At 59.4% G+C, this 57,313-nt stretch carries 55 protein-coding genes, 3 tRNA genes and 1 riboswitch (1 of these 59 cut by a window edge); of the genes, 36 read left to right on the top strand and 22 right to left on the bottom strand.

Annotation, left to right across the window (positions count from 1 at the left end; translation table 11 throughout):
- The 13 genes from MME58_RS08600 to MME58_RS08540 form a co-directional block, all read left to right on the top strand.
- Positions 1–249, top strand: the 3' portion of a protein-coding gene (locus MME58_RS08600; RefSeq protein WP_055006572.1) for a hypothetical protein. The gene continues 30 nt to the left of window position 1, outside the view; the window shows 249 of its 279 coding nt (coding positions 31–279); its start codon lies beyond the left edge, outside the window; its stop codon occupies positions 247–249.
- Complete coding sequence (locus MME58_RS08595) at positions 246–473, top strand: hypothetical protein (RefSeq protein WP_055006573.1); 228 nt, start codon at positions 246–248, stop codon at positions 471–473. The genes MME58_RS08600 and MME58_RS08595 overlap by 4 nt, the downstream gene beginning before the upstream one ends.
- A gap of 21 nt (positions 474–494) precedes the next feature.
- The gene (locus tag MME58_RS08590; protein ID WP_055006574.1) at positions 495–737 is read left to right on the top strand and encodes a hypothetical protein; all 243 of its coding nucleotides are present in this window, start codon (positions 495–497) and stop codon (positions 735–737) included.
- Positions 734–985, top strand: coding sequence for a hypothetical protein (locus MME58_RS08585; protein ID WP_055006575.1), 252 nt, complete (start codon positions 734–736; stop codon positions 983–985). The genes MME58_RS08590 and MME58_RS08585 overlap by 4 nt, the downstream gene beginning before the upstream one ends.
- Positions 982–1,152 (top strand): hypothetical protein, encoded by a 171-nt coding sequence (locus MME58_RS08580; RefSeq protein WP_162838980.1) that lies wholly within the window; start codon positions 982–984, stop codon positions 1,150–1,152. The genes MME58_RS08585 and MME58_RS08580 overlap by 4 nt, the downstream gene beginning before the upstream one ends.
- A gap of 168 nt (positions 1,153–1,320) precedes the next feature.
- Positions 1,321–2,445, top strand: a complete 1,125-nt coding sequence (locus tag MME58_RS08575) for a hypothetical protein (RefSeq protein ID WP_055006576.1) — start codon at positions 1,321–1,323, stop codon at positions 2,443–2,445.
- Positions 2,446–2,453: 8 nt separating this feature from the next.
- Positions 2,454–2,597 carry a hypothetical protein gene (locus MME58_RS08570; RefSeq protein ID WP_158506072.1) on the top strand — a complete coding sequence of 48 codons (144 nt, stop codon included), beginning with the start codon at positions 2,454–2,456 and terminating at the stop codon, positions 2,595–2,597.
- Positions 2,598–2,607: 10 nt separating this feature from the next.
- Entirely contained in the window at positions 2,608–3,246 is a 639-nt protein-coding gene (locus tag MME58_RS08565; RefSeq protein WP_055006577.1) for a DEAD/DEAH box helicase family protein, read from the top strand.
- 11 nt (positions 3,247–3,257) lie between these two features.
- Positions 3,258–3,914: a hypothetical protein gene (locus MME58_RS08560; protein WP_055006578.1), complete on the top strand. Its 657-nt coding sequence runs from the start codon at positions 3,258–3,260 to the stop codon at positions 3,912–3,914.
- 30 nt (positions 3,915–3,944) lie between these two features.
- Positions 3,945–4,616 (top strand): 3'-5' exonuclease, encoded by a 672-nt coding sequence (locus MME58_RS08555; RefSeq protein ID WP_055006579.1) that lies wholly within the window; start codon positions 3,945–3,947, stop codon positions 4,614–4,616.
- Between the two features lie 46 nt (positions 4,617–4,662).
- Positions 4,663–4,851: a hypothetical protein gene (locus MME58_RS08550; protein WP_055006580.1), complete on the top strand. Its 189-nt coding sequence runs from the start codon at positions 4,663–4,665 to the stop codon at positions 4,849–4,851.
- A gap of 87 nt (positions 4,852–4,938) precedes the next feature.
- Complete coding sequence (locus tag MME58_RS08545; RefSeq protein WP_055006581.1) at positions 4,939–5,286, top strand: DUF7740 domain-containing protein; 348 nt, start codon at positions 4,939–4,941, stop codon at positions 5,284–5,286.
- Positions 5,277–5,624, top strand: coding sequence for a hypothetical protein (locus tag MME58_RS08540; protein ID WP_055006582.1), 348 nt, complete (start codon positions 5,277–5,279; stop codon positions 5,622–5,624). The genes MME58_RS08545 and MME58_RS08540 overlap by 10 nt, the downstream gene beginning before the upstream one ends.
- 336 nt (positions 5,625–5,960) lie before the next feature.
- Here MME58_RS08540 and MME58_RS08535 read toward each other — a convergent pair whose 3' ends face one another.
- Positions 5,961–6,158 (bottom strand): hypothetical protein, encoded by a 198-nt coding sequence (locus MME58_RS08535; protein WP_055006583.1) that lies wholly within the window; start codon positions 6,156–6,158, stop codon positions 5,961–5,963.
- A gap of 95 nt (positions 6,159–6,253) precedes the next feature.
- On the opposite strand from MME58_RS08535, the gene MME58_RS08530 reads away from it, so the two are divergent.
- Genes MME58_RS08530 through MME58_RS08515 form a run of 4 tightly spaced genes read left to right on the top strand, consistent with a single transcriptional unit; the run spans position 6,254 to position 9,371 of the window.
- Complete coding sequence (locus MME58_RS08530; protein ID WP_055007248.1) at positions 6,254–7,351, top strand: DNA-methyltransferase; 1,098 nt, start codon at positions 6,254–6,256, stop codon at positions 7,349–7,351.
- A gap of 54 nt (positions 7,352–7,405) precedes the next feature.
- Positions 7,406–8,263, top strand: coding sequence for a phosphoadenosine phosphosulfate reductase domain-containing protein (locus MME58_RS08525; RefSeq protein WP_055007246.1), 858 nt, complete (start codon positions 7,406–7,408; stop codon positions 8,261–8,263).
- 41 nt (positions 8,264–8,304) lie between these two features.
- Entirely contained in the window at positions 8,305–8,832 is a 528-nt protein-coding gene (locus MME58_RS08520) for a hypothetical protein (protein ID WP_055007247.1), read from the top strand.
- Entirely contained in the window at positions 8,829–9,371 is a 543-nt protein-coding gene (locus MME58_RS08515) for a hypothetical protein (protein WP_025168061.1), read from the top strand. Before MME58_RS08520 ends, MME58_RS08515 begins: the two co-directional genes overlap by 4 nt.
- Before the next feature lie 276 nt (positions 9,372–9,647).
- On the opposite strand, the gene MME58_RS08510 is transcribed toward MME58_RS08515, so the two are convergent.
- Complete coding sequence (locus MME58_RS08510) at positions 9,648–9,860, bottom strand: hypothetical protein (RefSeq protein WP_024421391.1); 213 nt, start codon at positions 9,858–9,860, stop codon at positions 9,648–9,650.
- Positions 9,861–9,911: 51 nt separating this feature from the next.
- On the opposite strand from MME58_RS08510, the gene MME58_RS08505 reads away from it, so the two are divergent.
- Together MME58_RS08505 and MME58_RS08500 are read left to right on the top strand one after the other, a co-directional pair.
- On the top strand, positions 9,912–10,283 hold the full coding sequence (locus MME58_RS08505; protein WP_241409121.1) for a helix-turn-helix domain-containing protein: 372 nt from the start codon (positions 9,912–9,914) through the stop codon (positions 10,281–10,283).
- A 59-nt stretch (positions 10,284–10,342) separates the two neighbouring features.
- Positions 10,343–11,266, top strand: coding sequence for a tyrosine-type recombinase/integrase (locus tag MME58_RS08500; RefSeq protein WP_233590981.1), 924 nt, complete (start codon positions 10,343–10,345; stop codon positions 11,264–11,266).
- Between the two features lie 9 nt (positions 11,267–11,275).
- On the opposite strand, the gene MME58_RS08495 is transcribed toward MME58_RS08500, so the two are convergent.
- The 3 genes from MME58_RS08495 to MME58_RS08485 form a co-directional block, all read right to left on the bottom strand.
- Positions 11,276–11,360 (bottom strand) — tRNA-Leu (locus tag MME58_RS08495).
- A gap of 56 nt (positions 11,361–11,416) precedes the next feature.
- Positions 11,417–11,492: transfer RNA gene (locus MME58_RS08490), tRNA-His, on the bottom strand.
- Positions 11,493–11,543: 51 nt separating this feature from the next.
- Positions 11,544–11,620, bottom strand: a tRNA-Arg gene (locus MME58_RS08485).
- A gap of 292 nt (positions 11,621–11,912) precedes the next feature.
- Here MME58_RS08485 and folD point away from each other — a divergent pair.
- Positions 11,913–12,767, top strand: a complete 855-nt coding sequence (gene folD, locus MME58_RS08480; protein ID WP_054987158.1) for a bifunctional methylenetetrahydrofolate dehydrogenase/methenyltetrahydrofolate cyclohydrolase FolD — start codon at positions 11,913–11,915, stop codon at positions 12,765–12,767.
- A gap of 60 nt (positions 12,768–12,827) precedes the next feature.
- Here the strand turns inward: folD and MME58_RS08475 are convergent, their stop codons facing one another.
- From MME58_RS08475 to MME58_RS08465, 3 genes are all read right to left on the bottom strand, one after another.
- The gene (locus MME58_RS08475; protein ID WP_055007072.1) at positions 12,828–14,600 is read right to left on the bottom strand and encodes an ABC transporter substrate-binding protein; all 1,773 of its coding nucleotides are present in this window, start codon (positions 14,598–14,600) and stop codon (positions 12,828–12,830) included.
- 85 nt (positions 14,601–14,685) lie between these two features.
- Positions 14,686–14,958, bottom strand: coding sequence for a DUF2160 domain-containing protein (locus MME58_RS08470; protein ID WP_010437138.1), 273 nt, complete (start codon positions 14,956–14,958; stop codon positions 14,686–14,688).
- An 11-nt stretch (positions 14,959–14,969) separates the two neighbouring features.
- The gene (locus tag MME58_RS08465) at positions 14,970–15,527 is read right to left on the bottom strand and encodes a carbohydrate ABC transporter permease (protein WP_223813483.1); all 558 of its coding nucleotides are present in this window, start codon (positions 15,525–15,527) and stop codon (positions 14,970–14,972) included.
- Between MME58_RS08465 and MME58_RS27770 the strand changes: the two genes are divergently transcribed.
- Entirely contained in the window at positions 15,411–15,839 is a 429-nt protein-coding gene (locus MME58_RS27770) for a multiheme c-type cytochrome (protein ID WP_223813484.1), read from the top strand. The genes MME58_RS08465 and MME58_RS27770 overlap by 117 nt on opposite strands.
- Here MME58_RS27770 and MME58_RS08460 read toward each other — a convergent pair.
- From MME58_RS08460 to MME58_RS08450, 3 genes are read right to left on the bottom strand one after another with little or no spacing between them, the layout of a single operon-like run.
- The gene (locus tag MME58_RS08460) at positions 15,781–16,647 is read right to left on the bottom strand and encodes a carbohydrate ABC transporter permease (protein ID WP_024644953.1); all 867 of its coding nucleotides are present in this window, start codon (positions 16,645–16,647) and stop codon (positions 15,781–15,783) included. The two genes, MME58_RS27770 and MME58_RS08460, sit on opposite strands and share 59 nt — an antisense overlap.
- Positions 16,640–17,755 (bottom strand): ABC transporter ATP-binding protein, encoded by a 1,116-nt coding sequence (locus MME58_RS08455; RefSeq protein ID WP_055007073.1) that lies wholly within the window; start codon positions 17,753–17,755, stop codon positions 16,640–16,642. The genes MME58_RS08460 and MME58_RS08455 overlap by 8 nt, the downstream gene beginning before the upstream one ends.
- A complete protein-coding gene (locus MME58_RS08450) occupies positions 17,755–18,849 on the bottom strand; it encodes an ABC transporter ATP-binding protein (protein WP_055007074.1) in 1,095 nt (364 codons plus the stop codon). The genes MME58_RS08455 and MME58_RS08450 overlap by 1 nt, the downstream gene beginning before the upstream one ends.
- A 300-nt stretch (positions 18,850–19,149) precedes the next feature.
- Between MME58_RS08450 and MME58_RS08445 the strand changes: the two genes are divergently transcribed.
- The gene (locus tag MME58_RS08445) at positions 19,150–21,003 is read left to right on the top strand and encodes a sigma-54-dependent Fis family transcriptional regulator (protein ID WP_055007075.1); all 1,854 of its coding nucleotides are present in this window, start codon (positions 19,150–19,152) and stop codon (positions 21,001–21,003) included.
- A 106-nt stretch (positions 21,004–21,109) separates the two neighbouring features.
- On the opposite strand, the gene cysS is transcribed toward MME58_RS08445, so the two are convergent.
- Together cysS and MME58_RS08435 are read right to left on the bottom strand one after the other, a co-directional pair.
- Positions 21,110–22,492, bottom strand: a complete 1,383-nt coding sequence (gene cysS / locus MME58_RS08440; protein WP_054987187.1) for a cysteine--tRNA ligase — start codon at positions 22,490–22,492, stop codon at positions 21,110–21,112.
- 19 nt (positions 22,493–22,511) lie between these two features.
- The gene (locus MME58_RS08435; protein WP_055007076.1) at positions 22,512–24,206 is read right to left on the bottom strand and encodes a glutamine--tRNA ligase/YqeY domain fusion protein; all 1,695 of its coding nucleotides are present in this window, start codon (positions 24,204–24,206) and stop codon (positions 22,512–22,514) included.
- A gap of 208 nt (positions 24,207–24,414) precedes the next feature.
- Between MME58_RS08435 and MME58_RS08430 the strand changes: the two genes are divergently transcribed.
- Entirely contained in the window at positions 24,415–24,918 is a 504-nt protein-coding gene (locus MME58_RS08430) for a peptidylprolyl isomerase (RefSeq protein ID WP_054987150.1), read from the top strand.
- A complete protein-coding gene (lpxH, locus tag MME58_RS08425; RefSeq protein WP_055007077.1) occupies positions 24,915–25,661 on the top strand; it encodes a UDP-2,3-diacylglucosamine diphosphatase in 747 nt (248 codons plus the stop codon). The genes MME58_RS08430 and lpxH overlap by 4 nt, the downstream gene beginning before the upstream one ends.
- 2,486 nt (positions 25,662–28,147) lie before the next feature.
- Here lpxH and MME58_RS08420 read toward each other — a convergent pair.
- The 5 genes from MME58_RS08420 to MME58_RS08400 all read right to left on the bottom strand — a co-directional run bounded on the left by MME58_RS08420 (position 28,148) and on the right by MME58_RS08400 (position 32,851).
- Positions 28,148–29,686 (bottom strand): DHA2 family efflux MFS transporter permease subunit, encoded by a 1,539-nt coding sequence (locus MME58_RS08420; RefSeq protein ID WP_054987000.1) that lies wholly within the window; start codon positions 29,684–29,686, stop codon positions 28,148–28,150.
- 63 nt (positions 29,687–29,749) lie between these two features.
- On the bottom strand, positions 29,750–30,958 hold the full coding sequence (locus MME58_RS08415; RefSeq protein ID WP_055005846.1) for an HlyD/EmrA/EmrK family protein: 1,209 nt from the start codon (positions 30,956–30,958) through the stop codon (positions 29,750–29,752).
- Between the two features lie 76 nt (positions 30,959–31,034).
- Positions 31,035–31,523 (bottom strand): MarR family winged helix-turn-helix transcriptional regulator, encoded by a 489-nt coding sequence (locus tag MME58_RS08410; protein WP_054986998.1) that lies wholly within the window; start codon positions 31,521–31,523, stop codon positions 31,035–31,037.
- Positions 31,524–31,673: 150 nt separating this feature from the next.
- Entirely contained in the window at positions 31,674–32,285 is a 612-nt protein-coding gene (locus tag MME58_RS08405; RefSeq protein WP_054986997.1) for a MiaE family protein, read from the bottom strand.
- Between the two features lie 95 nt (positions 32,286–32,380).
- The gene (locus MME58_RS08400; RefSeq protein ID WP_054071206.1) at positions 32,381–32,851 is read right to left on the bottom strand and encodes a DUF1289 domain-containing protein; all 471 of its coding nucleotides are present in this window, start codon (positions 32,849–32,851) and stop codon (positions 32,381–32,383) included.
- Positions 32,852–33,253: 402 nt separating this feature from the next.
- Between MME58_RS08400 and acnB the strand changes: the two genes are divergently transcribed.
- On the top strand, positions 33,254–35,854 hold the full coding sequence (acnB, locus tag MME58_RS08395; protein WP_054986996.1) for a bifunctional aconitate hydratase 2/2-methylisocitrate dehydratase: 2,601 nt from the start codon (positions 33,254–33,256) through the stop codon (positions 35,852–35,854).
- A 106-nt stretch (positions 35,855–35,960) separates the two neighbouring features.
- Positions 35,961–36,126: riboswitch (yybP-ykoY riboswitch) on the top strand.
- A 6-nt stretch (positions 36,127–36,132) separates the two neighbouring features.
- Complete coding sequence (mntP, locus tag MME58_RS08390; protein ID WP_055005845.1) at positions 36,133–36,702, top strand: manganese efflux pump MntP; 570 nt, start codon at positions 36,133–36,135, stop codon at positions 36,700–36,702.
- 85 nt (positions 36,703–36,787) lie between these two features.
- Here the strand turns inward: mntP and MME58_RS08385 are convergent, their stop codons facing one another.
- Complete coding sequence (locus tag MME58_RS08385) at positions 36,788–41,644, bottom strand: NAD-glutamate dehydrogenase (protein WP_055005844.1); 4,857 nt, start codon at positions 41,642–41,644, stop codon at positions 36,788–36,790.
- Between the two features lie 367 nt (positions 41,645–42,011).
- Between MME58_RS08385 and MME58_RS08380 the strand changes: the two genes are divergently transcribed.
- From MME58_RS08380 to MME58_RS08335, 10 genes are all read left to right on the top strand, one after another.
- Complete coding sequence (locus MME58_RS08380) at positions 42,012–42,371, top strand: hypothetical protein (protein ID WP_055005843.1); 360 nt, start codon at positions 42,012–42,014, stop codon at positions 42,369–42,371.
- Between the two features lie 48 nt (positions 42,372–42,419).
- Entirely contained in the window at positions 42,420–43,166 is a 747-nt protein-coding gene (locus tag MME58_RS08375) for an amidohydrolase family protein (protein ID WP_055005842.1), read from the top strand.
- A gap of 210 nt (positions 43,167–43,376) precedes the next feature.
- The gene (locus MME58_RS08370; RefSeq protein WP_002554476.1) at positions 43,377–44,336 is read left to right on the top strand and encodes an AAA family ATPase; all 960 of its coding nucleotides are present in this window, start codon (positions 43,377–43,379) and stop codon (positions 44,334–44,336) included.
- A 4-nt stretch (positions 44,337–44,340) separates the two neighbouring features.
- Complete coding sequence (locus MME58_RS08365; protein ID WP_055005841.1) at positions 44,341–45,285, top strand: DUF58 domain-containing protein; 945 nt, start codon at positions 44,341–44,343, stop codon at positions 45,283–45,285.
- On the top strand, positions 45,282–45,776 hold the full coding sequence (locus tag MME58_RS08360; RefSeq protein ID WP_055005840.1) for a DUF4381 domain-containing protein: 495 nt from the start codon (positions 45,282–45,284) through the stop codon (positions 45,774–45,776). Before MME58_RS08365 ends, MME58_RS08360 begins: the two co-directional genes overlap by 4 nt.
- Positions 45,769–46,827 (top strand): vWA domain-containing protein, encoded by a 1,059-nt coding sequence (locus tag MME58_RS08355; protein WP_055005839.1) that lies wholly within the window; start codon positions 45,769–45,771, stop codon positions 46,825–46,827. The genes MME58_RS08360 and MME58_RS08355 overlap by 8 nt, the downstream gene beginning before the upstream one ends.
- Positions 46,824–48,542 carry a vWA domain-containing protein gene (locus tag MME58_RS08350; RefSeq protein ID WP_055005838.1) on the top strand — a complete coding sequence of 573 codons (1,719 nt, stop codon included), beginning with the start codon at positions 46,824–46,826 and terminating at the stop codon, positions 48,540–48,542. The genes MME58_RS08355 and MME58_RS08350 overlap by 4 nt, the downstream gene beginning before the upstream one ends.
- On the top strand, positions 48,539–50,194 hold the full coding sequence (locus MME58_RS08345; RefSeq protein WP_055005837.1) for a BatD family protein: 1,656 nt from the start codon (positions 48,539–48,541) through the stop codon (positions 50,192–50,194). The genes MME58_RS08350 and MME58_RS08345 overlap by 4 nt, the downstream gene beginning before the upstream one ends.
- Before the next feature lie 42 nt (positions 50,195–50,236).
- Positions 50,237–51,481 carry an exonuclease SbcCD subunit D C-terminal domain-containing protein gene (locus MME58_RS08340; protein ID WP_054986986.1) on the top strand — a complete coding sequence of 415 codons (1,245 nt, stop codon included), beginning with the start codon at positions 50,237–50,239 and terminating at the stop codon, positions 51,479–51,481.
- Positions 51,478–55,122 (top strand): AAA family ATPase, encoded by a 3,645-nt coding sequence (locus MME58_RS08335; RefSeq protein ID WP_055005836.1) that lies wholly within the window; start codon positions 51,478–51,480, stop codon positions 55,120–55,122. The genes MME58_RS08340 and MME58_RS08335 overlap by 4 nt, the downstream gene beginning before the upstream one ends.
- 258 nt (positions 55,123–55,380) lie before the next feature.
- Here MME58_RS08335 and MME58_RS08330 read toward each other — a convergent pair whose 3' ends face one another.
- The 3 genes from MME58_RS08330 to MME58_RS08320 all read right to left on the bottom strand — a co-directional run bounded on the left by MME58_RS08330 (position 55,381) and on the right by MME58_RS08320 (position 57,275).
- Entirely contained in the window at positions 55,381–55,563 is a 183-nt protein-coding gene (locus MME58_RS08330) for a hypothetical protein (protein ID WP_055005835.1), read from the bottom strand.
- A gap of 175 nt (positions 55,564–55,738) precedes the next feature.
- Positions 55,739–56,911, bottom strand: coding sequence for a lactonase family protein (locus MME58_RS08325; protein ID WP_054986983.1), 1,173 nt, complete (start codon positions 56,909–56,911; stop codon positions 55,739–55,741).
- Positions 56,912–56,990: 79 nt separating this feature from the next.
- Complete coding sequence (locus MME58_RS08320; RefSeq protein WP_054986982.1) at positions 56,991–57,275, bottom strand: DUF5629 family protein; 285 nt, start codon at positions 57,273–57,275, stop codon at positions 56,991–56,993.
- Positions 57,276–57,313: the final 38 nt, after the last annotated feature.

Raw genomic sequence — 57,313 nt, 5'->3', positions numbered from 1 at the left:
TGCCGCGGTTGCGGCCTCAAGCTGCGCGGCTCGCCTTCATGGAAAGGCGGCTTGGCTTATCACCCTGATCCGGGCGGAATTGTGCGCACCTGCCACTACGGCGGCTGGGTCTGCTCACGGCGCTGCGACATCAACGCCTGCGTCGAACTGGAAGGAACGATGCCAGGATGCGGCGGCGTGAATGGCTACGAGCGCTTGTCACCCTATGCGAAAGAAAGCATTCAGCGCCACTGGCCGGAGGCGGCATGAGCAACGAAGACTTATTCGCCTTCCCTACTCCAGCCAGCGAGTACGGAGGCCACGGCACGGCCTTCGGCATGACCCTGCGCGACTACTTTGCGGCTAAGGCGCTGCAGGGGCTTATATCAACCGCTGGCGCTCCTTGCCTGCTTGGCTTGGGTGGCTGTGAGAACGAAGTCGCGGGCACAGCTTACAGACTGGCCGACGCCATGCTTGCCGCCCGAACCGCATAACCCAGCCCCTTGGAGGCAATCATGCTCAATGAACAAGCTGCTGCGTTCTTTGCGGATCGCATCAAAAAGGTGGCCTCCTTGGCCCCGTCCGATCTGGTGGCCGCCGAAGCTGAGCTTGGCGTTGCCTCTGGCCTGCTGTCCTACGCATTGTTTTCTGGCGACATCAGCTTCAACGAGCATGCATTGCTCAGCCGGCACATCAAGCAGGCGCGCAATGACCGAGTGATGCGTCTCTGTGACCCGGGTCTGAGGGTCTGCGCATGAGCGATCTTGAGCGGTATCAAGACAGCTACCAGGGCATGCGCTCGGTTCGTGAGATTGCGGGCGGCTACGACGCCTACGGAAACCTGATCGAGCTGAAGGCCGATTTCTTCCACAACTACGACGAGAAGGTCGACTACTCGGCAAAAATTCAAGCCGAGAAGGCTTACAAAAAGAACCTTGCCCGGCGCATCAATATAGCCATGGGCCAAATGGAAATGATCTGCCCGCCAAAAGGAGCAAGCGCATGACAACGCCGATAGTGAAGTCCGTGATCGACGAGCAGCTGGAAGAAATCGCCCGCAGCTGGAGCATTGTCAGCGCCGGGCTTCCACGTGAGATTCCCGTTTCAGCCCTTCCGCCGAAGCTGGTGGAGGCCGTCAAGACCGGTCGCATCGCCGTAAGGCCTCGGCAGTGACCACGGGCCAGCGCCGTCGGCGCATGATCTTCTGGCGCGGCAGCTTTCCAGTACTTGCAGCCTTCACGTTTCTGATGCTCGCCATGTCATTGGCCGACCACATTACGCAGTAACCCCTTCCATCTTCAATCGCAGCGCCCCGGCAACGGCATGGCGCAAGGAGCAACCGTGTCTGAAGCACAGCAAGTCATAACGATTGATGACATCAGCGCCGACAATGCGCCGGCCATCTACGTCACTGGCGGTCTGAACCAGTTCCTCCAGGCTGTAACCGCCGAGGTCACCGCCGAAGTGCCGGACCTGACCACCCGCAAAGGTCGTGACCGCATCGCTTCGCTGGCGGCCAAGGTCAGCAAGTCGAAAACCGCCGTCGAGAAGCCGGGCCGCGATTACCTGAAGCGCCTGAAGGAAATGCCCAAGGTCGTCGAAACAGAACTGCGTGAGTTCGTCACCAAGATGGACGCACTGCGTGACGCTACCCGCAAGCCGCTGACTGACTGGGAGGAAGCGAACGACAGGCGGATTGACGCCCACAACGACGGCATCCAGCGCATCAAGGACATGGCGGTGTTTGCCGAGATGCCGACCGCTGCGCACGTCGCCCAGATCATTGCCGATCTGGAGCTGGTGGAAATCAACGACAGCTGGGAAGAGTTTCTGCCGGAGGCGGCCCAAGCCAAAGACCGCTCACTGGCGACACTGCGCACGCTTCTGGCAGACCGCACCAAGCACGAAGCCGAGCTGGCGGAAATCGCCAAGTTCAAAGCCGAGAAGGCTGAGCGCGAGCAGAAAGATCGTGACGCCGAGATCGCGCGCCAAGCTGTAGAGCGGGCGCAGCGTGAGCTCGACCAGAAAGCCCAAGCCGAACGCGAAGCAGCAGCCAAGCGAGAGCAGGAGCTCATCGACCAGGCCGCACAGGCAAGGCGTGACGCTGAACAGAAGCAGCGTGATGCCGACGCAGCAGCAGAGAATCAAGCGCTTCAGTTGAAGCTGGCCGCCGAACGTGAAGAACGCCAGAAGCTTCAGGCCGAGCAGGACCGAATTGCAGCCGAACAACGTCAGGCAGCAGCGGTTGAGCGTGCCCGGCTTGATGAAATTTCCCGCCAAGAGCAGGAAGCCGCCGAAGCGCGCCGAATTGCTGAGGCCCGAGAGGCAGATAAGGCTCACATCAAATCTGTTTGCCTGGCCGCACAGCAAGCCATGGTCAGTCTTGGAGTTGATGAGGCCTGCGCCAAGGCCGTCATCATCCTGATTCATCAAAAGAAGATACCGGCCATCACCATCAACTACTGAGAGCAGTTATGAGCAAGCCACGTATGGCCGCCCGCAGTGACTGGATGACGGTCGGAAGTTTTTCGCCTGAACGCTTCACTGGCGAAGAGCGCAAGGAATACGAAGCAGAGCAAGACCGCATTGAGCGGGAATGGGACAACCAACCGAACTGAGGTGGACGCCATGGCAACAGTCGTTTTAATACTCGGCAAGTCCGGCAGCGGCAAGTCCACGTCGCTGCGCAATTTCAAACCCTCCGACGTCGCCTTGGTGCAGGTCATTGGCAAGCGCCTCCCCTTCAAGGGTGCCGGAGAGTGGAAGCCCTTCGTCACCGATGACCATGCCAGGATCATAGCCGCCAGCAGGAAGGCTTCAGCAAGCGGTCGCAAGGTGATCGTGATCGATGACTACCAGTACGTGCTCGCCAACGAGTTCATGCGTCGGAGCCAGGAGAAAGGCTACGACAAGTTCAACGACATCGGCCGCCACACGTGGGACGTATTCGACGCCCTGCTCAAGCTGCCTGACGACGTCCGGGTCTACATCCTCAGCCACACCGAGGAAAGCGAGACCGGCCAGATTAAGATGAAGACCGTTGGAAAGATGCTCGACGACAAGATCACCCTGGAAGGCTTGGTGACCATCTGTCTTCGAGCCATCGTGCAGGACGGCCACCACTACTTTTCCACTCGCAATAACGGTTCAGACACCACCAAGGCGCCAATGGGCATGTTCGAGGAGGACATGATCGACAACGATCTGGCCGCCGTCGATGCAGCCATCTGCGCCTACTACCAATTCGAATCACCTAAAGCCGCATAAGGAAACCATAAATGTTCAACCTTGACGCAAATGCCGCCCGGTCCGCTGATAACAAATCAGCATTCATCGACGAGGCTGGTAAATACCTCGGCTCGTTCACCCGCGCTGAGTACATGGAGAAGCAGGATACCGGTTCCACTGGCATCGGCTTTACGTACAAGACCCGAGACGGCGCTGAAGCGCAGTTCTACCTCAACCTGTCGTATCAGCACGGCACCAAGAATGACGGCGGCCACGCGACTCTGAACGCCATCATGGCCTGCATGCAGGTGCGCACTGTGGCTGCACCTCGGCCAATGGAAATCGAGAAGTGGGACAAGGACGCTGGCCAGCGCTTAAAGGTCTCCGTCCCGAGCTTCCCCGAACTGGTCGGAAAGCCGATCGGCCTTTTGCTTCAGATGGAAATCGAGAAGAACAGCATCACTGGCATGGAGCGGCCGACCATCTTCGCCCCGTTCAGCGCTGAATCTGAAAAGACGGCTTCGGAAATCCTGGATTCCCGCAACCCAGCACCCGCCAAGCTGGAAAAGATGGTTCAGCAAGTGATGAAGAAACCGGTAGTTGATCGCCGCCCCAAAGGTCAGACATCCAGCAGCGGCGGCGATCACACCAGCGGCAATTATGATTCAGCGCCGCCAAGCGACTGGGACGATATTCCCTTCGATTGATAATTTCCTCATTACCAGCAGAGCACGCACATGACCGCATACATCTTCGACTCTGAAACAACAGGCCTCATTGAACCCCAATTGGTGGAGGCTGCCTGGCTGAAAATTGGCAATGTTGCCGGCCTGCCAATCAATGACCAATTCCTCGCCCGCTTCAAGCCATCCAAACCAATTGAGTTGGGAGCCCTGGCCACCAGCCACATCCTCGACGAGGAATTGGCCGATTGCCCGCCGCACACTGACTTCAGTATGCCCGCCGACACCACCTACATCATCGGCCACAACGTCGATTACGACTGGCGCGTTATTGGCCAGCCTGACATCAAACGAATCTGCACTCAGGCGCTGAGCCGTAAGCTTTGGCCGGCAGCGGACTCGCACAGCCAGTCAGCAATGATTTACCTCCACTACCGCAGCGAAGCGCCCGCCCTGCTCCGCAATGCTCACGCGGCGCTGGACGACGTAAAGAACTGCCATCGACTGCTGGTCAAGATCATTGAAGCTCTGGGCGAGCGATTGGGATGCCCGGTCGCAAGCTGGGATGAGTTGTGGTTGCTTTCAGAGGATGCACGCATTCCTGACTTCATCACCTTCGGCAAGCATAAAGGTATGGCATTCGCGGATCTGCCCAGCGATTACAAGCGCTGGCTTTCTGGTCAGGCAGAGCTCGACCCGTATGTGCGCGCCGCACTGAACCGATAACCGATAGAGCCCCGCGCATCGGGGCTCACAACCCCGGAGCATGACCATGACCACCACGCTGATTGTTCACCAGAACCGCCAATCCCACCTGCGCCATATGCGCGAAAGCATCGAGCGCCTTCACGAAGCATCGCCCGGCTGGAGTGCGGCCGACCGCGAGCGCGGCCTGAAGACCATCGCCAACCTTGAGCGCCAAGTCGAAAGCGTCAAGCTTGATCTGTTCCGGGTCGCCTGAGGTTGAGGCGATTACATTCAAAAGTCCGCGCCCGGCGCAGGGCCGAACAACTCCACCTACCGCCGAGCGGGATCAAGGAGATTACCCATGCAAAAGATTGCTTCAGGGGTGGTGACACTCCCCGGCTGGATGAAATCGGTCAGGAAGCTCTACAACACACGCAGCGGCGGCCAGTACCGGCCGGATGATGTGGCGCTGGCCTTCGCCGTAAGCCTTCGCTTGTACGACAGCGCCGATCATCTCCGGGCGCTGGCACGCCGGCTGGTCGACAAGGTCTGTCTGGAGCATCAGCCGAACATGAAGCGGCTGAGCCGGGAGCCGGACGACGCCAAGGTATTCGACGCCGCTTTGAAGATCATCAACCGGGTATGCCACTTGCTGGACGTCGGCGCCGAGACTGAGTTCGTGCGCAACGGTGAAATAACATGGCACTGACCCAAGAACAGAGGAACGACAGACTCAAGGAAAAACGGGCGAAGGCTGCGGAAAAGGAGCTGCGTCACCGAGTTCGTCCAGGCATCGAGCAGGCGATACAGCGCATCAGAGATCGTGCGAGCAAGATCGCAGTCAGTGAGCTGCTGCAGATCGCAGTAATGAAGATGGATCTGATGAGTGATGCCGATCTGAACGCATTTCTCACTTATCCGCGCCACGAAATATTAGTCAGTGAATCCGTGGCGCGAGAGATTTACGACCACGGTATCAGAAGCATCATGAGCAACCCTGATCGTGATGAAGCTGACGAGATCGAAGCACCCGCAGAAGTTTCGTAACTCCCCATCCTCAACCTATTTGCCACCACCGGACACGGAGAGCGGCGCATGCCTGGAGCGATCTATGAGCGATTCATTTGAAGTTCAGCGTGTAACGACCGCGAGAAAGCATCAGCGCTGCGATAGTTGTTGCCGCACCATCGCTCCTAAGGAGCGGTATGTCGGGTTTGCTGGCAAGTGGGATGGTGATTTCTATGCGGCCAAGCTTTGCCTCGGGTGTGAATCACTCCGAAAGTTGGTATGGGGATTTGACGCAAAGCACGGCGATTCGCTTGAGGATGACGGACTCGCGTTCAATCAGATATTCGAGGTGGCCGCAGAGTTTGGCCTGATCTGCTATGTGTCGTCTGCGCCAGCGGCGGCCGCCTCAATAGCGAGAACCGCCTGAGCCGCCAGATATTTTCGCTCTGGCGACTGCAACAGTCGTTCTGCCACGGCGCCGTTCACTTGTTTCAGATCGACGCCGCGCTCTCTCATCACAATAACCAAGTATTTCAGGGCCAGTTCAAGCGCCTCTACACGATCTTCGTTCATGACGATTACTCAATGTGAGCGCAGAAGCGTAGCTCAAATCACTTAACTCACCTATTGCGCTGAACGCCTCGGCAGGCGCATGCCTGGAATTCGATATGAGCCAGCTCCACCAGATACTGGTAGGCGACTGCATCGACATGATGCGCACGCTGCCAGATGAAAGCGTGCATACGTGCGTGACCAGCCCGCCCTACTACGGTCTGCGTGACTATGGCGTAGAAGGCCGGATCGGCCTCGAGGAAACACCTGCCGAGTTCATCGCACGCCTGGTCGACGTGTTCCGCGAAGTTCGCCGGGTGCTCCGCGCTGAAGGCACGATTTGGGTGAACATGGGCGATAGCTACGCATCAGTCGCCGGCGGCTACGCTGAAGGCGGTTCTGCCGGCAAACACGACGTGGTGTCGGTAGCAACTCGCGGCGCCGTGCGTAGAGGTCATCGGCGCACTCCGCCGGACGGATTTAAGGCAAAGGACCTGATGGGCATGCCTTGGCGCCTGGCATTCGCCCTGCAGGACGACGGCTGGTATCTACGGCAGGACATCATCTGGAACAAACCGAACCCGATGCCTGAGAGCGTGCGGGACCGGTGCACCAAGTCGCATGAATACATCTTCCTGCTGAGCAAATCGAAGAAATACTACTTCGACCAAGCCGCCATCCTTGAGCCGTGCTCACCAAACACTCACGCCCGGCTATCGCAGGATGTTCAGGCGCAGATAGGCAGCGAGCGCGCCAACGGCGGAGCCAAGAGCAACGGCAACATGAAGGCCACCGTGCGCAAGTCGAACGGTGTCGGCTGGGGACACGGTACAGACTCCGACCAGCGCCAGCGCGGTAGGGTCAAAGACAACGAGTCAATGAACTCAGCCTTGGCGATCATGCCGACAGAGCGGAACAAACGCAGCGTTTGGACTGTGGCGACACACAGCTTCAAGGGCGCCCACTTCGCCACCTTCCCGCCCGACCTGATCAGGCCCTGCATCTTGGCCGGTGCGCCGCGCGGTGGTGTGGTGCTGGACCCATTCGGCGGTGCCGGTACTACGTCGCTGGTTTCAATGCAGGAAGGTCGGCGGTCGATCATCTGCGAGCTGAACCCCGAGTATGCCGCACTGGCACGCGCCCGGATCGACGCCGCATGGCTGGATGGCGCTGCACAGATGGACGTATTTCGCGACTCGGTACCGGCCGCTTAAACCGGAACCCCCTTCTCACTTCAACAACTCACGCCACCCCGGCGAGGAATCCCCATGTCCCCCTACAAAATGTCCGGGACGACGGTTGTCAGCTTTTCCGGTGGCCGGACCAGTGCCTACATGCTGCGCCAGGTGCTGGACGCCAACGATGATCTGGACGATCTGATCGTCACGTTCGCCAACACCGGCAAGGAAAACCCCGCCACCCTCGACTTTGTGAACCAATGCGCGCGGCGCTGGCAGGTGCCCATTGTCTGGCTGGAGTACCGCGATGATGATCGAGGCTTCGCCATCGTCACCTACGAAACCGCCAGCCGCGACGGCGAGCCGTTCGAAGCGCTGATCCGCAAGCGAAGCTATCTACCCAACCCGGTCACACGGTTCTGCACCATTGACCTCAAAATCAGGGTGATCCACAAATATCTGCGGATGGTTGGATGCTCCACAGAGGAAACCCCGGTCGACATGATGACCGGCATCCGAGCTGATGAACCGCGGCGGGTAGCCAAGATACGGCATCGCAAGACCACATCAGAGAGCAAGCACGCAACGATGGTGATGCCGCTGGCAGATGCCGGAGTCGGCGTGCAGCAGATCGGAGAATTCTGGAAGGCGCAGCCGTTTGATCTGGAGCTACCAACGATCAATGGCCGCACTCTGGAAGGCAACTGCGACCTGTGCTTTCTCAAGGGTGCAAAGCAGGTCTACTCGATCATCGCCAGCGACCGGAGCAAGGCCGACTGGTGGGCTCGGATGGAACGCACCGCCACCCAGAGCAGCACCGCCACAACTGACGGCGCGCTGTTCCGTTTCGACCGACCGAGCTACCAGCAGATGCTCGACTACTCGGACACCCAGTTCGATATGTTCGCCGACCACGACGAAGCCATAGCCTGCTTCTGCGGCGACTGAATCCTACTTCAACACTCACGCCAGCCCGGCGAGGTACCACCATGCTCAATCTCTTTTGGCGAATGTTCGCCAAGCTACTCGCGCGCCCGGCAATCGCTGGCTGGCTCATCACCCGCGCCAAGCGCACCCCATACCTACACATACAGTCAGCTGATGGCCAAGAGGTATACATGGGCCGCTGGTGGCTGTTCAACGCCTACGACCGGGAAACCCACCTCGGGCGCATCCGCTGGTGCCCTTGGTCGATCCGCGTACACCACATCATGCGGCCCGACGCCGACCGGGACTTGCATGACCATCCGTGGGATGCGCGCACGGTCATCCTGCGCGGCTTCTACAAGGAGCAGCGCCGTCACTTCTGGTTGGCTGGCGGGCATAGCGATCTCGAATACTGGCGGCGACCTGGCTCAACGGCCCAGCTCAAGCACGGCGAATACCACCGCATCGACGAAGTGTCGCCCGGCGGCGTGTACACGCTCTTCATCACCAGCCGCTGGAAAGGCGACTGGGGCTTTCTGGTCAACGGCGTGAAGGTCGCTTGGCGTGAATACACAGGGGAAAGATCATGAGCAGGCAATACAAGATGGTTCCGGCCGAGCCGACCGAGGAAATGATTGCGGCAGTAGAAGGCGACTCCTACACATTTGCAACTGGTGATGAAGAATGGATTGGCTGCCTCAGCTCCGACATGGCCGAAGAAATATATTCGAACATGCTCGCCGCAGCACCTCAACCGCCAGTCGAGCCAGTCGTATGGGGGGCTCCTAAAACAGTAGGCCAGCTGATACGACAGTTGCAAACTCTTGATCCTGCACTTGAGACCGTAGCGCTGTACCGCCTACCTGATGACATTCCGGGCGTAGGCGGAAAGGTAAAACAAGGCCATATCAGCACTTCCTATGAGCGAATGGAAGGGATCTGGCTCGGCCCTTACAAGGGCGATGGTCGGAAGGTTCTCGCGTTTTGGACCAAGCTCGACCCCCGGCCTGTTCCGGATGGGGAGTTTCTGATGCAGACGCCACCGCCCGACCGGGAACTCGTCACGAGAAGGTGCGAATGCCCTGTTTGCTGCCCTGACCACCCGGCGCACGCCAACCGCCCCAGATAACCCTGCCTCCCCCTCTCAATCAATTCAATGTCAGCCGCGTGTGCGGCAAGGACGAAGTCATGCCCGAAAGAATTCCTTGCTCGGAGTACGACGCAACGAACGATCGCTGCAAAAGCGGCTTCCCTGTGCTGCATTCGATATGTCGAGGCATGCCGAGCGGATGCCATGCCTGCGGCGTGCCTGGGACAATGCCGATGTGTTTGCGCGAAGACCTCCCGCCTCACTTGATGCGTGCTGACGGAATGCCGCTCGGCTGGCCCAACGATAGCCTCAACCCTACCGCACCATGAAAATCAGCTCTCCCCTGTCAGTCATCGCCATGCCGTACTTGAGCCGGCCCAGGTACTGCTCGTGCATTGAGTAGACCCGGTCATCGATGATTCTGAAAATCATCGTCGTGCCCGACCATATATTGCCATCCACCGCCCGCCTGCCGAGCCTGGCATTGCGCGGGCCGTAAACCTCATCCGCCGTTGTGGTGCATTCCATGACCTCTCCTTGGTGCCGCCCCAGCTCCTGCTGGCTGCGTGGACCATAGCAGTGAACTACAAAACCCGCCTGATAAACCCTTCCGCCGCCCAGCGCGGCCCGGAGCAGTACATGCGCCTGATCTCAATCTCACAGGCGGCCGAGATGCTGAGCATCGGCCGCACGACTGCTTATGCGCTGGCGAAGACCGGCAAGCTTCCATGCGTGCGTGGCCTCGGCCCTTTGCGCGTCCACTATGAAAAGCTGGTCCAGATGATCGAGGCCAGCATCCCTGATACCCTCCCCGACGCGGGCGGCGTATCTCAGGAGAAGGTATGCCATATAAAAGAGGAAAAACGTGGTGGATCAGTTTCACCGCAGCAGATGGCACGTACGTTAGACGCTCTGCTGGCACCGAGGACTACGCAGCAGCCAAGGCCATAGAGCAGGAACACCGCGGCGCAGCGTGGCGCCAGAAAGAGCTGGGCGTTGATCCGCCGAGGATGTTCGAAGAGGTGATGATCGAATACCTGGACCACGCCCGACAGACGCAGCGCAGCTTCGCAACCACGCAGTACCGGGTGAAAGCGTTACTGGATCACTTCGGCGGGTGTGTCATGAATGATTTGGCGGGAAAGGATATCCGCGAATACTCATCGCTGAGGATGAAGACGGGCAAGTCGGCGGCAACCGTCAATCGCGAACTGGCGGCCCTGTCGGCAGCGATCAACTGGTGTGCGGTCGAACTCGAATGGAAGCTGCCAAACCCGGTAAAGGGTCGGACATTGCGCGAGGCCGAAAGTCGGGTGCGCTGGCTGACACGCGCCGAGGTTGAGTCGCTGTGCCGGGAAGCGCGGCGTCAACGTGGCGGGGATATGCTGGAAGCATTTATCCGGCTGGCCGTGAACACCGGCTGCCGGAAAAACGAGTTGGTGGGTCTGGAGTGGCGTCGGGTGGATATGGCCAACCGACTGATCTATCTGGAAGGTGCCAACACCAAGGCAGGCAAGCGCCGGAGTATTCCACTGAATGAAGGGGCAATGGCTGCGCTCAAAGGCCGGATGGCATTCCGGGCCGAGCACAACCCTGCATCACCCTGGGTGTTCATTCGCAAGAATGGAGACAAGGTGCTGGATTTGTCAGAGGGATTCAATGGGGCTTGTGAGCGAGCAGGCATCAAGGACTTCGTGATTCACGATCTGAGACACACGTGCGCGGCTTGGCTTGCGACGGCTGGAGTGCCGTTGATGGAGATCAGGGATTTGCTGGGTCATTCAACGACGCAAATGACGGAGAAGTACGCGCATTTGTCACCGGCAAGGGTGAGGGATGCGGTCGGCATACTGGATATGCCCTTGTCACAATCTCGCTACACTGAAACTCCAGCGGGTCAAGGAGAACCCTGTCTGAAGCTCGTAAAGCATTGATTTATAAGGTGGTGCGGACGGAGAGACTCGAACTCTCACACCTTGCGGCGCTGGAACCTAAATCCAGTGTGTCTACCAATTCCACCACATCCGCATTTCAGACTTTTAAAGCAAAGGCGCCAGACTATGAATCTGGCGCCCTTCTTAATATGGGGTGGACGATGGGGTTCGAACCCACGACCGCAGGAGTCACAATCCTGTGCTCTACCAACTGAGCTACGCCCACCATATTGCGCGTGACGGTACAACTTGCTTGCTGTGCCAAAGCTGCCTTGAATGGCGCACCCGGCAGGACTCGAACCTGCGACCATCCGCTTAGAAGGCGGATGCTCTATCCAGCTGAGCTACGGGCACTTATATAATTTGTATTCTTGCGATAACAAACTAAAAGGCTTTCAATCACACCGGCTGATTTGCAACTCTGCCTGACATAATCAACCAGTGCTAGCTTAACCAGTGCTGGGCGCTGCCCGGCAAGTGCGACGAATCTTATAGACGGCCCCTGGGGTCGTCAACCTTTTTTTGAAAAAAATTCAGCTAGATAAAGGAGTTAGCTGAATATCCAACGCATGCGCCTTTGCCCTCGCGCCATGTCATGCGAGAATGCGCGCTCATTTTATTTCCTCTCGATGGTTAATCACGCGTCATGACTGCAAAACTAATCGACGGCAAGGCGATCGCCGCCAGCCTGCGCCAGCAGATCGCCAAACGTGTCGCCGAACGTAGCCAGCAAGGTTTGCGCACGCCGGGCCTCGCGGTGATTCTGGTAGGCAGCGACCCCGCTTCTCAGGTCTATGTCTCCCACAAGCGCAAGGACTGCGAGGAAGTCGGCTTTATCTCCCGTGCCTATGACTTGCCCGCCGATACCACTCAGGTTGCGTTGACCGATTTGATCGACCGCCTCAACGAAGACGCCGCTGTCGACGGCATTCTGTTGCAATTGCCTCTGCCTGCGCACCTGGACGCATCACTGCTGCTGGAACGCATTCGTCCGGACAAGGACGTGGACGGTTTCCACCCTTATAACGTCGGCCGTCTGGCGCAGCGCATTCCGCTCCTGCGGCCATGTACGCCCAAAGGGATCATTGCCCTGCTGGAAAGCACCGGCGTCGACTTGTACGGTCTGGATGCCGTGGTGGTTGGCGCGTCGAACATCGTCGGCCGCCCTATGGCGATGGAATTGTTGCTGGCGGGTTGCACGGTGACCGTGACCCACCGCTTCACCAAGGATCTGGCAGGTCATGTGAGCCGTGCCGATCTGGTAGTGGTTGCCGCCGGCAAGCCGGGCCTTGTCAAAGGCGAATGGATCAAGCAGGGCGCGATCGTCATCGATGTCGGCATCAATCGCCAGGAAGACGGCAAGCTGGTAGGCGACGTGGTTTACGACACCGCCCTGCCCCGCGCCGGCTGGATCACTCCGGTTCCCGGCGGCGTCGGCCCCATGACCCGCGCATGCCTGCTGGAAAACACGCTGTACGCAGCGGAAACACTGCACGACTGATCAGCATGCAAACAAAAAAACGGCACCTCATGGGTGCCGTTTTTTTATGCCTGCAAACGCTTACTTTTTAGCCGCTTCCCAGCTCTTCAGCAGGTCAGAGTAGGCGATGGTTTCCCCCTTCGGCTTCTCGTTGGCCAGCTTGCGTTGTGGCGCAAGGAACTTGCCACCGCTCTCTTCGGCCTTCTTGTACCAGGCTTCTGCAGTGGTTTCCGGATTCATCTTCGGCGCACACTTGCTACCTTCCTGAACCTTGGAACGCTCGATGCGCGTCATGATTGCATCCTGATCCTTGGCCAGACCGTCCAGCGCCTGCTGTGCAGTCTTCTCGCCAGTGACCGCTTCGGCAACATGGCTCCACCACAACTGCGCAAGCTTCGGATAATCAGGCACGTTGGTCCCGGTAGGCGACCATTGCACCCGCGCCGGGCTGCGGTAGAACTCCACCAGACCACCCAGTTTCGGTGCCAGCTCAGTCATTTCCCTGGAGTTGATATCCGACTCGCGGATCGGCGTCAGGCCAACAATGGTTTTCTTCAGAGAGACACTTTTCGACGTGACGAACTGCGCATACAGCCACGCCGCCAGACGTTTTTTCTCGTCGGAAGATTTCAGGAAAGTCCATGAACCCACATCCTGATAACCGAGTTTCATGCCTTCTTTCCAGTACGGCCCTTTCGGCGACGGGGCCATACGCCATTTCGGCGTGCCATCGGCGTTCATGACCGGCAGACCGGGTTTGGTCATGTCAGCGGTAAAGGCGGTGTACCAGAATATCTGTTGCGCGACGTTACCCTGCGAAGGCACGGGGCCGGACTCCGAGAACGTCATGCCTGCCGCTTCCGGCGGTGCATAGGCCTTCAGCCAGTCGATGTATTTCTGGGTCGCGAACACCGCCGCCGGACCGTTGGTGTCGCCGCCACGGGTAATGCTGGAACCGACCGGATGGCAATCTTCTACACGGATGCCCCACTCGTCCACAGGCAAACCATTCGGCAAGCCCTTGTCACCGCTGCCCGCCATGGAGAACCAGGCATCGGTGAAACGCCAGCCCAGTGACGGGTCCTTTTTGCCGTAATCCATGTGGCCAAAGACTTTCTTGCCGTCGATTTCCTTGACGTCCTCACTGAAGAATTTGGCAATGTCTTCGTAGGCCGACCAGTTGACCGGGACGCCCAGTTCATAGCCGTACTTGTCCTTGAATTTCTTTTTCAGGTCAGGACGCTCGAACCAGTCGGCACGAAACCAGTAGAGGTTGGCGAACTGCTGATCGGGCAGCTGATAAAGCTTGCCGTCTGGAGCCGTGGTAAACGAAGTACCGATAAAGTCTTTCAGGTCCAGCGTCGGCGATGTGACCTTACTGCCTTCCGGACTGGCCATCAGATCCGTCAGAGAAAGCGCCTTGCCATAGCGAAAGTGCGTGCCGATCAGGTCCGAATCGTTAACCCAGCCGTCGTAGATGCTCTTGTCAGACTGCATGGCGGTCTGCAGCTTTTCGATGACGTCACCTTCCTGCAGCAAATCGTGGGTGACTTTGATACCGGTGATTTCAGTGAACGCCCTGGCCAGGGTTTTCGATTCGTACTCGTGGGTGGTCAGGGTTTCCGACACCACCTTGATGTCCATGCCACGGAACGGCTCGGCGGCCTTGATGAACCACTCCAGTTCTTTCAACTGCTCGGCATCGGAAAGCGTACTCGGCTTGAATTCGCTTGCCGCCCATTTCTTCGCCGCATCCTCGTACTGATCTGCCCATGCCGACACACTCAACCCACTGAGCATGATCATGGTTGCCAGCGTCACGCTATGTTGCAGCTTGTTTTTCTTATTGAACATAGTCATCTCCACGATTGCCTTTATGTAGTCCTGCTCTTCGAATACCGTCGGCCGATTCAGTCATACAATCGCACCCGACCGCTCCCTAACCCCAACGCATCACCACCAACAACCACACCAGGGAAGCCCCTGAAGCGATCCAGATACTCCAGTCAGTCGCGCCGATCACCAGCAGATGCAGGTAAGCGCTGCCCAGAAGCCCAATGAAAAGACGGTCGCCACGGGTGGTGGCAATCGGCAGAAAACCACGACGCTCGATGCTTGCCGAGCGCAATTCCCATACTGTCATTCCCGCCAGCAGCACAGCGATGCTGATGAAAAAGGCAGCAGTGGGCAGTGTCCAGGACATCCACTCCATTTCTCGACTCCTCAGACGCGACCAAGAGCGAAGCCCTTGACCACATGGTTGCGAACGAACCAGATCACCAGCATGCCCGGCAGGATGGTCAACACCCCGGCGGCCGCCAGCACCCCCCAATCGATACCCGATGCCGAGACCGTGCGGGTCATCACTGCCGCTATCGGCTTGGCGTTGACCGAGGTCAACGTGCGCGCCAGGAGCAGTTCGACCCAGGAGAACATGAAGCAGAAAAACGCCGTTACACCAATGCCCGAGCCGATCAGCGGAATGAAGATCTTCACGAAAAACCTGGGAAAGCTGTAACCGTCGATATACGCCGTCTCATCTATCTCCTTGGGAACACCGGACATGAAGCCCTCCAGAATCCAAACGGCCAGCGGAACGTTGAACAGGCAATGCGCCAGTGCGACGGCGATGTGCGTGTCAAACAGGCCAATGGACGAATACAACTGAAAAAACGGCAACAGGAATACTGCAGGTGGTGCCATGCGATTGGTCAGCAGCCAGAAGAACAGGTGCTTGTCGCCGAGAAAACGATAGCGGGAAAAGGCATAGGCTGCAGGCAGTGCCACGCTCAGCGATATCACGGTGTTGAGGCACACGTAGTACAGCGAGTTGAGGTAGCCGCTGTACCAGCTCTCGTCGGTGAAGATCACCTTGTAGTTGGCCAGGGTAAAATCCTGCGGCCACAGGGTCAGGCCGCTGAGGATCTCGGTATTGGTCTTGAACGACATGTTGATCAGCCAGTAGATCGGCACCAGCAGAAACAACAGGTAAATCCACAGCGGTATGATTTTGCGCAGACTCATGACCCGGCCCTCAATTCTTTTCGCCGTGGGTCATGGCGGTATAGAACACCCATGACACCAACAGAATGATCAGGAAATACACCAGCGAGAACGCCGCCGCCGGCCCCAGGTCGAACTGCCCGAGCGCCATGGTCGTCAGGGTCTGACTGAGGAAGGTGGTGGAGTTGCCCGGACCGCCGCCGGTCAGAACGAACGGCTCGGTGTAGATCATGAAGCTGTCCATAAAGCGCAGCATCACCGCAATCAGCAGTACGCTTTTCATCTTCGGCAACTGAATATGCCGGAAGATGGCCCAACCGGACGCCCGATCAATCCGTGCTGCCTGGTAATACACGTCCGGAATGGCTCGCAGCCCTGAATAGCAGAGCAAAGCGACCAGCGAGGTCCAGTGCCAGACGTCGATGACCAGTACCGTCACCCAGGCATCCGACGCATTGGCGGCGTAGTTGTAGTTGATGCCCAGCACATTGTTCAGCGTGTAGCCGAGCAAGCCGATATCCCCACGGCCGAAAATCTGCCAGATGGTGCCGACCACATTCCACGGAATCAGCAATGGAATGGTCATCACGATCAGGCACAACGACGACCAGCGGCCCTTGGTAGGCATGGTCAGGGCAATCGCGATGCCCAACGGGATCTCGATCAGCAGCACACAGCCCGAGTAAATGAACTGACGCAGCAGCGAATCGTGCAGACGCGGGTCCTGCAGAACTTGCCTGAACCAGTCGGTGCCGACGAAATAGCGGCTGGACTGGTCGAAGATGTCCTGCACCGAGTAGTTGACCACCGTCATCATCGGGATGATGGCACTGAATGCCACCAGCAGAAACACTGGCATCACCAGCCACCAGGCCTTGTTGTTCTGAACCTTACGCATGGGACACCTCACTGGCAGGGCCGGCTTCGAGCAGGTAATCATCTGCGTACAGCATCAGCCATTGCCCCGGAAAACTGATCCACGCCTGGCCTTGCGGCACCAGCTTGTCTTCCTGCAGCCGAACCTTGAGCAACTGTCCGGCCAGTTTCAGGGTGATGATCTTGTAGGTGCCGAGGTCTTCCACGTAGGTCACGTCGGCGCACATGGCATCGTCGTAAGGCCCGTCCCAGACGTGCACGAACTCTGGACGAATGCCCACTTTCAGACTTTTCCAGGGCGTATCGGCAAGCTTTTGCTGCAACGCTTCAGGCAGCGGCAGATGAATGTCGGCAAAACCGACTCCGCCTGTTTGAGGCGTGACGTCAATGAGATTCATGCCGGGGCTGCCGATGAAATAGCCGACAAAGGTGTGGGAAGGCTTTTCAAAAAGCTCCCGCGGTGTACCGAACTGCACAATCTGTCCGCCATACATCACCGCGATCTTGTCGGCGAAGGTCGAAGCCTCGAGCTGATCGTGGGTCACGTAGACCATGGTGATATTGAACTGCTCGTGGATCTGCTTAAGCTTGCGCCGCAGTTTCCATTTCAGGTGCGGGTCGATGACCGTCAGCGGCTCATCGAAAAGGATCGCTGAAACGTCATCGCGAACCAGCCCGCGACCCATGGAGACCTTTTGTTTCTCGTCTGCGCTCAGGTTGCGCGCCTTCTTTTTCAGCAGCGGCTGCAAGTCCAGAACATCGGCTATTTCGTTGACCTTGATGAGAATCCGCGCCTCGTCCATGCCCTGATTACGCAAAGGAAAGGCCAGGTTATCGAACACGGTCATGGTGTCGTAGATCACCGGAAACTGGAAAACCTGAGCAATATTGCGGCGCTCCGGCGGCAGCTCGTTGACCACTTTTGAATCAAACAATACCTGGCCCTGTGAAGGACTGAGCAATCCCGAAATGATATTGAGCAAGGTCGACTTGCCACAGCCGGAGGGTCCAAGTAGCGCGTAGGCGCCACCCTGCTCCCAGATATGGCTCATTTCCCGTATCGCGTAATCGTCAGGACCGGGCTTGGCGCTATAACTGTGCGCCAGGTTCTGCAAGCGGATCTCGGCCATCAGGCAACCCTCGCCATACGCAGGCCCGGTGCCTGAATCAGGCCGCCCTGCTGATCGAATACAAACAATTTGTGGGTCGGGATGTACACCCGAATCGCTGCATCGACGTCGTAGGCGTGAACGCCCGGTAGATGCAGGACCAGCGAGAACAGCTCGTTGCGCACATGCAGGAAGGTTTCCGAGCCGCTTATTTCCGCCAGCTCGACGGTGACGGCTAGTTCCAGGTCATCATCGTTGGACGGCACCAGGCTCAGATGACTCGGGCGTACTCCGAAGCGATACTCTCCATCGCCGACGGCACGCAGGTCGACATTGAGCGGAAAGTGCACGAAGTTGGCGAAGCTGACTTCATTGCCGTCTATCCGACCCGGCATCAGGTTGATCGGCGGTTCGGAAAACAGCTCGGCGGCCAATACAGTGCTCGGCCGGTGGTAAACCTCTGGAGTCTTGCCACTCTGCACCACTCGCCCCTCATGCAGAATGGTGGTAGTGCCGCCCAGAGCCAGCGCCTCATTGGGCTCGGTGGTGGCGTAGATGGCGATAGTATGGCGAGCGGCAAACAGCTCGCGCATTTCCTGACGCAGCTCTTCGCGCAGCTTGTAATCGAGGTTGACCAGCGGCTCGTCGAACAGGATCAGTTCGGCATCCTTGACCAGCGCCCTGGCCATCGCGGTGCGCTGTTGCTGTCCACCGGACAATTCGAGGGGGTGACGCTGCAGGAATTTTTCGATGCGCAGCATCTTCGCGGTTTCCTGCACGCGGCTATCGATCACCTCCCTGGACAACCCCGCTTGGCGCAGCGGCGAGGCGATGTTTTCAAACACCGTCATGCTTGGGTAATTGATGAACTGCTGATAAACCATCGAGACGTTGCGCAAACGAACGGGGCGGTTGGTGACATCGACCCCGTTCATCAGCACCCGTCCGCTGTCAGGCTTGTCCAGCCCGGCCATCAGGCGCATCAGGCTGGTTTTGCCGGACAGGGTTCGTCCCAGCAGAACGTTGAATGATCCCGGCTCAAAGCTCAGGGAAGCGTCGTCGATCCAGACCTGACCATCGACTGCGCGACTGACATGCTCCAGCGTGAGTGACATGGCGTGCCCTTTGTTGTTTTTTTCTTAAGGGTGATTGCGTGACTGTCTGCAGATAGCGACATTCATGCCAGCTCGGCCAGATCGCTGCCAAAAGCCCGAAACAGAGCGCTCTCCCGTATTCATTGGGCCAAACGCCTTTCGCAGCTGAACAATAATGAACAGAAAAAACTGAACACTTGAACAAAATGAACATTGACTTTGAACAAAACTGAACGACACTGGACGGACGTTGCGGGCAAGGATGGTCACGCCGACGGGACCTAAAAACAAAAACAACACGTCACATTCGCAGGCATCCTCATGTCTCAACCCAGCGCTTCGCTTGCTCACGACATCATCATTCAGGATTCATGGAGGCGCTGCCGGGACTTCGGCCTCAGCCATCAGACGCGTCCTTCCTTCGGCCAACTGCCCGGTGCAGAGGTTGCCAGACTGCTGGAGCGTCATCACGGCCTGGTGCAGACCACTCATCAGGAAGTCCTGCCGGTCTACGAAAATATTCTGAGCAACTCCAACTGCCTGATTCTGCTGGCCGATCCTCAAGGCCAGTTGCTCAAATCGTGGGGGGCACAACGCTTCGTCGAGTCTTCCCAGGCTCAGGGCTTCATGGCAGGTGCCAGCTGGAGCGAACGGGGCACAGGCACCAATGCCATTGGCACAGCGCTGGCCTGCGAGCAGGCTATTCATATCGAGCCCGACGAGCACTTCCTCAAGGCCAATCGCTTCATGACCGGGTCAGCTTCACCGATCTTCGACGCCAATCGACGCATCATTGCCGTGCTGGATGTGTCCAGTGACAGCTTTCTGCCGCCCTCGCACACGCTTGGCATGGTCAAGATGATGAGCCAGTCAGTAGAAAACCGGCTGATTCTTGATCAGTTTCGCGACTCCCACTACCAGTTGATCTTCAATACAGGCCTGAACAACCTGGACAGCCAATGGGCAGGTCTGCTGATTTTCGACGAAAGCGGTCAGATCCTGTGTGCCAATCGGCGAGCTGACAACTTGCTGGGGACAACGCCGTCCGGAGTCAGTATCGAGACGCTGTTCAAGTGTCCGATCCTGCAACTGCTCAGCGAAACCGAAGCGCGGCCATTTGCGCTGCATGCATTAGGCAACAATCGCTTTCAATGCCTGCTCAAGCGCCCGACCCGCAAGCCGCTGAAGCTGCATAGCGTCCAGCCGCTGCACACGCCTGCAGCACCGCGAAACCTGGACCTCGATGCGATCAGCCTGGGCGATCCCAGGATCGAGAAGGCTGTACATCAGGCGCAACGACTTCTGGAAAAAGACATCCCACTGCTGATTCATGGCGAAACCGGGGTCGGCAAGGAAGTGTTTGTCAAAGCACTGCATCAGGCCAGTGCGCGCGCTGGCCTGCCGCTGATCGCCGTCAACTGCGCCGCAATTCCGGCCGAACTGGTCGAGGCTGAGCTATTTGGCTATGAAAGAGGGGCGTTTACCGGCGCCAGTCAAAAGGGCAGCATCGGCCTGATTCGTAAAGCCGACAAAGGTACGCTGTTTCTGGACGAGGTCGGCGACATGCCCCTGCCGGTGCAGGCGCGGCTGCTACGTGTGCTGCAGGAGCGCTGTGTTCAACCATTGGGCAGCAGCGAGTTGTACCCGGTGGACATACGCCTGATTTCGGCCACCAATCGCGGCTTGCGCGAGCAGGTTCAGACCGGGCATTTTCGCCAGGACCTTTATTACCGGATCAGCGGCCTGAGCATCGAACTCCCGCCACTGCGCGAGCGCACTGACAAACATGCGCTCATCCAGAGTATCTGGGAGCGGCACCGCGATGCTCATCAACGTGCAGGTTTTTCCAGAGAAGTGCTCGAGCTATTCGAGCATCACCCCTGGCCGGGCAACCTTCGTCAGCTCAACAGCGTGATTCAGGTGGCACTTGCGCTGGCCGACGAACAGCCGATCGGCACCGAACATCTGCCAGACGACTTTCTGCTCGATACGCACGTGGATGAAGAATGCCGTGATCCGGCGAGGCCCCAGGAATCAGCCTTACGCTTGCACCCGACTGAAGACCTCGGCCAACTGTTTCAAGCGGCAGGCGGGAATATTTCACAACTGGCGAAACGTCTGGGGGTCAGTCGCAATACGCTGTACAAGCGGTTGCGGGAACAGCGGATTGTCTAGTGTATGACGCTTGGCAGGCTGCATATCGAGGATCGGACGCGCAGCGTCCAGAACAGAATGCCCATGCGCAGCATGGGCATTCCAGTGTTTCAGGGACAGTTCTTGATCAGTCCGCAAGGCGCCAGGTCGTACCGCCCTTGCCGTCTTCCAGAACCACACCCATCGCGGTGATCCGGTCGCGGATCCGGTCGGACTCAGCCCAGTCTTTCGCCGCGCGAGCAGCCAGGCGAGCCTGAATCAGCGCTTCCACTTCTGCCGCGTCGACGCGCCCTTCCGCGCCTGCGCGCAGGAAGTCATCGGCTTCCAGCTGCAGAACACCCAATACGCTGGCAAGTTGCTTCAAGCGCGCCGCCAGCCCCGCCGCTGCAGCGACATCGGATTCGCGCAGACGATTGATCTCGCGGACCATCTCGAACAGGACCGCACACGCTTCAGGCGTACCGAAGTCGTCATTCATTGCAGCGCTGAAACGCTCGACGAATGCTTCGCCACCAGCGGGCTCGGCAACCGGCAAGCCCTTGAGCGCGTGATAGAAACGCTCAAGCGCTGCTTTGGACTCGCGCAGGCTGTCTTCGGAGTAGTTGATCGCGCTGCGGTAATGGCTTGACACCAGCAGGTAACGCACCACTTCCGGGTGGTATTTTTCCAGGACGTCACGAATGGTGAAGAAGTTGTTCAGGGACTTGGACATCTTCTCGCCATTGATGCGAATCATGCCGCAGTGCAGCCAGGCATTGGCGTAGGTCTTGCCGGTCGCGGCTTCGCTCTGGGCGATTTCGTTTTCGTGGTGCGGAAACTCCAGATCGCTGCCGCCGCCATGAATGTCGAAGGTCTCGCCCAGGCAGCAGGTCGACATCACCGAACATTCGATATGCCAGCCCGGACGCCCGGCGCCCCAAGGCGATTCCCAGCTCGGCTCGCCCGGCTTGACGCCTTTCCAGAGCACGAAGTCCAGCGGATCTTCCTTGGACTCGTCCACCTCGATACGTGCGCCGATACGCAGGTCTTCGATCTTCTTGCGCGACAGTTTGCCGTAACCCTGAAACTTGCCCACACGGTAATACACGTCGCCGTTACCCGGCGCGTAGGCATAGCCCTTGTCGATCAGGGTCTGGATCATGGCGTGCATGCCCGCGATGTGATCGGTGGCACGCGGCTCCATGTCCGGTTTGAGGATATTGAGGCGAGCCTCGTCCTCGTGCATGGCGTCGATCATGCGCGCCGTGAGCGCGTCGAACGACTCGCCGTTGTCACGGGCACGATTGATGATCTTGTCGTCGATGTCGGTGATATTGCGCACATAGGTCAGTTCATAACCACTGAAGCGCAACCAGCGGGTCACCAGGTCGAACGCCACCATGCTGCGGCCATGACCAAGGTGGCAGTAGTCGTATACGGTCATCCCGCAGACGTACATGCGCACCTTGTTGCCATCCAGCGGCTTGAAAACTTCTTTGCTCTTGGTGAGCGTGTTGTAAATAGAAAGCACTATCTGCCCCTCGGACATCTCAGGTCCAGGAATCCCGCAACGTTACCGTGCGGTTGAAAACTGGTTGACCGGGTTTCGAGTCCTTGATGTCCGCGCAGAAGTAACCTTCGCGTTCGAACTGGAAACGGTCTTCCGGTTGCGCGTGTCCCAATGACGGCTCAGCACGACAACCGGTCAGCACTTGCAGGGAGTCCGGGTTGATGTTGTCCAGAAAGCTTGCGCCGTCTTCGGCTTTTTCCGGGTTGGCGGAACGGAACAGGCGGTCATAAAGACGCACTTCGCATTCAACGCTCTCTGCCGCAGGCACCCAGTGCACAACACCCTTGACCTTGCGGCCTTCAGGGTTCTTGCCCAGCGTGTCCGGATCGTAGGAGCAACGCAGTTCGACGATGTTTCCGTCTGCGTCCTTGATTGCCTCATCAGCGCGAATCACATAACTGCCACGCAAACGCACTTCGCCATTGGGCTCAAGACGCTTGTAGCCTTTGGGCGGCTCTTCCATGTAATCGTCGCGATCGATGTAGATCTCCCGCGAGAACGGCAGCTCGCGCATGCCCAGGTCTTCTTTCGGATGGCGCGGCAGTTCCAGCTTCTCGACCTGACCTTCCGGGTAGTTGGTGATGACCACTTTCAATGGTCGCAGCACGCACATGGCACGTGGGGCACTGTGATCCAGGTCATCGCGAATACTGAATTCGAGCATGCCGAAATCGACCACGCCGTCGGAACGGTTGGTGCCGATCATTTCGCAGAAGTTGCGGATCGATTTCGGCGTGTAACCACGACGACGGAAACCCGACAGCGTCGACATGCGCGGGTCGTCCCAGCCGTTGACGTGCTTTTCGTCAACCAGTTGCTTGAGCTTGCGCTTGCTGGTGATGGTGTAATTCAGGTTCAGGCGCGAGAACTCGTACTGGCGCGGCTTGCATGGCACCGGCAGGTTGTCGAGGAACCAGTCGTACAGCGGACGATGGCTTTCGAACTCCAGGGTGCAGATCGAGTGGGTGATGCCTTCGAGCGCATCCGACTGACCGTGGGTGAAGTCGTAGATCGGGTAGATGCACCACTTGTCGCCGGTCTGATGGTGATGCGCATGACGAATGCGATAGATGATCGGATCACGCAGGTTCATGTTCGGCGAGGCCATGTCGATTTTGGCACGCAGTACGCGAGCGCCATCCTCGAACTCCCCGGCTTTCATGCGCGCGAACAGGTCCAGGTTTTCCTCGACGCCACGCTCACGGAACGGACTGTTCTTGCCCGGCTCGGTCAAGGTGCCGCGGTACTCTCGGGCCTGCTCGGGGGTCAGATCGTCTACATAGGCCTTGCCCGACTTGATCAGCTCCACCGCCCAGTCGTGCAACTGGTCGAAATACTGTGAGGCGTAGCGCACCTCACCCGCCCATTCAAAGCCCAGCCACTTGACGTCACTCATGATGGCGTCGATGTATTCCTGGTCTTCCTTGGCCGGATTGGTGTCGTCGAAACGCAGGTGCGTATCGCCACCAAACTCCTCGGCCAGACCGAAGTTCACGCAGATCGATTTAGCGTGACCGATATGCAGATAGCCGTTGGGCTCAGGCGGAAAACGGGTCACGATTTTACTGTGCTTGCCCGAGTCCAGGTCTGCCTGCACGATAGGACGCAGGAAATTGGTCGGTACGGCCGGGCCTGCCTTTGAATGGGCAGTGGGTTCTGGAGTGGGCTTGCTCATAGGATCCTTGGACAATACGTGCGCGGCCAGGGTAGGCCGACTAAATCAAAGCGCTTATCATAGCCGAAGCTGTCAAGCCCCTGACAACAGACTGCGTATTTGAGGGCATAAAAGCTGCAAAAGCGCTGAAAAATGTAACCTCGCCTGTAAACTGCGCGTCAGGGTCATAATCTGCCCATTCATGCATGACTAGAGAGCGACTTCCCAAATGCCTAATGTAAAGCTGACTACCAACCACGGCGACATCGTGCTGCAACTGAACGAAGAAAAAGCGCCGCTGACCGTTGCCAACTTCATCGAATACGTTAAAGCCGGCCACTACGAAAACACGGTTTTCCACCGTGTGATCGGCAATTTCATGGTTCAGGGCGGCGGTTTCGAGCCTGGCATGAAAGAAAAGAAAGACAAGCGCCCGAGCATCCAGAACGAAGCCGACAACGGTCTGCCGAACAAGAAGTACAGCGTGGCCATGGCCCGTACCATGGAACCGCATTCGGCCTCTGCGCAGTTCTTCATCAACGTCGCTGACAACGCCTTCCTGAACCACAGCGCCAAGACCGTTCAGGGCTGGGGTTACGCTGTATTCGGTGAAGTGGTCGAAGGCACTGACGTGGTCGACAAGATCAAGGGCGTGGCGACTTCCAGCAAAGCCGGCCATCAGGACGTTCCGGTAGAAGACGTGATCATCGAGAAAGCCGAGATCGTTGAGTGATACTGCTGATCTCCGATCTGCACCTTGAACAGGAGCGCCCGGACATTACCCGGGCGTTTCTGGATCTGCTCGCAGGACGCGCTCGCGAAGCCGAGTCGCTGTATATTCTCGGGGATTTCTTTGAAGTCTGGATCGGTGACGATGCCATGTCACCGTTCCAGCTTTCGATCTGCCAGGCCCTGCGCGAATTGAGCGACAGTGGCACACGAATTTTTCTGATGCACGGCAACCGCGACTTCATGATCGGCAAGGGTTTCTGCAAAGCAGCGGGCTGTACGCTGTTGAGCGACCCGAGTGTCGTGCAGTTGAACGGTGAGCCCGTACTGTTGATGCATGGCGATAGCCTGTGCACCCGCGACGAAGGTTATATCCGGATGCGCCGTTATCTGCGCCATCCGCTGACGTTGTTCATATTGCGTCACCTGCCGTTGGGCACCCGCCATAAACTGGCGCGCAAGTTACGCAACGAAAGCCGCGCCAAGACCAGCCTCAAGGCCAACGATATTGTCGACGTGACCCCGGAAGAAGTGCCGCGGATCATGCAGCAGTTCGGTGTGCGCACGCTGGTCCACGGCCACACTCATCGTCCGGCGATTCATAAGTTGCAGATTGGCGATCAGGCGGCCAGGCGTATCGTGCTGGGTGACTGGGATCGTCAGGGCTGGGTGCTGCAGGTGGATGAGCAGGGCTTCAATCTGAGCGCGTTTGACTTTGTACCCGAGACGACTGCGCTGTTGAATTGATGGTGCGGGAACGCTGCTGAGCGCGTGGCTGTTCTGCGACTTCAGGTAGGTTGTGGTTCTACACAGACTCTCGTTCCTACGCTACGCGTGGTAATGCCGTTCGTGACGCTCTGCGTCACACGGCGGTTTTGTGGTGTCAGGGGGATTGGGGTTCGACTCAGATTCTCGTTCCCACGCTCCGCGTCGGAATGCAGTTCGTGACGCTCTGCGTCACAAGGCGGTTCTGTGGTGTCAGGTGGACTGGGGTTCGACTCAGATTCTCGTTCCCACGCTCCGCGTGGTAATGCAGTTCGTGACGCTCTGCGTCACACGGCGGTTTTGTGGTGTCAGGGGGATTGGGGTTCGACTCAGATTCTCGTTCCCACGCTCCGCGTGGTAATGCAGTTCGTGACGCTCTGCGTCACACGGCGGTTCTGTGATGTCAGATGGATTGGGGTTCGACTCAGATTCTCGTTCCCACCCTCCGCGCGGTAATGCAGTTCGTGACGCTCCGCGTCACACGGCGGTTCTGTGGTGTCAGGGGGATTGGGGTTCGACTCAGATTCTCGTTCCCACCCTCCGCGTGGACATGCAGTTCGTGACGCTCTGCGTCACACGGCGGTTCTGTGGTGTCAGGGGGATGGGGGTTCGACTCGGGTCAGCTTTTCGCCCCTCGGCGAGTTACTTTGATGGGGCCAAAGTAACCAAAGCCCCTGGCTCCGTTTCCGGCCCGACTTCGTCGGGTTCCTTCGTCCTGCCACTGATCCGCGGGTCGCCGCAACGGGCCATCCATGGCCCGGTGCGGCTAGCCTGGCGTCCTGCCAGGCTACCCACGGATCAGCGCCAGGACTCAGCCGTCACTTACGTCGCACTCTGCGTCGTCTGTGCCATCGTGGTTGAAAAGCACTTCGTTTGCAGTGACTAAGATTTTGATTATCGTGCCGACGCTCCGCGTGGTAATGCAGTTCGTGACGCTCTGCGTCACATGGCGGTTTTGTGGTGTCAGGGGGATTGGGGTTCGACTCAGATTCTCGTTCCCACGCTCCGCGTGGTAATGCAGTTCGTGGCGCTCTGCGTCACACGGCGGTTCTGCGGTGTCAGGGGGATTGGGGGTCGACTCAGATTCTCGTTCCCACGCTCCGCGTGGTAATGCCGTTCGTGGCGCTCTGCGTCACACGGCGGTTCTGCGGTGTCAGGGGGATTGGGGGTCGACTCAGATTCTCGTTCCCACCCTCCGCGTGGTAATGCCGTTCGTGACGCTCTGCGTCACACGGCGGTTCTGTGATGTCAGATGGATTGGGGTTCGACTCAGATTCTCGTTCCCACCCTCCGCGCGGTAATGCCGTTCGTGACGCTCTGCGTCACACAGCGGTTATGTGGTGTCAGGGGGATTGGGGTTCGACTCGGGTCAGCTTTTCGCCCCTCGGCGAGTTACTTTGATGGGGCCAAAGTAACCAAAGCCCCTGGCTCCGTTTCCGGCCCGACTTCGTCGGGTTCCTTCGTCCTGACGCTGATCCGCGGGTCGCCGCAACGGGCCATCCATGGCCCGGTGCGGCTAGCCTGGCGTCCTGCCAGGCTACCCACGGATCAGCGCCAGGACTCAGCCGTCACTTACGTCGCACTCTGCGTCGTTTGTGCCATCGCGGTGAAAAGCGTTTTAGAGCAGTTTGGCTGAAGGCACGGATAACTATCGTGCCCACGCTCCGCGTCGGCATGCAGTTCGTGACGCTCTGCGTCACACGGCAGTTCTGTGATGTCTGTGCCACCGTGGCTGAAAAGCACTGTGTTAGCCGCGGCCGCAGGGAGGCATGACGTGGTGTAGAGAGTCACGCCAGCCCTATGACATTAGTGCCCGCCCCCCGCCGCAGGCCCGGCTTTTGATTATCGTGCCGACGCTCCGCGTGGTAATGCAGTTCTTGACGCTCCGCGTCACACGGCGGTTCTGTGGTGTCAGGGGGATTAGGGTTCGACTCAGATTCTCGTTCCCACGCTCCGCGTGGTAATGCCGTTCGTGACGCTCTGCGTCACATGGCGGTTTTGTGGTGTCAGGGGGATTGGGGTTCGACTCGAGTAACCTTTTCGCCCCTCGGCGAGTTACTTTGATGGGGCCAAAGTAACCAAACCCCCGGCTCCGTTTCCGGCCCGACTTCGTCGGGTTCCTTCGCCCTGACGCTGATCCGCGGGTCGCCGCAACGGGCCATCCATGGCCCGGTGCGGCTAGCCTGGCGTCCTGCCAGGCTACCCACGGATCAGCGCCAGGACTCAGCCGTCACTTACGTCGCACTCTGCGTCGTTTGTGCCATCGCGGTGAAAAGCGTTTTAGAGCAGTTTGGCTGAAGGCACGGATAACTATCGTGCCGACGCTCCGCGTCGGCATGCAGTTCGTTACGCTCTGCGTCACACGGCAGTTCTGTGATGTCTGTGCCACCGTGGCTGAAAAGCACTGTGTTAGCCGCGGCCGCAGGGAGGCATGACGGGGTGTAGAGAGTCAAGCCAGCCCTATGACATTAGTGCCCGCCCCCCGCCGCAGGCCCGGCTTTGGCAGCGAATGGGGGTTTGGCCAGCCAGACCAGCAGGATCAGTCCTGCGAATATCCAGCCCAGCAGGTAGAAGTAATCAACGGTGGACATCATGTAGGCCTGTGCGTTGAGGGTACGTTCCAGCTGTGCGTAGGCCTGCGGGCTCGCGCCGCCCAGGCTGTCGAGGGCATGCCGGGTTGTCGGGTCGAACGTGCTGATGTTTTCACTCAGGTAGGCATGATGCTGGTTGGCGCGACGAATCCAGATCCAGGTGGTCAGTGACGCTGCGAAGCTGCCGCCAAGGGTGCGCAGGAAAGTTGCCAGTCCCGAGCCATCGGCGATCTGGTTGGGCGGCAGGTCGGACAGCAAAATGCTCAGGGTCGGCATGAAGAACAGCGCCACACCAATGCCCATGAACAACTGCACCATCGCCACGTGCTCGAAATCCACGTCGGTATTGAAGCCGGCACGCATGAAACAGCTCAGTCCCATCGCCAGAAACGCCAGCCCTGCCAGCAGGCGCAGGTCGAACTTGTGCGCGTACTTGCCGACAAACGGCGACATCAGCACTGGCAGGATGCCAATCGGCGCAACAGCCAGACCCGCCCAAGTCGCGGTGTAGCCCATCTGGGTCTGCAACCATTGCGGTAATATCAGGTTGATACCGAAGAATCCCGAATAGCCGCCGATCATGACCAGCGTGCCGATACGAAAATTGCGATAGGCAAACAACCGTAGGTTCACGATCGGGTGCTTGTCGGTCATTTCCCAGATCACGAAGAACGTCAGCGCGATCAACGACGTCAACGAGCCGAAAATGATGAAGTTTGACTCGAACCAGTCAAGATCATTGCCCTTGTCGAGCACTATCTGCAACGCACCGACACCGACAATCAGGGCCAGCAAGCCGATGTAATCAAGCGGTTGATGAGCGGTGCTGACCGGCCTTTTAGCCATTTGCGAACGCACCACCAACACAGCGAACAGGCCGATGGGGATGTTGATGAAGAAAATCCACGGCCAACTGTAACTGTCAGTAATCCAGCCACCGAGAATTGGCCCGGCGATAGGCGCGACCACCGTCACCATCGCCAGCAATGCCAGGGCCATGCCTCTTTTGGCAGGCGGGTACACTGCAATCAGCAGGGTCTGACTCATCGGATACAGCGGGCCGGCCACCATGCCCTGCAACGCCCGGAAACCCACCAGTTCCGGCATTGACTGGGAAATGCCACACAAAAACGACGCCATCACGAACAGAATGGTGGCCCACAGAAATAGCTTCACCTCGCCGAAGCGGCGGCTGAGCCAGCCGGTCAAGGGCAAGGCAATCGCGTTGCTGACGGCGAATGAGGTGATGACCCAGGTGCTCTGCTCGGAGCTGACCCCCAGGTTACCGGCAATGGTCGGCAACGCCACGTTGGCAATCGTGGTATCGAGCACCTGCATGAATGTCGCCAGCGACAGACCGATGGTGCATAGCAACAGGCTTGGCGGGGTAAAAGAGGCGGGGGCGTTGTTGCTCATCGCAAATCCCTGAAGACGAGTGCGATACCCCGGCCAGATGGCCGGGGTTCACGGATTGGCGGTTCAGCGCTGAACGGTAGCCTTGCTACTGGAAGCGCTGTTTTCGTGAATCAGGCGGGCAATCAACGCATCGGCATCGGCCAGCTGCGCGGCGTAGACCTGAGTGCTGAACGCTGCCTGCTTACGCGGCTGTTGCGCCAGGACCGGGCCGCTCTGGTCGTGCAGATTGACCTCGACCGTGGTCGACAGGCCGATGCGCAACGGGTGCTTTACCAGCTCATCCGGGTTGATATGCACGCGAACCGGCACGCGCTGAACAATCTTGATCCAGTTACCCGTCGCGTTCTGCGCAGGCAGCAGCGCAAAAGCGCTACCCGTACCAGCCCCCAGACTGTCGATGGTGCCGCTGTATTTGACATCGCTGCCATACAGGTCGGAGCTGATCTCCACCGGTTGCCCGATGCGCATCTTGCCCAGTTGGGTTTCCTTGAAGTTGGCATCGATCCACAACTGATCCAGCGGGATGACAGCCATGGTCGCGGTGCCAGGCTGAATGCGCTGGCCCAGTTGCACGCTGCGCTTGGCCACATAACCGGTGACCGGCGCTACCAGCGTACTGCGTGCATTGGCCAGAAAGGCCTGACGTAGCTGGGAGGCAGCAGCTTTGACGTCGGGATGTGAAGAAACAACCGTGTCATCGACCAGCGCCACGCTGGTGCTCAACTGCTGCTGAATATTGTTCAGCGCGCTTTGCGCACTGGTCAGACTGTCTCTGGCATGCGACAGCTCTTCCTGGGAAATCGCCCCGCCCGCGGCCAGGCTGCGCCGCCGGTTGTAGTTGTCCTGAGCAGTCTGCACGGCGGCGCGCTGGGCGGCCAGTTGAGCTTTCATGCCGTCTACATTGCTGTACAAACCACGTACCTGACGCACAACCTTGCCCAGATTGGCCTCGGCGCTTTGCAGCGAGACTTCGGCGTCGCTTGGATCGAACTTGAGCAAGACCTGCCCTTCGTGCACCAGATCCCCGTCGTCGGCACCAATGCTGATAACGGTTCCAGTGACCAACGGAGTAATTTCGACCACGTTGCCATTTACGTAAGCGTCGTCGGTCTCTTCGCTCCACTGTCCATAGACCTCGTACCAGGCCCAGATGGCCAGACCAAGGATCACGACGATGACAGCAAGCCCGATCAGCAGGAACTTGCGCTTGCCCGGCTTCGGCGCTTGCTGTGAAGACGGGGCAGATGTGTTTTCAGCGGCGGCAGTGGCCATGGCAGTTACCTTGTAATCAGCAAAACGGCGGGACGACAGCGACAGGCAGGTTCATGCCTGCCGACAGGTCCGACGCTCAGCTTTTTGCTTTGGGGTTGAAGCTCAGACGAGTCAGGGTGATGTGGTCATCGGCGGCCACCAGCACTTTGGTGAGAATCCTTTTCAGGGTCTCGACCTCATCACTGTCGAGCGCCGCGAATGTATCGTTCATGGCGTCCGCGCCAATCTGCGGCAGCAGATCCGAAAGCGCTTGGCCCTGCTCGGTCAGGGCCAGGCGCACTTGACGACGATCAGTCGCTGATCGCTTGCGCACAACCAGCCCCTTCTGCTCAAGCCGATCAAGCATGCGGGTCATCGAACCGCTGTCGAGCGACAGGTGCCGACACAATTCGACGGGGGTATCCGTCGAAAACTGGGCAATGATGATCAGCACCTTGAACTGCGCGAACGTCACGTCATAAGGCAGCAGGTACTTGTCGAGCATGCGGTCTTTAAGCGCATTGGTGCGACCGACGAGCAGCCCGATCAGGCTGGAATCAAAATTGTCAGGGCTGAAATGTTTCAAGAATTCATCCAGATAGCTGCCTAGGCAGTGATTGCAAAATATTACTGCCTAGGCAGCCGTTGTCAAAGCATTTATTAGCTTGCTTACTAAATACGCACAAAAAAACGACCGCTGGCAAGGCGGTCGTTTTCGAAGTGCGCGCTACAGAAATCAGGCAGCGACAGGTACGCCGCTGTGAAAACGGAACTCTTCGTCAGGGCTTTCGATCAGCTCACGTTCGGCTAGACGGATCTCCTCGATCTTGGCATCGACATCAGCCTTGTCGCCGTAGCTGTAAGCCAGCTTCAAATAGTCCTGAAAGTGCCGCGCTTCGGACTTCAGCAGACCGCCATAGAACTTCGCCAGTTCTTCATCCAGGTGCGGCACCAGCGCCGCGAAACGCTCGCAGGAACGCGCTTCGACGATAGCGCCGACGATCAGGGCATCGGTCAGCCGGTACGGGTTATGGTTGCGCACGAGCTTGCGCAGCGCTCCGGCATAACGCGCTGAGCTGATATTGGCCATGGGGATCTGGCGCTTTCTGATGATGCTGATCACTTGCTCGAAATGGCGCAGCTCTTCCCGAGCCAGACGCGACATCTTGCTCAACAGGTCAAACTTGTCGTTGTACTGGAACATGAACTGAAACGCCGCCCCGGCGGCCTTCTTCTCGTTGTTCGCATGGTCGATCAACAGGATGTCAAGGTTGCGCAGTGCAGCCTGGACCCAGCTGTCAGGCGTGCGGCAAAGCAGGAAGGCTTCGATTTCGGGGATCGGGTGCATAGGCTCACAGAATGACAGAGAGACAAAGCGCGTGATTATACGAGGAGCGACGGTACCTCGCGACACAAATGCATGCGACCACCGGACAGGCCTGATCAGGCTCCGAATGCATCACGCAGAAAGCCTGGCGCGATATAACGCTGATAATGCGCCTCGGACAGCAGGAAAAACTCACGGTCGATCGCGTCACGTAACTCTGGCAGCGTCCAGTCACGAAACTCCGGCAGCAGCACGAAACCGTAAGCCTCGACCTGACTGATGACCCGCGCACCTCGTGCGATCAGTTGGTAGGCCCAGCAATACTCGGACTGATGCGGCACAAAACGGATCTTGCGCTGGGTGAGCTGGGCACGCAGCTTGTCGGCGTCGAACACTTCAAGCTTGGCAGTCATCACCTGGACCAGCAATTGCTCCAGACGTAGCCAGACCGCTCTTTTTTCGTCGTCGTTGTAGCCGTTCCAGTGGATGACCTCGTGGTGGAACCGTTTGCAGCCACGGCACACCAGATCCCCGTAAACAGTGGAGCAAAGGCCGACGCAGGGAGTTTTGATGATGTAATCGGGCATGTCGGGCAGGGCTGCGGAAGGCAAAACAGGGGCTCATGTTAGCCCTTTGTCTAAGCAAGTTCACCCCCGAAGATGTAGGGGCTAACTTACCTTTGGCGAAGTTTTGGCGTAGAATCAGCGAGCCTTTTAAGGCGCCAATGTCCGTTGGAAGCTGTTTTCAAAGCGTCACGAGCACAGTCAAGTTAATCCCGCAGTGCGGCGTCGACAGGCCATTCCCTCATCACGAATGGCCATGTCGACTGTCACTCCCCCCGCCCTGCAGGCGTAAAACTTTGAAAACAGCTTCTGTTAGGAGTCACCGATACCCTGCCAACAAGGCTCAATAAGCCTTGCGTGGGTACGGGCGATTTCTGGATGAGCGTCCCGGACACCCATTTGGGACCACTGATGAGGGTTAATACTGTGCTTGAAGCCTACCGTAAACACATCGAAGAGCGTGCCGCCCAGGGTATCGTGCCCCAGCCGCTTAACGCCGAACAAACTGCAGGCCTGGTCGAGCTGCTGAAGAATCCCCCGGCTGGCGAAGAAGCTTTCCTTGTCGATCTGATCACCAATCGCGTTCCGCCAGGCGTTGACGAAGCTGCCTACGTCAAGGCCGGCTTCCTGTCTGCCCTGGCCAAGGGCGAAGCCACCTCTCCCCTGATCGACAAAAAACGCGCCACCGAACTGCTGGGCACCATGCAGGGTGGCTACAACATCGTCACCCTGGTTGAGCTGCTCGACGACGCTACCCTTGCGCCGGTCGCAGCCGAACAACTCAAGCACACCCTGCTGATGTTCGATGCTTTCCACGACGTGGCCGAAAAAGCCAAGAGCGGTAATGTCCACGCCAAGGCTGTCCTGCAGTCCTGGGCTGACGGCGAGTGGTTCAAGAAGCGCCCGATGCTGGCCGAGAAGATCAGCCTGCGCGTGTTCAAGGTCACCGGCGAAACCAACACCGACGACCTGTCCCCGGCACCTGATGCCTGGTCGCGTCCGGATATCCCGCTGCACGCCCTGGCCATGCTGAAAATGGCCCGTGACGGCATTGTCCCGGACGTTCAGGGCTCCATCGGCCCGATGAAACAGATTGAAGACATGCGCGGTCAGGGTTTCCCTATCGCCTACGTCGGTGACGTAGTCGGTACCGGCTCCTCGCGTAAATCGGCTACCAACTCGGTGCTGTGGTTCTTCGGCGACGACGTCCCTTACGTGCCGAACAAGCGTGCCGGCGGTTTCTGCTTCGGCAGCAAGATTGCTCCGATCTTCTACAACACCATGGAAGATGCTGGCGCTCTGCCAATCGAATTCGATGTCTCGAACATCAACATGGGCGACGTGATCGACGTCTACCCTTACGCTGGCAAGGTCTGCAAGCACGACAGCGACGAAATCATCACCACCTTCGAAATGAAGACCCCGGTGCTGCTCGACGAAGTCCGCGCTGGCGGCCGCATCCCGCTGATCATCGGTCGCGGCCTGACCAGCAAGGCGCGCGCCGAACTGGGCCTGCCGGAGTTCGACCTGTTCAAGACCCCAGACCAGCCAGCCGAAAGCACCAAGGGTTACACCCTGGCGCAGAAGATGGTCGGCAAGGCGTGCGGCGTAGCAGGCGTTCGTCCGGGCACCTACTGCGAGCCGAAGATGACCACCGTCGGCTCTCAGGACACCACTGGCCCGATGACTCGCGACGAGCTGAAAGACCTGGCATGCCTGGGTTTCTCGACCGATCTGGTCATGCAGTCGTTCTGCCACACTGCGGCTTATCCGAAGCCGATCGACGTCAAGACCCACCACACGCTGCCTGACTTCATCATGACCCGCGGCGGCGTTTCCCTGCGTCCGGGCGACGGCATCATCCACAGCTGGCTGAACCGCATGCTGCTGCCGGACACCGTCGGCACCGGTGGCGACTCGCACACCCGCTTCCCGATCGGTATCTCCTTCCCGGCCGGTTCCGGTCTGGTAGCGTTTGCTGCTGCCACCGGCGTCATGCCTCTGGACATGCCTGAGTCGATCCTGGTTCGCTTCAAGGGCAAGATGCAACCCGGCATCACTCTGCGCGACCTGGTTCACGCCATTCCTTACTACGCGATTCAGGCTGGCCTGCTGACCGTAGAGAAGAAAGGCAAGAAGAACGCATTCTCCGGTCGCATCCTGGAGATCGAAGGCCTCGACAACCTGAGCATCGAGCAGGCTTTCGAGCTGTCCGACGCCTCTGCCGAGCGTTCGGCTGCCGGTTGCACCATCAAGCTGGCCAAAGAGCCGATCATCGAGTACCTGAATTCGAACATCACCCTGCTGCGCTGGATGATCGAACAGGGTTACGGTGATCCTCGCACCCTGGAGCGTCGTGCTCAGGCGATGGAAGCCTGGATTGCCAACCCGGAGCTGCTGGAAGCCGACAAGGACGCCGAGTACGCCGAAATCATCGAAATCGATCTGGCCGACGTCAAGGAGCCTGTCCTCTGCGCGCCGAACGACCCGGACGATGCCCGCCTGCTGTCTTCGGTACAAGGCGAGAAGATCGACGAAGTGTTCATCGGTTCCTGCATGACCAACATCGGTCACTTCCGCGCTGCGGGCAAGTTGCTGGATCAGGTAAAAGGTCAGCTGCCGACACGTCTGTGGCTGTCGCCGCCGACCAAGATGGACGCTCACCAGCTGACCGAGGAAGGCTACTACGGCATCTACGGCAAGGCTGGCGCGCGCATGGAAATGCCAGGCTGCTCGCTGTGCATGGGTAACCAGGCACGCGTCGAGCCGAACTCGACCGTGGTGTCGACATCGACCCGTAACTTCCCGAACCGTCTCGGTGACGGCGCAAACGTCTACCTGGCCTCGGCCGAGCTGGCATCTGTTGCTTCAATCCTGGGTCGTCTGCCGACCGTCGAAGAGTACATGGGCTACGCCAACCAGATCGATACGATGGCAGCGGACGTATATCGCTACCTGAGCTTTGATCAGATCGCCGAGTTCCGTGAAGCCGCTGCAAATGCCAACATCCCGGCACTGCAAGTGTAATCACTGCGCAAAGCGTTAAAAAAACCCCGTCCTCGTGACGGGTTTTTTTTGGCCTGAATCATCCTCGTACATATATTTTTCACATTCGGATGGCTATAGTGGCGGCCCTTGTTGGGGAGTAGCCTGCTCTTGACTCCGGTCACAGAGCGTTCGCATCAACATTCTCGGCAGCATGCCGTGGTGCGGACACCCTCTGGTTGGCGAGACCAACGATGCATCTATGCCTAAAGTCGGGCGTGTGGTTGCGTCGTTGACTCATAGCCCGACTGGATATAGCCGTGAACCCGATTTCCCTCCTCTTTCTCGCGCTTGCCATGTCCACGGACGCCTTTGCTGCGGCCCTGGGTAAAGGAGCAAGCCTGCATAAACCGCGCTTTCTCGAAGCATTGCGAACAGGCCTGATTTTCGGTGCCATCGAAACCATCACCCCGGTTATCGGTTGGGGCATCGGCCAGGTCGCCGCCCGCTTCGCTGAAAGCTGGGACCACTGGATCGCCTTTACCTTGTTGCTGGTACTGGGCCTGCACATGATCTACAACGGCATCAAGCACGATGACGATGAAGAGCAGGAAAAACCCGGCCAGCATTCTTTCTGGATTCTCGCCGCCACCGCGTTCGCCACCAGCATTGATGCGCTGGCAGTCGGCGTAGGCCTGGCGTTTGTCGACGTCAATATTGTGATTGCCGCTCTGGCGATCGGCCTGGCCACCACGGTAATGGTCACCATCGGTGTGATGCTGGGTCGGGTGCTGGGCACCATGGTGGGCAAGCGCGCTGAAATCGTGGGCGGCATCGTGCTGATCGCGGTGGGTGCAACGATTCTGTATGAGCATCTGTCAGCGGCTTGATCGACGCGATCAGGTTTGCATGCGAGCACAAAAAAACCGCATCTTTCGATGCGGTTTTTTATGGATACAACCTGTTACAGCCCGATCATACTGTCAGCGTCTGCCCGCTCATGGCCAGGTCCAGCAACTCGCGGTTGGCGACGGCATACATGGCGTAGTCCGTCCCGCTTGCTGCGCGCAGTTCAACCAGCATGGCGCGCCAGCGCTCGACCATCAGCGAATGCTGCTCCAGCCACAAGGCCAGACGCGCATCGATCTCCGAAGGACCATCGGCCATTTGCAGGACCGAAACGGTGATCGCCCGCTGTTGCCAGTCGACATCGTCACGGAATGCTTCACGGGCCAGTGCCTGCCAGTTGTTTTCTACCGGCAGACTGCTGATCTGCTGCAAGTACCAGGTAATGTCCAGTGCGCTGCCCACGGCAAAGTAGGCCTTGGCGACGTCGGCAGCGTTTTGCCCGGTCACATCGGAGGCTTCGATGATCGGCAGGAGCGTGTACAGGTGAGTCGTACCGGCCACCATGCGCGCCAGCAGTTCCGGCACACCGGCTTCGACATAAGCCTGATAACGCGTCTGCCAGATCTCTCGGGTCGGGCCTTCCAGCAGCTCATCGAGCTTGAGCCCCAGCGCGGCCAGGTGCGGACCGAAGTGAGCGACGTCGCGCCCGGCATCCAGTTCATTGCGACGACTGCGCAGGAACCAGCGTGTCGCACGGCGTCCCAGACGCATCAGCTCATCCATCAGCGCCAGCTGGATTTCGGCAGAAACCTTGTAGTCCAGCGCCTCGATCTGGCGGAACCAGTGCGGCAGATGGAAGATGTCACGCACAATCACGTAAGCACCGGCCACAGCGGCGGCACTCATGCCGGTCGACTCTTTGAGCCGTTGCACGAAGGTGATGCCCATGTGGTTGACCAGATCGTTGGCGATCTGGGTGCTGACGATCTCGCGCTTCAGACGGTGACTGCGCATGGCCGTTGAAAATCTGGCGCTCAGCGACGGCGGGAAGGCGGTTTCCATATCGCGTGCCAGATAATCGTCGTCCGGTACACGGGATTCCAGCAGTGCTTCCTTGAGGTCGATCTTGCTGTAGGAGATCAGCACCGACAGCTCGGCGCGACTCAAGCCCTGCTTCGCCGCCACGCGCTCGGCAATCTGCTCTTCGGCCGGCAGGAACTCGATGGCGCGGTCAAGCTTGCCGCGGGCTTCCAGGTCGCTCATCAGACGCTTGTATTCAGCAATCCGCTCGTAAGCGCGGCGCGCCGCCAGCGACAACGCCTGAGTCTGCTTGTAGTTGTTACCCAGCACCAGATGGCCGACTTCATCGGTCATGCTTTCAAGCAGCTGGTTACGCTGCTTCTCGGTCATGTCACCGGCCTGCACCACTTCGTTGAGCAGGATCTTGATATTCACTTCGTGGTCGGAGCAGTCCACTCCGCCCGCGTTGTCGATGAAGTCGGTGTTGGTAGCGCCGCCATTGAGGCCGAATTCGACACGGCCCAATTGGGTCAAGCCCAGGTTGCCGCCCTCACCCACCACCTTGCAACGCAGCTCGTTACCGTCGACGCGCAGCGCATCGTTGGCCTTGTCGCCCACATCGGCGTGCGATTCTTCGCTGGACTTCACGTACGTGCCGATACCACCGTTCCACAACAGATCGACGGGCGCCTTGAGTAACGCATGCAGCAGTTCGGTCGGGGTCAGCTTGTCAGCCTTGATGTCGAAGCGCGCCTTCATCTGCTCGGTGATGGCGATGCTTTTGAGGCTGCGCGGGAAAATCCCGCCGCCAGCGGACATGATGCTGGTGTCGTAGTCGGTCCAGGACGAGCGTGGCAGATTGAACAGGCGCTGACGCTCGACAAAGCTGCTGGCCGGGTCCGGGTTCGGATCGATGAAGATGTGCAAATGGTTGAACGCAGCGACCAGTTGCAACTGGTCAGACATCAGCAAGCCGTTACCGAACACATCACCGGCCATATCGCCGATGCCGATCACGCTGATGCTGTCCTGCTGGACATTGATGCCACGCTCACGGAAGTGGCGCTGCACGCCAACCCATGCGCCCTTGGCGGTGATGCCCATCTTCTTGTGGTCATAACCGGCCGATCCACCCGAGGCGAACGCATCACCCAGCCAGAAGCCGTAGTCGATGGCGATACCGTTGGCGATGTCGGAAAAGGTCGCGGTGCCCTTGTCGGCTGCAACTACCAGATACGGATCATCGTCGTCATGACGCACCACATTGACCGGCGGTACCAGCACGCCTTCCTTGAGGTTGTCAGTGATGTCCAGCAGCCCCGAGATGAAGATGCGGTAGCAGGCAATCGCCTCTGCCTGTACTTCATCGCGATTGCCGGTGGTCGGCAGGCGACGCGGCACGAAACCGCCTTTGGCACCTACTGGCACAATGACCGAGTTCTTCACCTGCTGGGCTTTTACCAAGCCCAGTACTTCGGTACGGAAGTCTTCCTCGCGATCGGACCAGCGCAGGCCGCCACGCGCCACGTTGCCGAAACGCAGGTGCACGCCTTCGACACGTGGCGAGTAGACAAAGATTTCAAACTTGGGCACCGGCTTGGGCAGCTCGGGGATCAGGCGCGGGTTGAACTTGAAGCTGAAATAGCCCTTGCTCTGCCCGTTGGCATCGGCCTGATAGAAGTTGGTCCTCAGGGTGGCCTTGATCAGGTCCAGATAGCGACGCAGGATGCGGTCTTCGTTGAGCACCTGAACGTCGTCAAGAGCAGTCAGAATCGCCTGCTCAAGACGCAGTTGCTTGTCATCCAGATCGTCGGAACCCAGCTTGCGTGCCAGATAGAAGCGGGTCTTGAACAGACGCGTCAGCTCGCGAGCAATGTCGGTGTGGTTGTTGAGCGTGGTGGCGATATAGCCCAGATCGAAGCCCAGGCGGATCTGCTTGAGATAACGCGCATAGGCACGCAGCAGCGCCACGTCGCGCCACGGCAGACCGGCAGTCAGTACCAGGCGGTTGAATGCATCGTTTTCGGCATCGCCGCGCACGATGTGCACGAACGCATCCTGCAGGGTGTCATTGAGCTGTTGAATATCGAGGTTCAGACCTTCGCCGTAGGTAAAGGCGAAATCGTGAATCCAGAACTCGCGACCATTGGCGTGGTGCAGGCGATACGGGAACTCGCCCAGTACCCGCAGCCCGAGGTTTTCCAGAATCGGCAGTACGTCGGACAGCGCCAGCGGTGTGTCGGCGTGATACAGCTTGCAATGCAACTGCTGACGGCCACCGGCCAGTGGCTGATAGAAGCTCATCACCAGCGGATTGGTTTCACTCAGGCTCAGCACATGCTGCATGTCGACCACCGCCGAATGCGCCGCAAAGCGCTCGCGATAGCCCGCCGGGAAGCCTTTCGGGAAGTCGGCCAGCACGTTGGTGCCGTGGGCTTCACCGAAGCTTTCGACCACCAGACTGGCGTAGTCGTCCTTCCACGAACGGCACGCCTGGATGACTTCGTTTTCCAGTTGAGCAACGTCGATGTCCAGATTGACTTTAGGGTCTACCCGTAGAATCAACTGCACGCGCGCCAGCACGGATTCGGAGAAGAACGTCCAGAACTCGCAATCGCTGGCTTTCAGGCGATCCATCAATACCTGCTGGATCTTCTGGCGCACTTCGGTGGAATACACGTCGCGCGGCACGTAGGCCAGACAGTAGCAGAAACGGCCATACGGATCCTTGCGCAGGAATACGCGAATCTTGTTGCGCTCCTGAATCTGCACGATGGACATGACCGTGGAGAACAATTCGTCCACCGGGGTCTGAAACAGGTCGTCACGGGGCAGAACTTCAACGACCTGCGCCAGCTCCTTGCCCAGATGCGCCTTGGCATCGAAACCGGAACGACGCTCGACCTCGGCGACCTTGCGCCGGATATACGGAATCTGCCGCACGCTTTCGCCATACACCGACGAGGTGTACAGGCCCATGAAGCGGCATTCCTTGATGACCTTGCCAGAGGCGTCGATCTGCCGGATCGAAACATAATCCGGGTAAGCCGGACGGTGTACACGGCTTGGATGCGCAGCTTTGGCAAACGACAGCAGCACCGGCTCCTGCAGGTATTTCACTGCGTAGTCTTCGATGTGCAGCTCTTCGCGGGTCAGGCCGGGACGCAGCAGTCGGGTCAGTCCCAGGAAGGACGACTCGTCATACACCAGCTGGCCGCCTTCGGCGTCGTTGCGCACTTCGAACTCTTCGTAACCCAGGAAGGTGAAGTGGTTGTCCACCAGCCATTGCAGGAAGACCTTGATCTCGGCCTTCTCTTCGACGTCGGTATTGGACTCGTTGGCATCGATACTGGCCAGCAGCTCATGCAGACGCGCCTTCATCGGCCCAAAATCTTCGACGGCGGCACGCACCTCGCCGAGCACCTGCTCCAGCTCGCGAGCCAGCACGTTCAACTCGCTGACGTTGGCGCAGCGGTCGATCTCCAGGTACATCAGCGATTCCTGCAGCACGTCCTCCCCTGCCGTGCCTTTGGGCAGCAGTTCCAGCAGTTCGCCAGCAGCGCCACGACGCACGCTCAGCACGGTGGTCTGCAGGGTGTGGATGCTATAGCCGCGACGGTTCAACTCGGTACGGACGGAGTCGACCAGAAACGGCAGGTCGTGATGCAGCACTTCAACGGCAGTGTGAGTCGATTGCCAGCCGTGGCGTTCGTAATCGGGGTTATAGACACGGACCTGCGGGTGAGCATGTTCGAAACGCTCCAGCAGACGCCATGCGGACAAGGTGCAGCCTGCCAGGTCGGACAGACGCCGCTGGGTGAGTTCGTCGAGGGAAATGATGCCGAAGAATTGCTCGGCAAACAGCGCCACTTGTGGCAGTGCCTGTTCGCTGATGTGCTGAGCCAGTGCCGCTTGCAGTTGATGCTGGAAGTCGGCCTTGCTGGCTGCGGTGAAGAACGCCATCTGTGGTACTCCGCTTTGGCTTTTATTGGGGAGGCTTGAAGAAGGTGTTGCTACCGGTGTGCCCTTTGCATCCAATTGCGCGGGCATAACCTGATCGAGTGTAAAGCTAAAGTACTAACGCGCGCTGTGTCAGGGTAGTCACATTTGAATGCCGGAATAAAAAAAGCGACGCGCATCCGACACCGTACACCACTCGTCTGCCATGCAGCTTAACGAGAGCTGACGACGCGCTGCTTACGAGGCTGCGACATATTCGGTCATCAGGTCGCGGTAAAATCCGCACGAAGGTGCCAACATCGCCCGACAATCTTTGTTCGGGGCTGGCAGAATCCACCTCACGCCTCAGTCGCATTCACCCGGAGCCCCTATGCAAATCAAGACCGCCAGCCTCATCGCCAACCCGTGCGACGACGAATACGACGATATGGCACTGCTCTGCTGCCACGCAGAAAACGGCATGCTGTTTTCCCTGACCCGTTTCCCGGACGAGAACGAAGTGGAAATCACTGTCAGCGATGACACGTCACTGAGTGTGTCCAGCCTGAAAGTCACCTTCAGTGCCGAGCGCCTGTTGGTGGAAATCGACCCGCAGGACGCGAAGCAGCTCGATGGCCACCATCAGTATGAAATTCTCCACGCCACCGAGGCAGGCGAGTTGCAGGATGTACACCGGACGTTACAGATCATTCTCGAAAACGTGGGTGAGTACACCAGCACGATCAGTTGACGGCCAAAAAAAGCTAGAGTGAGCAACTACGCCGCACAGGAGACCGTCATGAACCGAATTTTCGACGCCCACTGCCACATCATCGACCCGCACTTCCCGCTGATCGCCAATGACGGTTACTTGCCGGAGCCGTTCGGCGTCAGTGACTATCTGGCGACGGTCAGGCCATTGGGCGTTCAGGGTGGCGCGGTGGTGTCCGGCTCCTTTCAGGGCTTTGACCAGGGTTATCTGCTTCAGGCGCTGCGCCTGCTGGGGCCGGGCTTCGTGGGTGTGACTCAACTGCCCGCCAGCGTCACCGATGCGGAGCTGGACACCCTCAGTGCTGCAGGCGTACGCGCCTTGCGTTTCAATCTCAAGCGCGGCGGCTCGGAACAGCTCGACCAACTGGAAGCACTGGCCTTGCGCGTTCATGCACACGCAGGCTGGCATTCGGAGCTGTACATCGACTCCCGTGAACTGGCGCACATCGAAACCCGCCTGCGCAAACTCCCGGCGATCAGCATCGATCACCTGGGGCTGAGCGCAGAAGGACTGCCCGTGGTGTTGCGCCTTGCCGAACATGGCGTACGGATCAAGGCATGTGGTTTCGGGCGTGTCGACTTCCCGGTACGCGAGGCACTCAGGGATATCCATGCCGCCAACCCGGATGCCTTGATGTTCGGCACCGACCTGCCATCGACACGGGCACCCCGCCCTTTTCAGCCAGACGACATCGAATTGCTGATCGACGCACTGGGCGAAAGCGGCGCCCGTCAGGCGCTGTGGGATAACGCAGCAAAGTTCTACCGGCTCTGACGCTGCTGCCTTTGACGGCCAGACCCCGATCGTCCTACATGACATACATAGAACATGTAGGACAATTCCTAGTTAAATGACGTATGCGTCTCTAAATGCAATAAAAAACGCGGTAGTCATTAGTCGATACCTGCCTGGATGGATTAAAGTATCGCCCCCAGCTCAGCCGTCACCAGACACAGCTGATCACCCTGCCAGGAACCGTCACCGATGGAACATCGTGAAGCGCTGATTGCGCTGCGAACATTTCTTTCAACGCAGATCCTTGGCCAGGAAAAGCTGATCGAACGCCTGCTCATCGCCCTGCTTGCCGACGGCCACATGCTGGTCGAAGGCGCACCCGGCCTGGCCAAGACCAAGGCCATCAAGGAACTCGCAGAAGGTATCGAAGCGCAGTTTCACCGTATCCAGTTCACCCCCGACCTGCTGCCTGCCGACATCACCGGTACGGAAATCTATCGTCCGGAAACCGGCAGTTTCGTGTTCCAGCAAGGGCCGATATTCCACAATCTGGTGCTGGCCGACGAAATCAACCGTGCACCGGCGAAGGTCCAGTCGGCGCTGCTCGAAGCCATGGCCGAACGTCAGGTAAGCGTGGGCCGCAGTACCTACGACCTGTCGCCACTGTTTCTGGTCATGGCCACCCAGAACCCGATCGAGCAGGAAGGCACCTACCCGCTGCCCGAAGCCCAGCTCGACCGCTTCCTGATGCACGTCAAAATCGGCTTTCCGGATGCCGCTGTCGAACGCAAGATCCTGCAGCAGGCGCGTGGCGAAGCGCTGAATGGCGAAACCAAGCCTGAACGCCGTGTCAGCCAGCAGGCGATCTTTGCCGCACGCAAGGAAATCCTTGGTCTGTACATGGCAGATGCAGTTGAGGAGTACCTGGTGCAACTGGTGATGGCCACCCGCACCCCGGCCAAGTTCGACCCGGAACTGGCCGAGTGGATTGCCTACGGTGCCAGCCCGCGCGGTTCCATCTCGCTGGACCGCTGCGCGCGGGCACATGCCTGGCTGGCCGGGCGTGATTTTGTCAGCCCCGAAGACATCCAGGCGGTGCTGTTCGATGTGTTGCGCCACCGGATCATCCTGTCGTTCGAAGCCGAAGCTGCCGGTATCGATCAGGATCGCGTGATTCAGCGCATCCTCGACGTCGTGGCCGTCGCCTGACCCCATGCAACCCTACCTGATCCCCCAGCCGGGTATTCGCGTCAGCCTCAGCGAGCTGATCGAGATGCGTCATCGGGTGCGGGAAGTACAACTGTTCTCCACCCCGAGCCAACGCAGCCCCTTGATCGGCCTGCACCATTCAAAGCTGCGCGGTCGTGGCGTGGATTTCGATCAGGTGCGGGTCTATCAGGCCGGTGACGACGTGCGCAGCATCGACTGGCGCGTGACCGCACGCACCCAAGAGCCGCACACCAAGCTGTTCCATGAGGAGCGCGAGCGGCCGATTTTCATTCTGGTGGAACAGAGCCGCCGGCTGTTCTTCGGCTCCGGCCTGATGTTCAAATCGGTACTGGCGGCCCAGGCGGCCGCGCTGATCGGCTGGGCCGCGCTGGAGCACAACGACCGGGTCGGCGGGCTGGTTTTCGGCGATAACGAGCACTACGAGATCAAGCCCCGACGCAGCAAGCAAAGCCTGCTGCAGTTGCTCAACCGGCTGGTGCGGGTCAATCAGTCATTGCACACTGAAATCCCGGCAGACCGCGATGCGTTCGGCACTGCACTGCGTCGCGCCCGGGAAGTGCTGCGCCCGGGCAGCCTGGTTATCGTCCTGTGCGACGAGCGTGCGTTGTCCGATGCCGCCGAACAACAGTTGAGCCTGTTGTCACGCCACAGCGACCTGCTGTTGCTGCCGCTGTCCGACCCGTTGGACCGGGCCCTGCCTGCTGCCGGCTTGTTGCGCTTTGCCGAGCGCGGCGCGCAGCTGGAGCTCGACACCCTCAACCCCGAACTGCGCCGCGCCTACCGGCAACAGGGCGAAGATCGGTCTGCGCGCTGGGAATTGCTGGCGCAGAAGCTGCGGGTGTTGCTGATGCCATTGAGTACCCAGGCGGAACTCGTCGAGCAACTGCGCGAATACCTCAATGCCCGGCGTCCGGTGAAACGTAAATGAATCCGCTGGATCAGCTGGAGCCGCTGATTGCCCCTCAGGCCGTCGGTTTGTGGCCGCTCGCGCCAGGGTGGTGGTTGCTGCTGTTGCTGATCCCTGTGGCAGGCTGGGGGCTGTGGCGTTTGCGCGGCTTGCTGCCGGTCAAGGCCCGCAAGGTTCGCAGCGAACAACCGCTGGACCCGGTGCGAATCGCCGCCCTGGCGGAACTCGCCAGCCTGCCCAAGCCCTACGATGGAGCACCGGCAGGTGCATGGCTGCAGCAGATCAACGGCTTGCTCAAACGCCTGTGCCGCAACCATTACCCGCACAGCCAGAGCCATACCCTCAATGGCCGCAAGTGGCTGGCGTTCCTCGACAACCGCTGCCCGGCTGCAGGCCTGACACGCTGGATGATTCTGGTCGAAGGTGCCTACAAGCCCGAGTGCAAGCTGGACGACAAGGCCATAACCGGGCTGACCCAGGCGGTCGATACCTGGATCCGCAAACATGTTTGAGTTCGTCTGGCCCTGGGTGTTTGCCTTGCTGCCCCTGCCGTGGCTGCTGCGCGCCCTGCTGCCTGTGGCCGACAGCGGCGAGCCTGCGCTCAAGGTCAGCTTTCTCAGTGAACTCGAAGGGCTGAGCGGACGGCGCGCCAAGGCCAATCTACCGGTCTGGAGACAGCGTGCACCTGTGGTGCTGATCTGGCTGTTGCTGCTGATTGCTGCAGCGCGACCGCAATGGCTGGGCGAACCGCTACCGGTGGCTGCAAGTGGCCGCGATCTGCTGGTCGCGGTCGACGTGTCCGGCTCCATGGACTACCCCGACATGCAGTGGAAAAGCGATGAAGTCAGCCGACTGGTGTTGGTGCAGCAGTTACTCGGTGATTTTCTGGAGGGCCGCAAGGGAGACCGGGTCGGCCTGATTCTGTTCGGCTCTCAGGCGTTCGTACAGGCACCGCTCACCTACGACAGGCGCACCGTGCGGGTCTGGCTCGACGAGGCGAAGATCGGCATTGCGGGCAAGAATACCGCGCTGGGCGATGCCATCGGCCTGGCTCTGAAACGCTTGCGTCTGCGCCCGGCCACCAGCCGCGTACTGGTGCTGGTAACCGATGGTGCCAACAACGCCGGTCAGATCGATCCGATTACCGCCGCACGTCTGGCTGCTGAAGAAGGCGTGAAAATCTATCCCATCGGCATCGGCTCGGACCCCGACAAGGACGCGCTGCAGAGCGTGCTTGGCCTCAATCCGAGCCTTGATCTGGACGAGCCGACGCTCAAGGAGATCGCCAGTCTCAGCGGCGGTCAGTATTTCCGGGCGCGCGACGGCGACCAGCTGGAAAAAATCCGCGCCACCCTGGATGGCCTGGAACCGGTTGCGCAGCAGCCCACCCAGGCGCGTCCGGCGCAAACGCTTTATCAATGGCCGCTGGCGATAGCGCTGCTGCTGAGCGTGCTGCTGGTGCTGCGTGAACTGTGGCCGAACAACGCGCTGCAGCGCGTGCTGACTGTCATGCGTTCCGTCAACTGGCGTGAGCGCATCCAGAGCCTGTGGAGGTCGCGATGATCGCCTCCCTGTGGCCGCACTGGTTTCGTCCGCAATGGCTGCTGATCTTGCCCTTGCTGGCGCTGCTGATCTGGCGACTCTGGCATCGGCAGAAACGCGCCGGACGCTGGCAAATGCTGCTGCCGACGCATTTTCATGCCGTGCTGCTCAACGGCGGACGCGGCAGCAACAGCAAACTGCCGTGGGTCGCACTCGGACTGGCCTGGCTGCTGGCACTTTTCGCATTGCTCGGCCCCAGCTGGCAGCGCGTCGAACAGATCAGCCAGAAGCCGGTCGACCCGCTGGTGGTGATACTCGAACTCACTCCGCAGATGCTCGCCACCGACACCCCGCCCACCCGTCTGGAACAAGCGCGACGCAAGCTGCTGGACCTGTTGCAAAAACGCAGCGATGCGCAGACCGCCATCGTTGTCTACGCGGGCAGCGCGCACACGCTGGTGCCACTGTCCGATGATCTGGTCACCAGCCATAACCTGCTGGAAGCCATCAGACCGTCGATCATGCCCATGACCGGCCAGCGTGCGGACCTTGCGGTCCAGAAAGCGCAACACCTGCTGCAACAGGGCGCACTGGGCCAGGGGCGGATTCTGCTGATCACCTCGTCGCTGAGCGAGCAGGAGCGCCAGGGCATCCGTGCCGCGTTGCGCGGGCCGTCACCGCCGTTGCTGATCCTCGGCATCGGCACCGCCGAAGGCGCGCCGGTCATGCAGGAAAACGGCAGCCTGCTCAAGGACGATCAAGGCGCGATTCTGGTACCACGCCTGGACAGCACCGGTCTCAACGACTTCGCCGATCAGGTCGGCGGCAGCTATCGTCAGGCACGAGGCGATGAAGAAGACTTGCGCAGCCTTGGCCTGCTGGACAGCCCTCAACACATGAGCAGCGACGGACAGATCGTGCAACTCGATACCTGGGCAGACCAGGGCCACTGGTTCCTGCTCCCGCTGTTGCTGATCGCCGCCTTGGCCGGTCGGCGCGGCTGGCTGTTCTGTCTGCCGCTGCTGTTCATGTTTCCGCAGAACAGCCAGGCGTTCGAGTTTCAGGACCTGTGGCTGCGTCCCGATCAACAGGGCCAGCGCCTGCTGGAGCAGCATCGACCGGCAGAGGCCGCGCAACGCTTCGAAGACCCGCGCTGGAAAGGCGTGGCGTTTTACCAGGCCGAAGACTACGTCAGCGCCGCCCGGCAGTTTGCCGAAGGCAACAGCGCCGCCGACCACTACAATCGCGGCAACGCCCTGGCGCGCAGTGGCGAGCTGGCGGCGGCACTGGATGCCTATGAGCAGGCTCTGGACCGCCAGCCCGAGTTTCCCGCTGCACAGAACAACCGGGCGCTGGTGCAAAACCTGCTGGAGCAGGCCGATGCCCAGAAGCCTGCACAGGATGAGCAGAACAAGGCCGACCAAGGCGAAGAAGGTCAGCAAGCGTCGCAGGACCCCGGCAGCAGCGCATCGCCAGCCGATCAGAACCCGTCCCGATCGGATCAGCCCGGCACCAGTGAAAGCCTGCCTCCGGACGCCAGCGGTCAGGCCACCTCAGGCGAATCGATGGACGACGAGCCAACCACCCGTCCGCCGCTCCAGAACGCCGACAGCCCTATCACAGGCGAACGGCGTCAGGAGCTGGAACAGTGGCTGAGACAGATTCCGGATGATCCGGGCGAACTGTTACGGCGCAAATTCCGCTACGAACAGCAACATCAGGAAAAAACCCGATGAGTCGCGTGTACACCCTATTGATCGGCCTGCTGCTGGGCCTGATCAGCTTGTCGCTGCAGGCTGCGCAACTGACCGCCAGCGTTGATCGCACGCGCCTGAACGCGGGCGAAACCGTCGAGCTGACGCTGGAAACCGACGATGTGACCCAGTTCGGCAAGCCGGACATGAGCGCTCTGGAGAGCAGCTTCGAGGTGCGCGACACGCGTCAGCTCAACAGCCTGAAAACGCTGGATGGCAGCAGCCAGGCCACCACTCGCTGGATCGTTACCCTGCTGCCTCGCGAAACCGGAAGCGTGTTGATTCCGTCGCTGCAACTGGGCGAGCTGAAAAGCCAGCCCCTCACGCTCCAGGTTCTGCAGAGCGAGCCTCAGGACCCAGGCAACCATCTGGCGTCCATCTTCATCGAAGCGAGCCTGGATCAGGACAGCGTGTATGTTCAGGCTCAGACGGTCCTGACACTGCGCGTCTACCACTCAGTGTCGCTGTTCGACGACAGCAGCCTGAGCCCTCTGCAAGTACCGGACGCAAGGGTCGAAAAGCTGGGCGATTCGCGCACTTACGAAAAACTGATCAACGGCGTGCGCCATGGCGTGATCGAGACACGCTACGCGATCTATCCGCAGCAGAGCGGCGTGTTGAAAATACCGGCGCAAGTGTTCAGTGCCACGCTGGTGCAGACGTCTGCCGAAGGTTCGCAGGGCCAGGAGGCCAATCCGTTCGGGCCGCAACCGGGACGATCGGTGCGGGTCAAATCCGCCGAGGTCCCGCTGACCGTCAAACCCAAACCCGCCGACTACCCGGCCGATGTCCCATGGCTGCCCGCGCGCAGTATCAGCCTTGAAGAAAACTGGAGCCCGGAACCCGGCACCACTCAGGTCGGAGATTCACTGACCCGAACCCTCATACTCAAGGCCGAAGGGCTGGCCGGCGCGCAGTTGCCGCCGTTGCCGGCCACCGAAGTGCCTGGCCTGCGGCGTTACCCGGACCAGCCACAACTGCGCAATCTGCCCAGCGAACGCGGCCTGATCGGTACACGCGAAGAACGCGAGGCACTGGTGCCGGGCCGTGCCGGGGCGATCGACCTGCCTGCCGTCGAAGTGACCTGGTGGAATACCCGCGAAGATCATCTCGAACACACCAGTCTGGCTGCCCGCACCCTGAAGATCAGCAACAATCCCGGCCTGGCAGTGGACACACCGGTGAGCAACGATACGGGCGTGACCGTGATCGGCCCGCCGGTCTGGCCGTGGCAACTGAGTACCCTCTTGTTGGCCTGCACCACCTTTTACGGCTTCGCCCTGTGGTGGCGGGCCCGTGGACAGCCGGCAATCGCCCGGACCGTGCAGACCGGACCGAGCCCGCGTAGCGTACTGGACGACCTCAAACGCGCCTGTCTGGCCAACGACCCTCAGGGCACCCGTCAGGCACTCGACGCCTGGGCACGCCAGCAGCCGGAAACCCTGGCTGAAATGGCAGCGCGTTTCGTGCCGCTGTCAGATGCGCTGGACGGTCTGAACGGCGCGCTGTACAGCGAAACCGGCAAGCTGTGGCTGGGTGAAGACCTCTGGCGCGCCGTGCGCAAGTTGCCCGCCGCCGAACATATTCAGGACCCGGCAGGTGATGCCGGGTTGCCGCCGCTGTATCCCAAGTGAGGATGCGGCTCCGGCAATACCTCTACACGACAAGGTAAACCAATGCGTCTGTTTCACACCTCTGACTGGCATCTGGGTCAGAACCTGCATGGTCAGGAAAGGGATTTCGAACACGCCTGCTTTCTGACCTGGCTGCTGGCCCGTCTGGCCGAACGAAAACCTGATGTCCTGTTGATTGCGGGCGACATATTCGACACGGTCAACCCGCCGGTCAAAGCGCAGGAACGCCTGTACGACTTCATCGTCAACGCCCACGAGCGGCAGCCGCTGCTGACCATCGTGATGATCGCGGGCAATCATGACTCCGGCTCGCGTATCGAGCTGCCCGCGCCGCTGATGCGCCGTTTGCGTACCCACGCCCTGGGCAGAGTGATGTGGCTGGACGATGGCGTACTGGATGCCGAACGTCTGCTGCTGCCTTTGCCGGACGCCGAAGGGCATATCAGAGCCTGGTGCCTGGCGCTACCCTTCCTGCGCCCCGCCGAAGTCACTGGCCCGACGCTTGGGGATGATTACCTGCGCGGTATCGGTCGAGTGCATGAGCTGCTGATCGAGGCAGCCGACCGCAAACGCCAGCCAGGTCAGGCTTTGATCGCCATCAGCCACGCCCACATGGCAGGCGGATCGGTCTCGGAAGACTCCGAGCGCAGCCTGATCATCGGCAATGCCGAAGCGTTGCCTGCCAGCCTGTTCGGGCCAAGCATCACCTATGTCGCGCTTGGCCACCTGCACAAACCGCAGCGGGTCAACGGTGAGGAGCGCATTCGCTACAGCGGTTCGCCGATTCCACTGTCATTTTCGGAAATCGGCTACCAGCACCAGATTCTCGAAATCAACTGCGACGGCGAAACGCTGACCAGCGTCGAGCCTTGCCTGATCCCCCGCGCTGTGAACCTGCAACGCCTGGGGCCTGCACCGTTGGCCGACTTGCTGGTGCAGCTCAAGGCATTGCCGGACATCGACCTGCTCGCCGACCCGGATCGTCAGCCCTGGCTGGAAGTCCGTGTGCGCCTGGATGAACCGCAACCGGACCTGCGCAACCAGATCGAGGCTGCGTTGCAAGGCAAAGCCGTGCGGCTGGTGCGCATCGGTGCCGAATATGCTGGCAAAGGCAGTGCCGACGGCAACGAAGGTGAGGCCGGGCTGATCGAACTGGACCAGCTTACGCCTCAGGAATTGTTCAGCCGTGCCTGGCAGGACAACTTCGGCAGCGAGGTCGACGAACAGACGCTGACCGATTTCGCCACGCTGCTGCGTGAAGTCCAGCAGGAGAGCGAACAACCATGAAAATTCTTGCCATTCGCCTGAAAAACCTCGCCTCGCTGGCCGGACCGTTTGAAATTGATTTCACTGCCGAGCCGCTGGCCAGCGCCGGACTGTTCGCAATCACCGGCCCGACCGGCGCAGGCAAAAGTACCCTGCTCGATGCCTTGTGCCTGGCGCTGTTCGGAGCGATTCCGCGGTTGAGCAATATCGGTCAGTCCAAGGTCCCGGACATCGACGGCGACATCACCACCAGCGACCCGCGCACGCTATTGCGCCGTGGCACGGGCAGCGGTTACGCCGAGGTAGACTTCATCGGCATCGATCAGCGGCGTTATCGCGCCCGCTGGGAAACCAACCGCGCGCGCGACAACGCGACCAAAAAATTGCAGGCCAGCCGCCAGACCCTGACCGATCTGGACAGCCAGCAGGTGCTCAGCAATCAGAGCAAGCGTGAATTCGAGCAACTGGTCGAAAGCCGTCTGGGTCTTAATTTCGAGCAGTTCACCCGTGCCGTGATGCTCGCCCAGAGCGAGTTCAGCGCCTTCCTCAAGGCCGACGACAAGGAACGCAGCGAACTGCTGGAAAAACTGACCAACACTGCCATCTACAGCCAGCTCGGACGGCGCGCCTACAGCAAGAGCAAAGAAGCTGAAGACGCCCTGAAAACCCTGACCGCGCAGGCCAGCAACATCATCCCGCTGGCCCCGGAGCTGCTGGCCGAACTCGAGCAGCGCCTAAGTGATGCGCAGCAGCAGCTAAAGGCCCATCAGGCACAGCAACGGCAGCTGGAAATCAAACAGCAGTGGCTGATCGAACTGCACCGCTTGCGTGACGAACAGCTCGCCGCTCAAGAAGCGCTCAGCGCAGCCCATCAGACGTGGAACGATCAGAGCGAGGCACGTCAGACCCTCGGCCACCTGGAACGCCTGGGGCCACAACGCCATCGGTTCGCACGTCGGGACACGCTGAACGCCCAGCTCAACCCGCTGGCAGAACAGATTCGCCAGCATCGGCAACAGCAGACTGCGTTACAAGATCAGCAGCAACAACTGGAAACCCGCCGTACTCAGGCGCAGGCCAGCCTGCTCGACGCCCAGCAAGCCCACAGCAGCGCAAGACCGCTGTTGCAGCAGGCTTTTGACGTACAGAACACCCTTAACCACCTGGCCCGTGAATTTGCCAAAGCGTCCGACCTGCACCAGCAAAGCGGGCAGCTCTGCGCTCAGGGCCACGCCAGCCTGCAAACCCTGCTCGACCAGCAGCAACAGGTGACCATACGCCTTGAGCGTATTGCCGAACAATTGCAGCGCAGTGACGACCTGGCACCGCTGGCCCAGACCTGGAGCGCATGGCGTGACCGGCTGAAATCCCTGACCCTGATCGCCAATCGCCTCAAGTACGGGCAGAGTGAACTGCCCGCGCTCCAGCAACGTGCCAGTGCTGCCGAGCAACAATTGACCGAACAGCGTAACGCTCTGGAACTGCTGTACCGCGAAGCCGACTGCGAAGTGGAGGCCGTGACCGAGCAGGTGCAGATTCTCGGCAGTCTGTTGCAGGACAATCGCAAGCAACAACGCGCCTTCGAAGAGCTGGCGCGTCTGTGGGCCAGTCAGCAGGAGGTCGACCGGCAGCTTGCCGATCTGGCGCAGCAGCAACAAGGCGCTCAGCAGCAACGCGAACAGCTCAATAGCGAAGGCATTCGCGTTCGTGACGAACTGACCGTTGCCGAGCAGACCCTGACCGTCACCCGACAACTGCTGGAGCGTCAGCGTCTGGCCCGCAGCGCCAGCGTCGAGGAATTGCGTGTCCAGTTGCAGGACGACCAGCCCTGCCCGGTCTGCGGCAGCATCGAACATCCCTGGCATCAGCCGGAAGCGTTATTGCAAAGCCTCACACAGCACGACGACAACGAGCAGGCCAGCGCGCAGAAAGCGGTGGACCATCTGACCGAACAGCGCAATCAATTGCGAGAACAGGTTGGCGGCGTGATCGCCCGCCAGAAAGAGCTGCTTCGCCAGCACGAGCAGCTTACCCAGCGTCATCAAGCCCTGGCCCCGGACCTCGCATCTCATCCCCTTGCCGCTCAATTGCTCGACCGCGACACCGGTAAGCGTGACGGCTGGCTGAGCCAGCAGTTGAGTCAACTGAACCAGGTCATTACCCGTGACGAGCAACGCCAGGAAGCCTTGCTGACCTTGCAGAAAGACGCTGCCCGCCTGCAACAGCAACTTCAGGCAGCGAGTGAAGCCAGCCAGACCGCTGCGGGCCATGTTACCGAGCAGCTAAAGCAACTGAAGGCCGACGAGCAGCGGCTGGAAGAAGAACTGACGGCATTCACGCCACTGGTATCACCCCAGGTGCTTGAAGGGCTGCGCAGTGACGCATCGGCGACGGTGATGCAGCTTGAGCAGCAGGTGACCCAGCGTCTCGATCAACTGGAGCAGCAACACGAAGAGCAGCAGGAACAAACCGAGCGCCAGCAGAAGATCGAGAAGCAGCAGGCGGAGCAGCAGACTCGCCTGCACCGCCAGACCGAACTGGCGCAAGAAGTCACCCGGCTCGACGAACAGCAGCAAGCCAGCCAGCAGACACTTGCCGGACTGCTCGGCGGGCACGCTACGGCGGAGCAATGGCAGCAGACCCTGGAGCAGACCACAGAGCAGGCCAGACAGGCTGAAAGCTCGGCGGCACAGGCTCTTCAGGATATCCATGACCAGTTGGTGCAACGGGTTGCCGAACTCAAGTCAGGGCAGCAGCAACAACAGTCCTTGCAGCAGGAACTGGCTGAACTTGATGTACAGATCAGCGAATGGCGCGGCCAGCATCCAGAGCTGGACGATGCGGCGCTCGACAGGTTGCTGACTTACGATGACGCGCATGTCGAGCAACTGCGCCTGCAACTCACTAGCACCGACAAAGCGCTGGAGCAGGCAAAAGTGTTGCTGCACGAACGCGATCAGCGCCTGCAACAGCACCAGGCTCAACACGCTGATGAAGGCGACAGTGCGCAAATGACAGCCGCGCTGCAACAGGCTAATGAACAGTCGGCACTCGGCGAACAGCATTGCGCCGATCTACGCGCAGAGCTCAGCGAGGATCAGCGCCGCCGCAACGCCAACAGCGAGTTGCAGGCGCGCATCGCCGAAGCCAACGGCGAATACCTGCGCTGGGCGCGTCTGGCGTCGCTGATCGGCTCGGCTGAAGGTGACAGGTTCCGCAAGATCGCCCAGGCCTACAACCTAGACCTGCTGGTTCATCACGCCAACGCCCAACTCCGCCAACTGGTGCGCCGCTACCGCCTGAAACGCGGCGGCAGCATGCTCGGCCTGCTGGTCATGGACACCGAAATGGGCGACGAACTGCGTTCGGTTCACTCGCTGTCCGGCGGGGAAACCTTCCTTGTCTCGCTGGCACTGGCGCTGGGCCTCGCCTCGATGGCTTCCAGCACCTTGCGCATCGAGTCACTGTTCATCGATGAAGGTTTCGGCAGCCTCGACCCCGAGTCACTGCAACTGGCAATGGACGCACTGGACGGCTTGCAGGCGCAGGGCCGCAAGGTCGGCGTGATCTCACACGTACAGGAAATGCATGAGCGGATCCCGGTGCAGATCAAGGTGCGTCGTCAGGGCAATGGGTTGAGCACAATCGAGGTGGGTAGCTGAGAGACCTGTGACGCTGAGTGTCACAAACGGCATTCCCCCGCTGGAGCGTGAGGACCGACAATCTCGACTATCGTGCGGCGCTCCGCGTCGCACGATAGTTCTGGACGCTCTGCGTCCTGTCTTGAATGCGCCACCGCCATCAGCGCTTTCGCGAACAGGCTCGCCTGACATTCCGTGCATGGTCTGCCGCGCAGTGGGCAGTAAGTCGCAGGGACCTGTGTGGGCGAACATGCTCGCGAAAGCGTGACGGCTAATGAATCATCGAGCGGACTTGTGATCCAGCGCTGCGTAGAAATTAGCGCTCTGTTGCAGGTATTTAGCGGTGTAGGTCTGAGTGGCGTGAGTTTTCTTGTCACTGACGTCGACACTGGCACTGGCCGGAAGCGCGACGCTCGCCGAGATAGCGGATGCAGCGATGATGGAGAAAATATTGAAATTCATGTCGGTCACCCCTCTAGTCTGTCTGTACGCTGGTTTGATGCCTTGACCGTCTTGGCCGTGACTCAAACTTACGCCCGAGGGTGATTCAGCAGAAATCTTTTGTAGCACTAACCCATATCATCAAGAATGATAACGGCCCCAGCCCTTGTATCGTGCGGGCTGGAGCCGAAGCGGATTACTTGTCCGTCAGAAAACGCAGGTAGGAAGGTGCATCTGCATCGAATTTCTGTACCGTTTCACCGATCTTGCCGCTCTGCGGATCACGGCGTACGGTCACGATCTGGTTGCTCTTCTGATTGGCGAACAGCATGAACTTGCCGGTCGGATCGAAAGCGAACTCGCGTGGTTCCTTGCCTTCCAGGGAGCGACGCTGAATTTCTTCAAGCTTGCCGCTGGCCTGATCGATGCGGAATACCACGACCTGATTCGCGTCACCGCGATTGGTCACGTACAGAAACTTGCCATCGGGTGAGGTGTGCAAGGCGCCTCCACCGTTTTTCTCCTCCACACCCTTGTTCTTCATATCAACCAGTTGGGTCTGCTTGAAGACGCCGTCGTGGTAGTCAAACACTGCGACCTGCGCGGTCATTTCCAGCACCAGCCAGGCATGCCTGCCATCACCACTGAACAGCGTATGACGTGGCCCGCTACCGCCAGGCAACTGCACGGTCGACTCCTTGGCTGGCTGCAATGGCTTGGCCTGGCTCGCGTCGTACTGATAAACAAACAGCTTGTCAGCGCCCAGATCGGCCGTCACCACGTACTTGTCATCCGGGGTCGGCACGGCCAGATGCACATGTGACGACATCTGCCGCTCACCGTTGACCTTGCTTCCAGGACCCAGCGGCAGCACCTGAACGGCTTCGCTCAACTGACCGTCCTTGCCCACCGGCACCACGGTCAGCGCGCCGCCCGGGTCCGGGTTTACGGCGTAGTTGGCCACGAACAGGTAGCGACCGTCGTAACTCAGGCTGGAGTGCGTCGGTTCTTCACCGCGGCTTTGAACCTGATTGATCGGCGTGATCTGACGGGTTTTCGGGTCGATTGCAAAGCTGCTGACCTTACCCACCACGTCTTTTTGTCCGGGACCGTTTTCATTGACCGCGAACAGGTAGCGCTGGTCTCTGGAGACTGTCAGCCACGACGGGTTTTCGGCTTTGACCACTTGCAGTGGCTTGGCATCGATCATCCCGGTTTCGCTGTTGAAGGCAAAACGGTAGATCCCTTCACTCTTTCCTTGTGTGTAGGAACCCATCAGCAGTTCAGTGTCGGGCATGGTCTGGGCCTGCACGGTAAAGGCGCTCATGGCACTGGCAATCGCCAGCCATGGCAGAAGTTTATGGGGCATGGGGGCATCCCTTTTTGTGGAAATTATTGATGCCTGTTACGGCACTGTCGGGTCTATGACAGCGCCAGCCCGCATTTACTCACTCGTCCCCGGAATCATCTTCATCAGAAGGGGTGAAAGCGTCCAGGCAGATGATCCGGTGATCGGCGTTACCGTCATTGATCACCCAGCTTTGCAGCGATTCATCGAAGGTTGCAGCGTCGACTTGCGTCCTGGTGAAGCGCCATACCTTACGCTCGCGGCCGTCCATGCATTCGATGTTCAGTTCATCGCCCAGAGAAAAGTCCCAGGCGTGCAGACCGTCGATTTCCAGCATGGTGGTGGCTTCGAGGGCGGCGAGCAGTGTGATGGGCGTGGTGGTCATGAGATTTATCCGGCCAGCAAAAGCGCGAATGATAGGGC

This window comes from Pseudomonas syringae pv. tagetis (assembly GCF_022557255.1).
GTDB classification, from domain to species: Bacteria; Pseudomonadota; Gammaproteobacteria; order Pseudomonadales; family Pseudomonadaceae; genus Aquipseudomonas; species Aquipseudomonas caricapapayae.
Note: the sequence above shows the minus strand (reverse complement) of the source record. Positions and strands in the feature narration are given on the sequence as shown.

Coding starts and splice junctions, on each gene's coding strand:
- MME58_RS08400 (WP_054071206.1), bottom strand. CDS start 32,851: ATGCCCGATTACATCATCAAAACTCCCTGCGTCGGCCTTTGCTCCACT.
- MME58_RS08330 (WP_055005835.1), bottom strand. CDS start 55,563: ATGAATTTCAATATTTTCTCCATCATCGCTGCATCCGCTATCTCGGCG.
- MME58_RS08340 (WP_054986986.1), top strand. CDS start 50,237: ATGCGTCTGTTTCACACCTCTGACTGGCATCTGGGTCAGAACCTGCAT.
- MME58_RS08385 (WP_055005844.1), bottom strand. CDS start 41,644: ATGGCGTTCTTCACCGCAGCCAGCAAGGCCGACTTCCAGCATCAACTG.
- MME58_RS08570 (WP_158506072.1), top strand. CDS start 2,454: ATGAGCAAGCCACGTATGGCCGCCCGCAGTGACTGGATGACGGTCGGA.
- MME58_RS08350 (WP_055005838.1), top strand. CDS start 46,824: ATGATCGCCTCCCTGTGGCCGCACTGGTTTCGTCCGCAATGGCTGCTG.
- MME58_RS08445 (WP_055007075.1), top strand. CDS start 19,150: ATGTCTCAACCCAGCGCTTCGCTTGCTCACGACATCATCATTCAGGAT.
- MME58_RS08455 (WP_055007073.1), bottom strand. CDS start 17,755: ATGGCCGAGATCCGCTTGCAGAACCTGGCGCACAGTTATAGCGCCAAG.
- MME58_RS08475 (WP_055007072.1), bottom strand. CDS start 14,600: ATGTTCAATAAGAAAAACAAGCTGCAACATAGCGTGACGCTGGCAACC.
- MME58_RS08560 (WP_055006578.1), top strand. CDS start 3,258: ATGTTCAACCTTGACGCAAATGCCGCCCGGTCCGCTGATAACAAATCA.
- MME58_RS08555 (WP_055006579.1), top strand. CDS start 3,945: ATGACCGCATACATCTTCGACTCTGAAACAACAGGCCTCATTGAACCC.
- folD (WP_054987158.1), top strand. CDS start 11,913: ATGACTGCAAAACTAATCGACGGCAAGGCGATCGCCGCCAGCCTGCGC.
- MME58_RS08580 (WP_162838980.1), top strand. CDS start 982: ATGACAACGCCGATAGTGAAGTCCGTGATCGACGAGCAGCTGGAAGAA.
- MME58_RS08450 (WP_055007074.1), bottom strand. CDS start 18,849: ATGTCACTCACGCTGGAGCATGTCAGTCGCGCAGTCGATGGTCAGGTC.
- MME58_RS08500 (WP_233590981.1), top strand. CDS start 10,343: ATGTTCGAAGAGGTGATGATCGAATACCTGGACCACGCCCGACAGACG.
- MME58_RS08375 (WP_055005842.1), top strand. CDS start 42,420: ATGAACCGAATTTTCGACGCCCACTGCCACATCATCGACCCGCACTTC.
- MME58_RS08595 (WP_055006573.1), top strand. CDS start 246: ATGAGCAACGAAGACTTATTCGCCTTCCCTACTCCAGCCAGCGAGTAC.
- MME58_RS08370 (WP_002554476.1), top strand. CDS start 43,377: ATGGAACATCGTGAAGCGCTGATTGCGCTGCGAACATTTCTTTCAACG.
- MME58_RS08515 (WP_025168061.1), top strand. CDS start 8,829: ATGAGCAGGCAATACAAGATGGTTCCGGCCGAGCCGACCGAGGAAATG.
- MME58_RS08590 (WP_055006574.1), top strand. CDS start 495: ATGCTCAATGAACAAGCTGCTGCGTTCTTTGCGGATCGCATCAAAAAG.
- MME58_RS08420 (WP_054987000.1), bottom strand. CDS start 29,686: ATGAGCAACAACGCCCCCGCCTCTTTTACCCCGCCAAGCCTGTTGCTA.
- MME58_RS08545 (WP_055006581.1), top strand. CDS start 4,939: ATGCAAAAGATTGCTTCAGGGGTGGTGACACTCCCCGGCTGGATGAAA.
- MME58_RS08435 (WP_055007076.1), bottom strand. CDS start 24,206: ATGAGCAAGCCCACTCCAGAACCCACTGCCCATTCAAAGGCAGGCCCG.
- MME58_RS08540 (WP_055006582.1), top strand. CDS start 5,277: ATGGCACTGACCCAAGAACAGAGGAACGACAGACTCAAGGAAAAACGG.
- MME58_RS08325 (WP_054986983.1), bottom strand. CDS start 56,911: ATGCCCCATAAACTTCTGCCATGGCTGGCGATTGCCAGTGCCATGAGC.
- MME58_RS08585 (WP_055006575.1), top strand. CDS start 734: ATGAGCGATCTTGAGCGGTATCAAGACAGCTACCAGGGCATGCGCTCG.
- MME58_RS08335 (WP_055005836.1), top strand. CDS start 51,478: ATGAAAATTCTTGCCATTCGCCTGAAAAACCTCGCCTCGCTGGCCGGA.
- MME58_RS08470 (WP_010437138.1), bottom strand. CDS start 14,958: ATGGAGTGGATGTCCTGGACACTGCCCACTGCTGCCTTTTTCATCAGC.
- MME58_RS08365 (WP_055005841.1), top strand. CDS start 44,341: ATGCAACCCTACCTGATCCCCCAGCCGGGTATTCGCGTCAGCCTCAGC.
- MME58_RS08530 (WP_055007248.1), top strand. CDS start 6,254: ATGAGCCAGCTCCACCAGATACTGGTAGGCGACTGCATCGACATGATG.
- MME58_RS08520 (WP_055007247.1), top strand. CDS start 8,305: ATGCTCAATCTCTTTTGGCGAATGTTCGCCAAGCTACTCGCGCGCCCG.
- MME58_RS08355 (WP_055005839.1), top strand. CDS start 45,769: ATGTTTGAGTTCGTCTGGCCCTGGGTGTTTGCCTTGCTGCCCCTGCCG.
- MME58_RS08405 (WP_054986997.1), bottom strand. CDS start 32,285: ATGCACCCGATCCCCGAAATCGAAGCCTTCCTGCTTTGCCGCACGCCT.
- MME58_RS08430 (WP_054987150.1), top strand. CDS start 24,415: ATGCCTAATGTAAAGCTGACTACCAACCACGGCGACATCGTGCTGCAA.
- MME58_RS08360 (WP_055005840.1), top strand. CDS start 45,282: ATGAATCCGCTGGATCAGCTGGAGCCGCTGATTGCCCCTCAGGCCGTC.
- MME58_RS08535 (WP_055006583.1), bottom strand. CDS start 6,158: ATGAACGAAGATCGTGTAGAGGCGCTTGAACTGGCCCTGAAATACTTG.
- MME58_RS08415 (WP_055005846.1), bottom strand. CDS start 30,958: ATGGCCACTGCCGCCGCTGAAAACACATCTGCCCCGTCTTCACAGCAA.
- MME58_RS08565 (WP_055006577.1), top strand. CDS start 2,608: ATGGCAACAGTCGTTTTAATACTCGGCAAGTCCGGCAGCGGCAAGTCC.
- MME58_RS08345 (WP_055005837.1), top strand. CDS start 48,539: ATGAGTCGCGTGTACACCCTATTGATCGGCCTGCTGCTGGGCCTGATC.
- MME58_RS08320 (WP_054986982.1), bottom strand. CDS start 57,275: ATGACCACCACGCCCATCACACTGCTCGCCGCCCTCGAAGCCACCACC.
- MME58_RS08550 (WP_055006580.1), top strand. CDS start 4,663: ATGACCACCACGCTGATTGTTCACCAGAACCGCCAATCCCACCTGCGC.
- MME58_RS08510 (WP_024421391.1), bottom strand. CDS start 9,860: ATGGAATGCACCACAACGGCGGATGAGGTTTACGGCCCGCGCAATGCC.
- MME58_RS08525 (WP_055007246.1), top strand. CDS start 7,406: ATGTCCCCCTACAAAATGTCCGGGACGACGGTTGTCAGCTTTTCCGGT.
- MME58_RS08380 (WP_055005843.1), top strand. CDS start 42,012: ATGCAAATCAAGACCGCCAGCCTCATCGCCAACCCGTGCGACGACGAA.
- MME58_RS08460 (WP_024644953.1), bottom strand. CDS start 16,647: ATGCGTAAGGTTCAGAACAACAAGGCCTGGTGGCTGGTGATGCCAGTG.